Annotated in this window: 50 protein-coding genes and 4 tRNA genes (1 of these 54 running past the window's edge); 37 read left to right on the top strand and 17 right to left on the bottom strand. The window is 71.2% G+C overall.

The window, feature by feature from the left end; translation table 11 throughout:
* Positions 1-227 carry the 5' portion of a M28 family metallopeptidase gene (locus tag ABT112_RS10450; protein ID WP_351507732.1) on the bottom strand. Its footprint begins 1,138 nt before the window's first position, so the window shows 227 of its 1,365 coding nt (coding positions 1-227); it begins with the start codon at positions 225-227; its stop codon lies off the left edge, out of view.
* 478 nt (positions 228-705) lie between these two features.
* Between ABT112_RS10450 and ABT112_RS10445 the strand changes: the two genes are divergently transcribed.
* The 3 genes from ABT112_RS10445 (at position 706) to ABT112_RS10435 (ending at position 3,806) form a co-directional block, all read left to right on the top strand.
* Positions 706-1,701, top strand: coding sequence for a TNT domain-containing protein (locus ABT112_RS10445; RefSeq protein ID WP_351507730.1), 996 nt, complete (start codon positions 706-708; stop codon positions 1,699-1,701).
* 146 nt (positions 1,702-1,847) lie between these two features.
* Positions 1,848-2,270: a hypothetical protein gene (locus tag ABT112_RS10440; RefSeq protein ID WP_351507728.1), complete on the top strand. Its 423-nt coding sequence runs from the start codon at positions 1,848-1,850 to the stop codon at positions 2,268-2,270.
* Between the two features lie 309 nt (positions 2,271-2,579).
* Entirely contained in the window at positions 2,580-3,806 is a 1,227-nt protein-coding gene (locus ABT112_RS10435; protein WP_351507726.1) for an FUSC family protein, read from the top strand.
* A gap of 547 nt (positions 3,807-4,353) precedes the next feature.
* On the opposite strand, the gene rarD is transcribed toward ABT112_RS10435, so the two are convergent.
* Complete coding sequence (rarD, locus tag ABT112_RS10430; protein ID WP_351507724.1) at positions 4,354-5,445, bottom strand: EamA family transporter RarD; 1,092 nt, start codon at positions 5,443-5,445, stop codon at positions 4,354-4,356.
* A 232-nt stretch (positions 5,446-5,677) separates the two neighbouring features.
* Between rarD and ABT112_RS10425 the strand changes: the two genes are divergently transcribed.
* From ABT112_RS10425 to ABT112_RS10410, 4 genes are all read left to right on the top strand, one after another.
* The gene (locus ABT112_RS10425) at positions 5,678-5,989 is read left to right on the top strand and encodes a DUF6317 family protein (protein WP_351507722.1); all 312 of its coding nucleotides are present in this window, start codon (positions 5,678-5,680) and stop codon (positions 5,987-5,989) included.
* A complete protein-coding gene (locus ABT112_RS10420; protein ID WP_351507720.1) occupies positions 5,986-7,338 on the top strand; it encodes a putative T7SS-secreted protein in 1,353 nt (450 codons plus the stop codon). The genes ABT112_RS10425 and ABT112_RS10420 overlap by 4 nt, the downstream gene beginning before the upstream one ends.
* Before the next feature lie 87 nt (positions 7,339-7,425).
* The gene (locus ABT112_RS10415; protein WP_351507718.1) at positions 7,426-8,046 is read left to right on the top strand and encodes a hypothetical protein; all 621 of its coding nucleotides are present in this window, start codon (positions 7,426-7,428) and stop codon (positions 8,044-8,046) included.
* A 99-nt stretch (positions 8,047-8,145) separates the two neighbouring features.
* Entirely contained in the window at positions 8,146-8,844 is a 699-nt protein-coding gene (locus tag ABT112_RS10410) for a hypothetical protein (RefSeq protein WP_351507716.1), read from the top strand.
* Between the two features lie 210 nt (positions 8,845-9,054).
* On the opposite strand, the gene ABT112_RS10405 is transcribed toward ABT112_RS10410, so the two are convergent.
* The 5 genes from ABT112_RS10405 to ABT112_RS10385 form a co-directional block, all read right to left on the bottom strand.
* Complete coding sequence (locus tag ABT112_RS10405; protein ID WP_351507714.1) at positions 9,055-10,149, bottom strand: 2-oxoacid:ferredoxin oxidoreductase subunit beta; 1,095 nt, start codon at positions 10,147-10,149, stop codon at positions 9,055-9,057.
* On the bottom strand, positions 10,142-12,064 hold the full coding sequence (locus tag ABT112_RS10400; protein ID WP_351507712.1) for a 2-oxoacid:acceptor oxidoreductase subunit alpha: 1,923 nt from the start codon (positions 12,062-12,064) through the stop codon (positions 10,142-10,144). The genes ABT112_RS10405 and ABT112_RS10400 overlap by 8 nt, the downstream gene beginning before the upstream one ends.
* Positions 12,065-12,529: 465 nt before the next feature.
* Positions 12,530-13,189: a LuxR C-terminal-related transcriptional regulator gene (locus ABT112_RS10395; RefSeq protein WP_351507900.1), complete on the bottom strand. Its 660-nt coding sequence runs from the start codon at positions 13,187-13,189 to the stop codon at positions 12,530-12,532.
* 501 nt (positions 13,190-13,690) lie between these two features.
* Complete coding sequence (locus ABT112_RS10390; protein WP_351507710.1) at positions 13,691-15,043, bottom strand: sensor histidine kinase; 1,353 nt, start codon at positions 15,041-15,043, stop codon at positions 13,691-13,693.
* A gap of 591 nt (positions 15,044-15,634) precedes the next feature.
* A complete protein-coding gene (locus tag ABT112_RS10385) occupies positions 15,635-16,750 on the bottom strand; it encodes a sensor histidine kinase (protein WP_351507708.1) in 1,116 nt (371 codons plus the stop codon).
* 253 nt (positions 16,751-17,003) lie between these two features.
* On the opposite strand from ABT112_RS10385, the gene ABT112_RS10380 reads away from it, so the two are divergent.
* From ABT112_RS10380 to ABT112_RS10325, 12 genes are all read left to right on the top strand, one after another.
* On the top strand, positions 17,004-17,420 hold the full coding sequence (locus ABT112_RS10380; RefSeq protein ID WP_351507706.1) for an NADH-quinone oxidoreductase subunit A: 417 nt from the start codon (positions 17,004-17,006) through the stop codon (positions 17,418-17,420).
* Positions 17,411-18,121 carry an NADH-quinone oxidoreductase subunit B gene (locus ABT112_RS10375; RefSeq protein ID WP_351507704.1) on the top strand — a complete coding sequence of 237 codons (711 nt, stop codon included), beginning with the start codon at positions 17,411-17,413 and terminating at the stop codon, positions 18,119-18,121. Before ABT112_RS10380 ends, ABT112_RS10375 begins: the two co-directional genes overlap by 10 nt.
* Positions 18,118-19,941 carry an NADH-quinone oxidoreductase subunit C gene (locus ABT112_RS10370; RefSeq protein WP_351507703.1) on the top strand — a complete coding sequence of 608 codons (1,824 nt, stop codon included), beginning with the start codon at positions 18,118-18,120 and terminating at the stop codon, positions 19,939-19,941. Before ABT112_RS10375 ends, ABT112_RS10370 begins: the two co-directional genes overlap by 4 nt.
* The gene (locus tag ABT112_RS10365) at positions 19,938-20,906 is read left to right on the top strand and encodes a complex I subunit 1/NuoH family protein (protein WP_351507701.1); all 969 of its coding nucleotides are present in this window, start codon (positions 19,938-19,940) and stop codon (positions 20,904-20,906) included. The genes ABT112_RS10370 and ABT112_RS10365 overlap by 4 nt, the downstream gene beginning before the upstream one ends.
* A gap of 104 nt (positions 20,907-21,010) precedes the next feature.
* A complete protein-coding gene (locus ABT112_RS10360; RefSeq protein ID WP_351507899.1) occupies positions 21,011-21,592 on the top strand; it encodes a 4Fe-4S binding protein in 582 nt (193 codons plus the stop codon).
* Complete coding sequence (locus tag ABT112_RS10355) at positions 21,589-22,341, top strand: NADH-quinone oxidoreductase subunit J family protein (protein ID WP_351507699.1); 753 nt, start codon at positions 21,589-21,591, stop codon at positions 22,339-22,341. Before ABT112_RS10360 ends, ABT112_RS10355 begins: the two co-directional genes overlap by 4 nt.
* A complete protein-coding gene (gene nuoK, locus ABT112_RS10350) occupies positions 22,341-22,724 on the top strand; it encodes an NADH-quinone oxidoreductase subunit NuoK (protein ID WP_351507697.1) in 384 nt (127 codons plus the stop codon). The genes ABT112_RS10355 and nuoK overlap by 1 nt, the downstream gene beginning before the upstream one ends.
* A 61-nt stretch (positions 22,725-22,785) precedes the next feature.
* Positions 22,786-24,780 carry an NADH-quinone oxidoreductase subunit 5 family protein gene (locus tag ABT112_RS10345; RefSeq protein ID WP_351507694.1) on the top strand — a complete coding sequence of 665 codons (1,995 nt, stop codon included), beginning with the start codon at positions 22,786-22,788 and terminating at the stop codon, positions 24,778-24,780.
* Positions 24,781-24,795: 15 nt separating this feature from the next.
* Positions 24,796-26,478 carry a complex I subunit 4 family protein gene (locus ABT112_RS10340; RefSeq protein WP_351507692.1) on the top strand — a complete coding sequence of 561 codons (1,683 nt, stop codon included), beginning with the start codon at positions 24,796-24,798 and terminating at the stop codon, positions 26,476-26,478.
* Positions 26,478-28,040 (top strand): NADH-quinone oxidoreductase subunit N, encoded by a 1,563-nt coding sequence (locus ABT112_RS10335; RefSeq protein ID WP_351507690.1) that lies wholly within the window; start codon positions 26,478-26,480, stop codon positions 28,038-28,040. Before ABT112_RS10340 ends, ABT112_RS10335 begins: the two co-directional genes overlap by 1 nt.
* A 639-nt stretch (positions 28,041-28,679) precedes the next feature.
* Entirely contained in the window at positions 28,680-29,543 is an 864-nt protein-coding gene (gene htpX, locus ABT112_RS10330) for a zinc metalloprotease HtpX (protein WP_351507689.1), read from the top strand.
* Positions 29,540-29,932, top strand: a complete 393-nt coding sequence (locus ABT112_RS10325) for a YccF domain-containing protein (RefSeq protein WP_351507687.1) — start codon at positions 29,540-29,542, stop codon at positions 29,930-29,932. The genes htpX and ABT112_RS10325 overlap by 4 nt, the downstream gene beginning before the upstream one ends.
* 77 nt (positions 29,933-30,009) lie before the next feature.
* Here the strand turns inward: ABT112_RS10325 and ABT112_RS10320 are convergent, their stop codons facing one another.
* Positions 30,010-30,498, bottom strand: coding sequence for a YajQ family cyclic di-GMP-binding protein (locus ABT112_RS10320; protein WP_351507685.1), 489 nt, complete (start codon positions 30,496-30,498; stop codon positions 30,010-30,012).
* Positions 30,499-30,688: 190 nt separating this feature from the next.
* Between ABT112_RS10320 and ABT112_RS10315 the strand changes: the two genes are divergently transcribed.
* Positions 30,689-30,771 (top strand) — tRNA-Tyr (locus ABT112_RS10315).
* Positions 30,772-31,200: 429 nt separating this feature from the next.
* Here ABT112_RS10315 and ABT112_RS10310 read toward each other — a convergent pair.
* The 7 genes from ABT112_RS10310 to ABT112_RS10280 all read right to left on the bottom strand — a co-directional run bounded on the left by ABT112_RS10310 (position 31,201) and on the right by ABT112_RS10280 (position 36,125).
* Positions 31,201-31,398: a hypothetical protein gene (locus ABT112_RS10310; protein ID WP_351507683.1), complete on the bottom strand. Its 198-nt coding sequence runs from the start codon at positions 31,396-31,398 to the stop codon at positions 31,201-31,203.
* On the bottom strand, positions 31,398-32,228 hold the full coding sequence (locus tag ABT112_RS10305; RefSeq protein ID WP_351507681.1) for a DUF4231 domain-containing protein: 831 nt from the start codon (positions 32,226-32,228) through the stop codon (positions 31,398-31,400). The genes ABT112_RS10310 and ABT112_RS10305 overlap by 1 nt, the downstream gene beginning before the upstream one ends.
* A gap of 245 nt (positions 32,229-32,473) precedes the next feature.
* Positions 32,474-33,127 carry a TMEM175 family protein gene (locus ABT112_RS10300; protein ID WP_351507679.1) on the bottom strand — a complete coding sequence of 218 codons (654 nt, stop codon included), beginning with the start codon at positions 33,125-33,127 and terminating at the stop codon, positions 32,474-32,476.
* 207 nt (positions 33,128-33,334) lie between these two features.
* Complete coding sequence (locus tag ABT112_RS10295; RefSeq protein WP_351507677.1) at positions 33,335-33,580, bottom strand: hypothetical protein; 246 nt, start codon at positions 33,578-33,580, stop codon at positions 33,335-33,337.
* An 11-nt stretch (positions 33,581-33,591) separates the two neighbouring features.
* Positions 33,592-33,816, bottom strand: coding sequence for a hypothetical protein (locus ABT112_RS10290; protein WP_351507675.1), 225 nt, complete (start codon positions 33,814-33,816; stop codon positions 33,592-33,594).
* 197 nt (positions 33,817-34,013) lie between these two features.
* Positions 34,014-34,676: an SDR family oxidoreductase gene (locus ABT112_RS10285; RefSeq protein WP_351507673.1), complete on the bottom strand. Its 663-nt coding sequence runs from the start codon at positions 34,674-34,676 to the stop codon at positions 34,014-34,016.
* Between the two features lie 159 nt (positions 34,677-34,835).
* Positions 34,836-36,125 (bottom strand): amidohydrolase family protein, encoded by a 1,290-nt coding sequence (locus tag ABT112_RS10280; protein WP_351507671.1) that lies wholly within the window; start codon positions 36,123-36,125, stop codon positions 34,836-34,838.
* A gap of 225 nt (positions 36,126-36,350) precedes the next feature.
* Between ABT112_RS10280 and ABT112_RS10275 the strand changes: the two genes are divergently transcribed.
* The 8 genes from ABT112_RS10275 to ABT112_RS10240 all read left to right on the top strand — a co-directional run bounded on the left by ABT112_RS10275 (position 36,351) and on the right by ABT112_RS10240 (position 41,543).
* Positions 36,351-36,423 (top strand) — tRNA-Thr (locus ABT112_RS10275).
* Between the two features lie 46 nt (positions 36,424-36,469).
* Positions 36,470-36,542: transfer RNA gene (locus ABT112_RS10270), tRNA-Met, on the top strand.
* 84 nt (positions 36,543-36,626) lie between these two features.
* The gene (gene rpmG, locus ABT112_RS10265; RefSeq protein WP_003956487.1) at positions 36,627-36,791 is read left to right on the top strand and encodes a 50S ribosomal protein L33; all 165 of its coding nucleotides are present in this window, start codon (positions 36,627-36,629) and stop codon (positions 36,789-36,791) included.
* A gap of 235 nt (positions 36,792-37,026) precedes the next feature.
* Positions 37,027-37,479 carry an FAS1-like dehydratase domain-containing protein gene (locus tag ABT112_RS10260; protein ID WP_351507669.1) on the top strand — a complete coding sequence of 151 codons (453 nt, stop codon included), beginning with the start codon at positions 37,027-37,029 and terminating at the stop codon, positions 37,477-37,479.
* Positions 37,479-37,907 (top strand): MaoC family dehydratase, encoded by a 429-nt coding sequence (locus ABT112_RS10255; RefSeq protein WP_351507667.1) that lies wholly within the window; start codon positions 37,479-37,481, stop codon positions 37,905-37,907. Before ABT112_RS10260 ends, ABT112_RS10255 begins: the two co-directional genes overlap by 1 nt.
* Before the next feature lie 162 nt (positions 37,908-38,069).
* A complete protein-coding gene (locus tag ABT112_RS10250; RefSeq protein WP_502975310.1) occupies positions 38,070-38,606 on the top strand; it encodes a TetR/AcrR family transcriptional regulator in 537 nt (178 codons plus the stop codon).
* Between the two features lie 93 nt (positions 38,607-38,699).
* A complete protein-coding gene (locus tag ABT112_RS10245) occupies positions 38,700-40,136 on the top strand; it encodes a DHA2 family efflux MFS transporter permease subunit (RefSeq protein WP_351507664.1) in 1,437 nt (478 codons plus the stop codon).
* 351 nt (positions 40,137-40,487) lie between these two features.
* On the top strand, positions 40,488-41,543 hold the full coding sequence (locus ABT112_RS10240) for a UDP-N-acetylmuramate dehydrogenase (RefSeq protein ID WP_351507661.1): 1,056 nt from the start codon (positions 40,488-40,490) through the stop codon (positions 41,541-41,543).
* A 392-nt stretch (positions 41,544-41,935) separates the two neighbouring features.
* Here ABT112_RS10240 and ABT112_RS10235 read toward each other — a convergent pair whose 3' ends face one another.
* Entirely contained in the window at positions 41,936-42,955 is a 1,020-nt protein-coding gene (locus ABT112_RS10235) for an adenosine deaminase (RefSeq protein ID WP_351507659.1), read from the bottom strand.
* A gap of 318 nt (positions 42,956-43,273) precedes the next feature.
* Positions 43,274-44,512 carry a pyridoxal phosphate-dependent aminotransferase gene (locus ABT112_RS10230; RefSeq protein ID WP_351507657.1) on the bottom strand — a complete coding sequence of 413 codons (1,239 nt, stop codon included), beginning with the start codon at positions 44,510-44,512 and terminating at the stop codon, positions 43,274-43,276.
* 206 nt (positions 44,513-44,718) lie between these two features.
* Here ABT112_RS10230 and ABT112_RS10225 point away from each other — a divergent pair.
* The 9 genes from ABT112_RS10225 (at position 44,719) to ABT112_RS10185 (ending at position 57,393) form a co-directional block, all read left to right on the top strand.
* Positions 44,719-44,791 (top strand) — tRNA-Trp (locus ABT112_RS10225).
* A 121-nt stretch (positions 44,792-44,912) separates the two neighbouring features.
* Positions 44,913-45,209 (top strand): preprotein translocase subunit SecE, encoded by a 297-nt coding sequence (gene secE / locus ABT112_RS10220; protein WP_351507655.1) that lies wholly within the window; start codon positions 44,913-44,915, stop codon positions 45,207-45,209.
* Positions 45,210-45,279: 70 nt separating this feature from the next.
* Entirely contained in the window at positions 45,280-46,179 is a 900-nt protein-coding gene (nusG, locus tag ABT112_RS10215) for a transcription termination/antitermination protein NusG (protein WP_351507653.1), read from the top strand.
* A gap of 179 nt (positions 46,180-46,358) precedes the next feature.
* The gene (rplK, locus tag ABT112_RS10210) at positions 46,359-46,793 is read left to right on the top strand and encodes a 50S ribosomal protein L11 (RefSeq protein ID WP_351507651.1); all 435 of its coding nucleotides are present in this window, start codon (positions 46,359-46,361) and stop codon (positions 46,791-46,793) included.
* Between the two features lie 96 nt (positions 46,794-46,889).
* Positions 46,890-47,612 carry a 50S ribosomal protein L1 gene (gene rplA, locus ABT112_RS10205; RefSeq protein WP_351507649.1) on the top strand — a complete coding sequence of 241 codons (723 nt, stop codon included), beginning with the start codon at positions 46,890-46,892 and terminating at the stop codon, positions 47,610-47,612.
* Positions 47,613-48,214: 602 nt separating this feature from the next.
* Positions 48,215-48,775 (top strand): 50S ribosomal protein L10, encoded by a 561-nt coding sequence (gene rplJ / locus ABT112_RS10200; RefSeq protein ID WP_351507648.1) that lies wholly within the window; start codon positions 48,215-48,217, stop codon positions 48,773-48,775.
* A gap of 111 nt (positions 48,776-48,886) precedes the next feature.
* The gene (gene rplL, locus ABT112_RS10195; protein WP_351507646.1) at positions 48,887-49,273 is read left to right on the top strand and encodes a 50S ribosomal protein L7/L12; all 387 of its coding nucleotides are present in this window, start codon (positions 48,887-48,889) and stop codon (positions 49,271-49,273) included.
* Positions 49,274-49,883: 610 nt separating this feature from the next.
* Positions 49,884-53,366 carry a DNA-directed RNA polymerase subunit beta gene (gene rpoB, locus ABT112_RS10190; protein WP_351507644.1) on the top strand — a complete coding sequence of 1,161 codons (3,483 nt, stop codon included), beginning with the start codon at positions 49,884-49,886 and terminating at the stop codon, positions 53,364-53,366.
* 127 nt (positions 53,367-53,493) lie between these two features.
* A complete protein-coding gene (locus tag ABT112_RS10185; protein WP_351507642.1) occupies positions 53,494-57,393 on the top strand; it encodes a DNA-directed RNA polymerase subunit beta' in 3,900 nt (1,299 codons plus the stop codon).
* The last annotated feature ends 278 nt before the right edge of the window (positions 57,394-57,671 follow it).

Here is a 57,671-nt window from a genome sequence, read left to right as displayed (position 1 = left end):
ATCGACTGCAGCTGGCTCAGATGCGCTTTGACGTTGGCGAGCGGGATGTCCGGCGGGGCGAGGGCGGACGGCCGGGCGGCGGAGGCGGGCTGCGCCGCGCCGGCGGCGCCGGGGGCCGAGACGACGAGCCCGGCGAGGGCGCCGGCGGCCACGGTGACGGTGGCGGCCCGGCGTATCCAGGATCTTCGGGCAGGGCCGCGGTCGGTGCCAGGAATGCGTGCAGACATGGTGGGGGCTCCGTATTCCGAACGGGATGAGGACGGAACGAACAGGAAGCCCTGCGGCTGGGTGACCACAGGGCACTGGAGCGAGCACAAATCCTTGACGCGAGCATGATGCTGAGGCGGGGCTGACGAAGCGTCAAGGGCGGAATTCGGACACGCTCTGCCGCATATCGGTCCGGAGCGTCACGCGGGGGCGGCCGCACGACGGCGGACCGCGCGACAGCGGCCCCCCGCGGCGGCGGGCCGGGCCGCTTCTCCCGGTGGTCCGTCCCGGTGGGAGGCCGCGGCCATCCGGGTGCAACGGCCGCGTCCCGGTGCGGCGCCGGCCCATTCCTCGGCTTGAGTGATCATCGGCACGCGTCACTCTCCACGGGGCCGGACCTCCCGTCACCTCTCCACGGGCAGGGCCGTCCCCGGCTCTCACCGACTCGACGCCCGAATCCGAGGCGTGCCCCGGGCACCAACGTCTTCTGGAGGTTCCGTGAGATCGTTCAGATGGGGTGCGAGCCTGGTGGCCGCGGCCGGTCTGGCAGGCTCCCTGCTCCTGGGCTCGGCCGTGTCGTCGGCCGCTCCCTCGGCGTCGGGCAGCAGTGCCGGAATCGCCGCGGCGGCTCAGCCGGGAGCACCGGCCGGGGAAGCGGCCGAGGAGCACGGGAAGCCGAACCCCAAGCCCAAGCCGAAGCCGAAGCGGAAGCAGGGCCACGGGCAGAGCGCGAAGCAGCACCGCCCCGGAGCGCACCACCCGAGCGCGCCGCAGCCGTCACGGAAGCCCCAGCGGGGTGAGCGGCCGCAGACGCTGCCGGCTCCGGTCCGGCCCGGCCAGTCCGAACGCCCCGGCCAGTCCGAGCGCCCCGGCCGGCCGGCCGCCAACCGGCCTGACATGCGCCCCATCTGCCTCGGCCTGGTGCCCCCGCCCTACGCGTACGCCGACCGTTCGCAGTACTTCTGCGGCGACTGGCGGCTCGGCCCCACCCGGCTGCCGACCCGCGGGATCCTGGGCAACATCCTGGGCGGCTACCACCGGTTCGGGCACCTCACCCCGGTCGAGTTCCTGAACAAGTGGTGGGACCCGACGCTGGACTCCGGCCAGGGCGACTGGAAGTACCCGCCGGAGGACGGCTTCCAGCTCGACTCCGAGGGCAACCCCATCGCCGCGCCGCTGGTGCTCCACGCGGGGACGAAGGTCGACCGCTTCGGCAACGAGGCCGGCCGGTTCCTCTCCCCGGCGGGCACCCGGTACGGGGAGCGCGCCCTCCCGCCGTCCAGCCTGGACACGACCGATCCGCGCTACCCCTTCAACTACCACCTCTACCGGGTGACCAGGGATCTCACGGTCTGCGCGGGGCCGATCGCCCCGGCGTTCGAGCAGCCGGGCAACGGCACCCAGTACGTGACGTCGAGCAACTTCTGCCCGACCGTCACCGGCCACACCGTCGGGGAGCTGGTCCGCAACGGCACCCTGGCGCGGATCAACTGACCTGCCGCACCGTGAACCGCAGTGCCTGAACCGCAGCACCTGAACCGCAGCACCTGAACCCCCGCACCTGAAGACCGCCGCACGACACAGCACGCCGGGCCCGCCATGAGCGGGCCCGGCGCCGTTGCCGGTGGGAGACTGGCGCCATGGACCGGTTCCAGCTGTGCGCGGCCCTCCGCGCGGCGGGGGTCCCGGCCGCGCACTACGAGATCCCCGGCTGCCCCGGCGGCCGCCACCCGACGGAGTCGTACTTCCTGCGGGCGGAGGAGAGCGCCTGGCTGGTGGGCGTCCACGAACGCGGGGAACGGCGCGTCCTCGAACGGTTCGCGGACGAGGACGCGGCCTGCCGCTGGCTCTACGACCGGCTCACCTACGAAGGCCCGCCGCCGACCGGCCTCACGCCCGAGGAACGGGACGAACTGCTGCACGACAGCGACGGCATCCAGCGCCGGGCCCGCCGGGAACTCGACCGGGCCCTGGCCGCCGAACAGGAACGCCGCCGGGCCGGGAAGGACGGCGGTGCGGACGGCCACTCCGGCGGGCAACAGCCTCCCGCCGACGGCCGGTGACCCGTCGCGTCCGTACCCGAACCCGTACCCGTCCCGTCTGTACCCGTCCCGTCTGTACCCGTCCCGTCTGTACCCGTCCCGTCTGTACCCGTCCCGTCCGTACCCGTCCCGTCCGTACCCATCGCGTCCGTACCCATCGGGTCCGTACCCATCGGGTACCGCGCACCGGGTCATCGTCCGGCCCCCCTCCGTGGCACGGCGTCCCCCGGACCCCACAGAACAGCCCCTGCCTGGGGTGATGTCCCCATCCCGTAGATGGAGGCGGCCAACGCGGGTACGCGGACGGGTCGACGGCACTACGGAGGACGCATGGCAGAGGCGACCGCTGGGCGGCAGCGGACGGAGGTGGCCGGGCAGGGACGGACGGCCCGCATACGGCAGTGGCTGCACCGCGCGGCGGGTTCGGAGGGGCACGAACGCCACACGCTCGCGCTCATCGGCAAAGCCACCCTGGCGGCCTGTCTGGCCTGGGTGATCGCCTACGACGTGATGCAGGCGCAGTCGCCCGCGTTCGCCCCGTTCTCGGCCGTGCTGATCATGCAGGTCACGGTGTACCGGTCGCTGCTCCAGGCGCTGCGGTACGTCGGGGCGGTCTCGGTGGGCGTCGCGTTGCAGGGGCTCTTCGGCCTCCTGGCCGGGCCCGGGCTGGTGACGTTCGTCCTGGTGGCGCTCGCCGCACTCACCATCGGCCGGTGGCGCCCGCTGGGCTCCCAGGGCTCCCAGGTGGCGACGGCGGCGTTCTTCGCCTTCTCCACCTATGTCTCCGCGAGCAGCGACGCCGACCGCTGGAACCAGCTCGGCCAGATCATCCTGCTCGTCCTCATCGGCTGCGGGGTGGGCGTGGTGGTCACCATGGTGGTCCTGCCGCCGATGCGGTACCGCAGTGCCGAGAGCGGCATCCACGTCCTGGCGCACTCGCTGTGCGACCTGGTCTCCGACATCCATCCCGCCCTGCGCGAGAACGAACTCGACGGGGAGCGCACCCGGCACTGGCGGGAGCGGGCCTCCCATCTGGGCCCGATCGTGGAGCAGGCGCAGTCGGCGGTGCGGACGGCGCAGGAGAGCACGTACTACAACCCCCGGCGGCTGCTGCAACGGCACTGGCACCACACCTCGTTCTCCGGCTATCAGGCCGTCATCGACGCCCTGGAGCGGGTCTCGTACCAGATGGGGTCGATGACCCGCAGTCTCGACCAGTGGCACGACGGGGAGAGCGGCGGCCGGCACGGCGACTTCCTGCGCGACTACGGCGACTTCCTTCAGTCGCTGGCCCACATCCTCGATCTGTTCAGCCACATCGACGAGGACCGGCTCACCGACCAGGCGCGGGACCTGTGCGAGGCCGCGGACCGGGCGCAGGAGCGGCGCACCCGGCTCGTGGAGGACGCGGAGGGCAGCGACCTGCCGCTGGGCGATCCCTCGCGCCCGTTCGGGATCCTCATGGCGGAGGCGACCCGGCTGATGGACGAGATGCAGCACACCTGCGACGTGCTCCAGCAGGCGGTCGACCGCGCGTCCGCGACGGACGGGGCCTGAGCGCCTTCCCGGGCAGCGCACCGTCGCCCGCCGGAGGCTGATCCGGGTGTCCGCGTCCCTGCGCGCGCCCGCGCGCCGTGGTGCGGTCAGCGGGCCCGCGGGGCTGCGGCCGCCCGGGATCTGCCGGGCCGCGGGCCGCTGCCGGACCGGATCCCCGGAGATCGGCAGATTCCTCCGGCGGGCGGGTGACGTTCCCCGTCGCTGTGCTGCGGACACCCCTGTGGCCCACAGACCAACCGACGGCCGTCGCACCTAATGCGCGGGCAAGTGCATTAAGTGCGCTCACACAGTAACGGCCGAGCGCCTGCACGGCAAAAGGAACACCCCGCCGGAACGACGGGGTTGGTGTGCGGGGCCGGGGTGGCGACTCGGGGCGCGGCGCGGCAGCGGTGGGCCCGGTCGGCCGCGTCGGGCAGTGGGTGGGGCGGCGGGCTCCGGGGGCGTGCACGACGGCTCTCAGAGATGCGCCCGTCAGGAACACGTGCCCGAATCGAACGGGAGAAGGGCAGGGCTTGAATGATGAAGGCGTGCGGTCGGCCCCGGCCCCTCAGCGCCGGCCGCACTCCGCTTCGGCTTCCGTTCCCGGGGCGAGCGGGACCGCGGAAACCGTGGCTTCCGCTTCCGCGCCGACGGACTCCGTTCCGGCGGCCGCGTCACCCGGCTCGGCGGTGCGGGCGGCCGACGTCTGCGCCGCGGCCGCCGCCTCGCGCAGCGCCACCCTGCCCTTCCGGGCGGTGCGCAGTGCGTCCCAGGTCAGCAGGGCGAGAGCCAGCCAGACGAGCGCGAAGCCCGCCCACCGTCCGGCGGGCATCTCCTCGTGGAGCACCGCCACCCCGAGGACGAACTGGATGCTCGGTGTCACGTACTGCAGGAGCCCGATGGTGGAGAGCGGGAGCCGGACAGCCGCCCCGCCGAAGCAGATCAGCGGCGCCGCGGTGACGAAACCGCAGGTCACCAGCAGGAGGGAGTGGCCGACGTCATGCGTGCCGAACGTGCTCCGGCCCTGGGAGCCGAGAAAGAGCAGGAAGGCGAGCGCGGGCAGGAACTGCACCGCGGTCTCCGCCGCCAAGGACTCCAGTCCGTCCAGCCCCACCCGCTTCTTGACCAGGCCGTACGACGCGAACGTGAACGCGAGGACCAGGGCGATCCAGGGGACCTGGCCGTAGTCGACGGACAGGAAGAGCACCGCGGCGACGCCGATGCCGACCGCGGTCCACTGCGTCGGACGCAGCCGTTCCCGCAACAGCAGGACACCGAACGCGATGCTCACCAGCGGGTTGATGAAGTACCCGAGGGCGGCGTCGACGACATGGCCGGAGTTCGCGGCCCAGATGTAGACACCCCAGTTGGTCGAGATGAACACCGCGGCGACGGCGATCAGACCGAGGCGCCTGGGCTGGCGCAGCAGCGGACCGATCCAGGCCCAGCGGCGCAGCACGAGCAGGATCAGGCCGACGGCCGCCAGCGACCACACCATGCGGTGGGCCAGGATCTCGATGGCGCCGGTCGGCTCCAGCAGCGGCCAGTACAGCGGGAAGAGCCCCCACATGCCGTAGGCGGCGAACCCGTACGCGAGGCCCGGCCGGACCGACGGACCGGAGTCCGAACCTCCACTGGACTCGATGGTGCTCGGCTTCATCGGACCTCCCCCGGCGCGGCATGACGACGACCCGACGGTAGCGCCCGAGGGGCGGCGCTGTCATGTGTGTTCCGGCATACGGTCATGACAGCTGTTGGGGTGGGAGGTGGAGTGGATCCGTTCGAGTCTCCGACACGCGTGCGCCTCTTCGCGGAGCCCCCTTGCTCTCCGTGGTCGAACCGATACGGTCGTCCGGTGCGTGCGGTGACACCCGGCGGACTTGGAGGGGGATGTGGCAGGGCGGTTAGCCGTCGACGGGGATGAGCTCCAGCACTTCATGAAGCTGCTGAAGAAGTCGGCCAAGTCGTTGGACGGGTTGCGCAAGGCTCTGGGGGACGCGACGGTCACCGGTCTCGGAACCGACGATCTCGACCAGGCGTGCCAGGACTTCCAGGAGGACTGGAAGTACGGCGCCGAGCAGATCGGCGAACAGACCGAGGACCTCGCCAAGATCGTGGGTGAGAGCAGGGACAGCTACCGGGAGGTCGACAAAGCGCTGGAAGAGGCGCTGAAGAAGGGCGCCGAAGGGGGCGGTGCGCCGTGACCTCCACCCCGGGCATCGAGTCGCCGCAGCCGGCGCCACGTCCGACCTTCGGCACCGCGCAGGACCTGACGAAGCCCCAAGGCCTCAAGTCGTCGCCCCGCATAGCCAACCCGCACTACCCGGAGCTGGGCTTCAACCCGGTCCCGGGAAGCACCGACACGGTCCGGGAGCTCTACGACAAACTGGCCGCCTGCGCCAAGGTGTTGGAGGAGACCCGCGACCTGGTCTCCAGGCTGATGGACGGCAGCTATTGGAAGGGCGACGCGGCGGTCGCGTTCCGGGAGCAGATCGACGGCGGGCCACTCCCGGTCAACCTGAAGAATGCCGCCCGCTCCATCCGTAAGGCCGCCAGGCAACTGGACCGCTGGGAAGGCGAACTCGCCGAATTCCAGAGCCGCGCAAAGCGCCTGAATGAAGAGGCGAAGGCTGCGCGGGCTGCGCTGCACGCGGCCGAGGGTCGGGCCGAACGGGCCGCTGACGACCCCGACCTGGACAAGAAGGGGACGCGCCAGGACGACGCCGAGAAGGCGCGGGACCGTGCCGATGGGCACGTCGAAGAGGCTCGCGCGGACCTCGAGCGCATCCTCGCCAAGGCGCGCAGACTCGCCCAGGAGCACGAGGACGCCGCGGGGGCGCGCGCGGACCTGATCCGCAAGGCCACGGAGAAGCTCGCCCCGCACGAACCGGGCATGTTCTCCGAGGCCTGGGACTGGATCAAGGAGAACCTCCCGGACATCCTCAGCTTCACGGCGGGGGTGCTGGGGCTGATCGCGTTGTTCGTCCTCACGGGTGGGACGGCGGCTGCGGTGTTGCTCTTGGTGGCGGCAGCGTTGAGTGGTGGGGCGCTTGCTCAGCGATTCTCGGATCCAGCGGTTTGGGAGTCACTCAAGGATGGGTTCACCAAGGGCGAGTTGGACTCGGACTTTTGGGGCAACGTCGTGAGCCTCGGAGGGGACCTCCTAGGCGTACTGCCAGGAGGGGCCGCCGCAGGTCGAGGGGCTGCTGCAGCGTTTCGTGTGGCCGGCGAGGGCGCTGAGGTCATCACTCTCGGGCAGCGATTGTCCACTTTCGGTGCACGAACCTTGAGTGAAGCCCGCACCATCTCCGGATTGGATAATCCAACCATTAATTTCTTGGTCCGCGGCGCCCGGGACTCTGTCAAGGCCGGTGAAGTGATCGAGGTTGTATCCGCTTCGGCCGGTGTGCTGACGGCGGGATACGGTTTGGTCGCCAGCGCAGTGGATGAATTCGAGAGTGACGAGGTCAAGGGTGGTGCGACGGGAGTCGACGGAGTGCGATTCGGGCTCGACAGCGGCGGTCTCATCGATCTCGCCCGATATGTTGTTTGATGTCTTCCGTGAAGGGCGGCTATGAATCCGACTGATTTCCGCACTGCTTGGGATCACCCTCCGACGCGTCACGCATGGATAAGACATATGGTCATGAATTTTGTCGGCCTCGTCGGGTGGGTTGCTGCATGGTTTGGTCTCATCGGCGTCCTAGTGGTCTTCCTGTCTCCAGGTTTCATTCCGCTCGTTGTTCCGTTCATGATGGTCGCTTTCTATAGGGCCTTTGTGCAGCTGGCCTATTTCCCTGCTGCCGCGCGTATGCATCGAGTCCTTTTGAACTATCCCTGGCAGCATCTTTCTGCTGTCCCCCGCGGCTTGGGAAAGCATCCGGACGCTCAGGATGACGGCATGTGGTTTGAAATTTCCAATCCAGCCGATCCTGGCAGGATGATTCCGCTCGTATTCCTCAAATCCACTCGCTCGTTCTGGTGGATCAAGCGAATTGGCGGTCCTCGTACGAATCCGGAACTCAAGGCGCAAATTGAGCCTCTCTGGTTCGCCGGTGATCCTCGGTACATTGCGGTTGTCGCGGCATCGGGTCGCGAAAACAAGGCGCCTAGGCGGCTGCATTTCCTTTATCAGCGTGCCGCATTCGACAGGAGAATTCCTCCCGCGAGTTGGGGCGCAAGCCCCGACGACCTCGAACGTGCCCGTCGAGCCGGGGCTCAAGTGCCTGAGCATGCACCCTCGCCGCCGCGTCCCTACTGAGCAGGTGGCTCCCGCCGACCTCGACCGCGCTTACCGAGCCGGGGCCCGTGTGCCGTCGCCCGTTCCCGGCCCCGTCCGACCTCAGGCACCCGGAGGACCATGAGCACCCCCCGCTTCACGATCCACGACTCCGCGGCGGACCCTCTCGCCGACATCTGGTTCGCCGTTCCCGCGGGCTTTGTGGAGATTCCGCTCGATGTGCTGCTGGCGAAGTCCGGGTCGCCTGAGGACAGTCGATTGCAGGGGGCGGTCGCGCCGCTTCTCGACGCTTTGCCGGATGACGTCGGCCGGCAGCGGTTCATCGCCCAACTCGCCGCCGGGCAGCAGATGCTCCTCGCGTTGCGCGAGGTGGGCACCGTGCATTGTTCCCTCGGGCTGCACCGCGACGACTTCGAAGATGGCGACGGTGACGGGCGGTCGCTGCTGTCCCTGTTCACGCTCTCCTGGCGGGAGACGGCGTGGGCCCCGCGGGCCGTCACCGCGGCGCGCGCCGTCGCTACCGACGAGCGGCACACCCAGGTCGAATACCTCGACCTGCCGTGCGGGCCGGCGTCCCTCAGCGAGACGGTGCGAGTGGCCCTGCCGGACAGTGGACTTCCGCAGCAGCCCCTGCTCCAGGTCCATGCTCATCTCCCGCACCCGGACGGCAAGCGCCTCGCCGTACTGACCCTGAGCACCATGGCGATCGTCCGGCGCGCGGAGTATCACCAACTGCTGCGGCAGATCGCGGAGATGGTCAGCTTTGACGATCCGCTGAGCGGCGTGACTGGTGGGACGGGTGCGGAGGACGGCTCGTAGGAGCTGAGCCGGGGCCGCTGAGGATGACTCCGCGCGGCCCGGTCATGCCGCTCAGTCGGCCGGCGAAACCGGGCGCGACCCAAACCCGCAACAACCGCCCGCAACAGCCCAACCCCCACCATCACCCGAACACCCCGCGGCCCGGCCCCGTATCCCAGGAGCCGGGCCGCGCGGCCGTGCGAGGACGTGCAAGGTGTTGAGGCCCGTCGCTCAGCCCGCCACCGTCCAGGTGTCGTTGCCGTGCAGCAGCGCCGACAGGTCGCCCTTGCCGTAGCGCTCGACCGCGGATTCCAGCTGGTCGGCCATGAGCGTGTCGTAGACCGGGCGTTCCACGCTGCGCAGCACCCCGATCGGGGTGTGGTGCAGGGTGTCGGCGTCGGCCAGGCGGGAGAGGGCGAAGGCCGTGGTCGGCGAGGTGGCGTGGGCGTCGTGGACCAGGACGTCCGCGGTGCCCTCCTCGGTCACGTCCACGACCTTCAGGTCGCCGGTCGCCGGGTCCCGGACGACGCCCTTCGCGCCGAGACCGTCCTCGGCCGGGGCGCCGAAGCGGATCGGCTGCCCGTGCTCCAGACGGATCACCGCCTCCTGGGCCTGTTCCTTGTCCTTGAGGACCTCGAAGGCGCCGTCGTTGAAGATGTTGCAGTTCTGGTAGATCTCCACCAGCGCGGTGCCCGGGTGGGCCGCGGCCTCGCGCAGCACCCCCGTCAGGTGCTTGCGGTCGGAGTCGACGGTCCGCGCGACGAACGAGGCCTCGGCGCCGAGCGCCAGCGACACCGGGTTGAAGGGCGCGTCCAGCGAGCCCATCGGCGTCGACTTGGTGATCTTCCCGACCTCGGAGGTGGGGCTGTACTGGCCCTTGGTCAGCCCGTAGATCCGGTTGTTGAACAGCAGGATCTTGAGGTTGACGTTGCGGCGCAGCGCGTGGATCAGGTGGTTGCCGCCGATGGAGAGCGCGTCGCCGTCGCCGGTGACGACCCAGACCGACAGGTCGCGGCGGGAGGAGGCCAGGCCGGTGGCGATGGCCGGGGCGCGCCCGTGGATGGAGTGCATCCCGTAGGTGTTCATGTAGTACGGGAAGCGGGAGGAGCAGCCGATGCCGGAGACGAAGACGATGTTCTCCTTCGCCAGGCCGAGCTCGGGCATGAAGCCCTGCACGGCGGCGAGGACGGCGTAGTCACCGCAGCCGGGGCACCAGCGCACTTCCTGATCGGACTTGAAGTCCTTCATGGACTGCTTGGCCGCGGTCTTGGGTACCAGGGTGAGCGCGTCGGAGGCGGACAGGCCCTCCGCCGTCGTCTCAGTCATCGATGGCCTCCTTGAGCACGTCGGCGAGCTGTTCGGCCTTGAACGGCATCCCGTTGACCTGGGTGAAGGAACGGGCGTCGACCAGGTACTTCGCCCGGAGCAGGGTCGCGAGCTGGCCGAGGTTCATCTCCGGGACCACCACCGAGCGGTAACGCCCCAGCACCTCCCCGAGATTCCGCGGGAAGGGGTTGAGGTGCCGCAGGTGGGCCTGGGCGATCCGGCCGCCGGCGGCGCGGGTGCGGCGCACCGCGGCCGTGATCGGCCCGTACGTCGAGCCCCAGCCCAGGACGAGGACGTCGGCCTCGCCGGACGGGTCGTCCACCTCCACGTCGGGGACGTCGATGCCGTCCACCTTCGCCTGCCGGGTGCGGACCATGAAGTCGTGGTTGGCCGGGTCGTAGGAGATGTTGCCCGTGCCGTCCTGCTTCTCGATGCCGCCGATCCGGTGCTCCAGACCGGGGGTGCCCGGTACCGCCCAGGGCCGGGCGAGGGTCTCCGGGTCGCGCTTGTACGGCCAGAAGGTGTCGGTGCCGTCCTCGGTGGTGTGGTTCGGCTCGGTGGTGAACGGCACCCGCAGGTCGGGGAGTTCCACCAGGTCCGGGACCCGCCACGGCTCCGAACCGTTGGCCAGGTAGCCGTCGGAGAGCAGGAAGACGGGCGTCCGGTAGGTGAGGGCGATCCGGGCCGCCTCCATCGCCGCGTCGAAGCAGTCCGCCGGGGTCGACGGGGCCACGATCGGGACCGGCGCCTCGCCGTTGCGCCCGTACATCGCCTGGAGCAGGTCGGCCTGCTCGGTCTTGGTCGGCAGCCCGGTGGACGGGCCGCCGCGCTGGATGTCCACGATCAGCAGCGGCAGTTCCAGCGACACCGCCAGCCCGATCGTCTCGGACTTCAGCGCGACACCGGGGCCGGAGGTGGTCGTCACCGCCAGCGCCCCGCCGAACGCCGCGCCCAGCGCCGCGCCGATACCGGCGATCTCGTCCTCGGCCTGGAAGGTCCGCACACCGAAGTTCTTGTGCTTGGACAGCTCGTGCAGGATGTCCGAGGCCGGGGTGATCGGGTACGAGCCGAGGTAGAGCGGCAGGTCGGACTGCTGGGAGGCGGCGACCAGGCCGTAGGACAGCGCGAGGTTCCCGGAGATGTTGCGGTACGTCCCCGGCGGGAACGCCGACGCCGCCGGCTGCACCTCGTAGGAGACCGCGAAGTCCTCGGTGGTCTCACCGAAGTTCCAGCCCGCCCGGTACGCGGCCACATTGGCCTCCGCGACCTGCGGCTTCTTCGCGAACTTGGTCCGCAGGAACGACTCGGTGGCCTCGGTCGGCCGGTGGTACATCCAGGACAGCAGGCCGAGCGCGAACATGTTCTTGCTGCGCTCCGCCTCCTTCCGGGACAGCGCGAAGTCCTTCAGCGCCTCGACCGTCAGCGTGGTCAGCGGCACCGGGTGGACGTGGTACGCGTCGAGGGAGCCGTCCTCCAGCGGGCTGGCCTGGTAGCCGACCTTGGCCATCGCGCGCTTGGTGAACTCGTCGGTGTTGACGATGATCTCCGCGCCGCGCGGCACGTCCGCCAGGTTCGCCTTCAGTGCCGCCGGGTTCATCGCGACCAGGACGTTCGGCGCGTCACCCGGGGTGAGGATGTCGTGGTCCGCGAAGTGCAGCTGGAAGCTGGACACCCCGGGCAGGGTGCCGGCGGGGGCGCGGATCTCGGCGGGGAAGTTGGGCAGCGTGGAGAGGTCGTTCCCGAACGACGCCGTGTCCGAGGTGAACCGGTCACCCGTCAGCTGCATACCGTCACCCGAGTCACCCGCGAAGCGGATGATCACCCGGTCGAGACGGCGGACTTCCTTGCCGGGACTGCGTTCCCCCATGCCCCGCCCGGCTGCCTGCTCGGGCTGGGTGTCGACCTGGCTGGTCACTGAACTGGACCTCCTTCGAGGCGGCGGCTCGCATCGCATTACCGACCGGTTGAACCGTCGGCCACTCTACGTCGGTAAGGGTCACCTTCCCTGGAAGTGTCACATAGTGGACGAAGTGCTGAGACATGGCCCTGTGCCGGTTCGTACCGATTTACCCGCAGGTGCGGGCAGGCTCCCGCACCGGACCGCTGCTCATCCCTTGGGCCTAGGACCGGAGACCGAGGGCGCCGCGGTGTGCCCACGGCCCGCCCCGCCGCCGGGGGGATCACCCCACCGCCGGGGGCGGGGGCGGGACGGCCGGGACGGCGGCTTTCGGGCGGGCGCCGCCGGCCGGGGAACCGGACGGGGCGGGAAAGGCGCGGCGAGGTGTCCCGCGCGGAGCGCACCGCGGCCCGGCGTCGCGCCCGGCCCGGGACACGGCCGCCCCGGGCCCGGAGGAGCCGGCCGTCGGCCGGGAGGGGCCGGTCACGAGTCGAGATAGGTCAGGACGGCCAGGACGCGGCGGTGATCCCCGTCACTCGGCGACAGCCCCAGCTTCAGGAAGATGTTGCTGACGTGCTTCTCGACCGCGCCGTCGCTGACCACCAGCTGCCGGGCGATCGCCGAGTTCGTCCGGCCCTCGGCCATCAGCCCCAGCACCTCCCGCTCCCGCGGGGTGAGGCCGGCCAGCACGTCCTGCTTGCGGCTGCGGCCCAGGAGCTGGGCGACGACCTCGGGGTCCAGCGCCGTACCGCCCCCGGCCACCCGCACCACCGCGTCCACGAACTCGCGGACCTCGGCGACCCGGTCCTTGAGGAGGTAGCCGACGCCCCGGCTGCTCCCGGCGAGCAGCTCCGTCGCGTACTGCTCCTCGACGTACTGGGAGAGCACCAGCACCCCCAGATCGGGGTGGTCGCGGCGCAGCCGCACCGCGGCCCGCACGCCCTCGTCGGTGTGGGTCGGCGGCATCCGGACGTCGGCCACCACCACATCCGGCAGCTCACCGTCCGCGGCCATCTCGCCGATGACCTTGATCAGCCCCTCGGCGTCCCCCACTCCGGCGACCACGTCGTGTCCCCGGTCGGTCAACAGCCTGGTCAGGCCCTCCCGGAGCAGCACCGAATCCTCGGCGATGACCACCCGCACCCTGTCCTCCACGCCCCTCGTCCCCCGCTCGCACATTCCTCTGAAGTCCGCCCGTGTGCCCGTGTCGCCCATGTGCCCGTGTTGCCCATGGGGCGGTGTTGCCCGTGTGACGGTGTTGCCCTGTGCCTGTGCCTGTGCGCACGGGTGCCCGGGCCGGTCGGTCCGTCGGCCCGGGGTGTCCGTGTGCGTCACTGCCGTACTGCTGCGGTACTGCCGTGCTGCCGTACTGCCGTGTGCAGTCGTGCTGTGTGGCGTAACGCTGTGTGCTGTGCAGGCACCAGCATCCCAGTATTCGGGCACCCGTGTCCTCGGGCGAGAGGATGAGACGGAAGTGGCGGCCCTCCGCTCGGTCACGGCCCGGCGCGCGTCGATCCGGCCCCGCGTACCCGCCGGGGGCTGTCCGGCGGGTGCGCGGGACCGGGCCGGTGCCCGGACCAACGGTGGAAGCGGCCTCTCCGTAGCGGCGTCCCGGTGTCCCGGTGGGGCGTTCGGCCCGCCGCCTCAGCCGGTCCGCCCGCCCGGGAACGCCTCCTGGTCCCGCCAGGGGAGCTCGGCGGTGACCGTCGTGCCGCGGCCCTCGGGGGAGTCGACGACCAGGACCCCGTCGACCGCGTCCAGCCGTTCGGCCAGCCCCGCCAGCCCGGAGCCGGGCGCCGCCGTGGCGCCGCCCCGGCCGTCGTCGGCGACCTGGAGCATGATCCGGCCCTCGACGCGCCACACGTCCACCGTGGCGCGGGTGGCCCGTGCGTGCTTGCTGATGTTCTGGAGCAGCTCGGAGACGGTGAAGTAGGCGATGCCCTCCAGGGCGGCGGCCGGCCGGCGGGGCAGCTCCACGGTCACGGTGACCGGCGCCGCGCAGCGGGCGGACAGCGCCGACAGGGCCGGACCCAGCCCCCGGTCGGTGAGGATGGCGGGGTGGATGCCGCGGGCGAGGTCGCGGAGTTCCCGGAGGGCGAGTTTCACTTCGCCGTGGGCTTCGTCGACCATGCGGGCGGCGGCTTCGGGGTCCTCGAGGAGTTTTTCTTTTGCGAGGCCGAGGTCCATGGCGAGGGCGACGAGGCGGGCCTGGGCGCCGTCGTGGAGGTCGCGTTCGATGCGGCGGAGGTCGGCGGCGGCGGTGTCGACGACCGTCCCGCGGTCCGACTCCAGCTCCGACACCCGCGCGTCCAGCCGGGACGGACCGAGCAGGCCCGCCACCATCAGCCGGTCCACCTGGGTGATCCCCCGCACTACCCACGGGGCCACGAGCACGACCAGCAGCCCGAGCCCGGCCGTCGCGCCGATCTCGAACGGGGTGTCCACATAGATGCCGTGGCCTTCGCCGTCCCCGTACAGCTGGGCGCCCGGCTGACCGGTGAGGTGGCTGACCGGCCAGTGGTAGAGCGGGTAGAGCAGCAACAGCAGCCCGGTCGTCCAGAGGGTGAGCGAGACGCAGAAGCCGAACACCGCCCAGGGGAAGTGCAGGACGCAGTAGAGCACGTGCCGCCAGGAGGCCCCGCTCGCCAGGTGCGCGGTCATGTACGCGAGCGGTCCGCTGCCGCCCTTGCGGGGCCGTACCGGCTCGGGGGCGGGGACCACGAGCCCCAGCAGGCCACGGGCCCGGGCGCGCTCCACGGCTCCGAGGCCGCGCGCGCCCGCCAGGCCCGCGGCCAGCACCGGCACCCCGAGGAAGGTGATCAGCAGCCCGGCCCCCACCGAGACCATGGTGATGGCGTAGACGAACGTCACGACGGCGAAGGGCAGATTGAGCAGCAGATAGAGGAACTCGCGCCAGGAGCGGCCCATGAGCGGGGCGCGGAGCGTCACCGGCACCCGAGGGGCGGCGGTCGTCTCCTGTCCGTGTGCGGTGGCCATGGTGTCGTCGTCCGTTCTGCGGTCGCGCCGTGCGATCCGCTCCTTGCACGGCGTTTCCGCGTGCGGTGGGTACGGGGGTGGTGCGGGGGTGGTGCGGGGTGTGGGTGCGGCGGTGTGTACGGGGCGGCCGGCGTGCAGGGCGTGCGTACGGGGTGGTGCGGGCCGTTCGGGGTCTGCGTACGGGGTGGTGCGGGCCGTTCGGTCGTCGAGGTCCGTCCGCCTGCGTACTCCAGGCTGCCGGTGCGGGGCCTTCCGGACCATGGAGTCGGTCCCCGTCTCGCACAGGGGGTTTTCCCCACCCCACTCGGGCCGGTTGCCGCACCGTGCTGTCCTGCCGGAACCTGCCGGAACCTGCTGGACCCCGCCGGAGTCCGTGCTCGGGGGCGGTGGCCCGGAGGCAGGGACGGGCAGCCGAAACGGAATCGGTCACGCGCGCACGGAATCAGTCGTGAGATGGATGGAAGTGGCTTGTGGAAGCGCCGTCGTCGCAGCAGTCGCGCCGCGGACAGAAGCAGTCACGCGACGGAGGGAAGCCGCCGCCCGACGAAGGGAAGCAGCCGCACGCGGAGAGGCAGCCGTGCGCGGACGGGATCAGCCCTGCCCCCGGTCCCGCCAGGGCAGCTCCGCCGTCACCACCGTCGGGCCGCCCTCCGGTGAGTCGACCACGAGCAGCCCGTCCACCGACCTCAGCCGCTCGGTCAGCCCCGCCAGCCCGCTCCCGCGGTCCGGCAGCGCGCCGCCCCGTCCGTCGTCCGTCACCCGGATCAGCAGCCGGTCGCCCGACCGCCACAGCTCGACCTGCGCGGTCCGCGCGCGGCTGTGCTTGCTGATGTTCTGGAGCAGTTCGGAGACGGTGAAGTAGGCGATGCCCTCCACGGCGGGCGCGGGCCGGGCCGGCAGCTCCGCGGCCACCTTCGTCGGTACGGTGCACCGCCCCGCCAGCGAGGACAGCGCCGCTTCGAGGCCGCGGTCGGTGAGGATGGCGGGGTGGATGCCGCGGGCGAGGTCGCGGAGTTCCTGGAGGGCGAGTTTCACTTCGCCGTGGGCTTCGTCGACCATGCGGGCGGCGGCTTCGGGGTCCTCGAGGAGTTTTTCTTTTGCGAGGCCGAGGTCCATGGCGAGGGCGACGAGGCGGGCCTGGGCGCCGTCGTGGAGGTCGCGTTCGATGCGGCGGAGGTCGGCGGCGGCGGTGTCGACGACCGTCCCGCGGTCCGACTCCAGCTCAGCGATCCGCCGCTCCAGCTCGCTGGAGGGGGAGAGCAGCCCGCGGACCATGGCACGGTCCACGTTGGCCAGCCCGCGTGCGATGTACGGCAGCACCGGCCACGCCACCAGCAGGGCGACGAGCGTCAGGACGAACGTCACCACACCCCACGGGAGCCGGATCAGGCCGTACAGGGCGGTGCGCCAGCCCACCGGATCCTTCAGGCTGTTCCACACCCAGGGGAAGAGGCCCTCCCGCGCCGGGCGCGGCAGCGGACTCGGCTCGTCGATCCGCACCCCCAGCAGCCTCCGCGCGCGCCCGCGCTCCCCCTTGCCGAGCGCCCGCGCCCCGGACAGGCCGAAGGCGAGCAGCGGCAGCCCGATCACGGTCACCGAGAGCCCGACGGCGAGGGCGAGCCATACATAGGTGTAGACGAAGCCGAGGAGCGTCATCGGCAGGTTGGCCAGGAGGTGGGCGATCTCGCGCCAGGTCTGCGCGCCCATCGCGATGCGTGCGGGGGGGCGGCCGGTCGTCGTTGCCGGCGCCGCCGGACCCCGGGGTGTTCTCGGTCATGGAGATCACCCTGCCCGGCCGGGCGACCCGTGCGCCATGGGGTGCTTGGGTGGGTTGCGGTGGGGATAACCCCACCGGTGCGTCACCACCCCGTGAGACGGCTGGTCACGGCGGATCGGGCAGGGCCTAGACTCGCCTGCGTACAGATCGTCCAACAAGGCAGTCAGGGAGCGAGGGGCGGACGTGCTCGAGCCGACGCCGACCGTGCGCACGGCACCCGTCCAGCTGGCGGCCGACTACTTCCAGAGCTATTCGGTGGTCGGCCTGCTCGCGGTGGTCGGGATACTGTTCGTGGCCGTGGCCTTCGGGGCCGGGCGGCTGCTGCGGCCCGTGGTTCCGACCCCGGAGAAGCTGCTGACGTACGAGTGCGGCGTCGACCCCGTCGGCGAGGGCTGGGCGCACACCCAGGTCCGCTACTACGTCTACGCCTTCCTGTACGTGATCTTCGCTGTGGACTCGATCTTCCTGTTCCCCTGGGCGACGATCTTCGCCGCCCCGGGCTACGGCGGAACGACGCTCGTGGAGATGTTCATCTTCCTCGGCTTCCTCGCCGTGGGCCTGCTGTACGCCTGGAAGAAGGGCGTCCTGGAATGGACGTGACACCGACTCCTGTGGACGCGACAACTGCTGTGGACGCGACATCCGCCCCTGAACTGCTGCCCGAGCCGCGCCGGCTGGGCCCGCTCGCCCGCCTCGCGCCCGAGCCGATGAAGGTGGTCCTGAACTGGGGCCGCCGCTACAGCCTGTGGGTGTTCAACTTCGGGCTCGCCTGCTGCGCGATCGAGTTCATCGCCGCCTCCATGGCCCGCCACGACTTCATCCGGCTCGGCGTGATCCCGTTCGCGCCCGGTCCGCGGCAGGCCGACCTGATGATCGTGTCCGGCACGGTCACGGACAAGATGGCGCCCGCGGTCAAGCGGCTCTACGAGCAGATGCCCGAGCCGAAGTACGTGATCTCCTTCGGCGCCTGCTCGAACTGCGGCGGCCCCTACTGGGACTCGTACGCGGTGACCAAGGGCGTCGACCAGATCATCCCCGTGGACGTGTACGTCCCGGGCTGCCCGCCCCGCCCCGAGGCGCTGCTCCAGGGCATCCTCAAGCTCCAGGAGAAGATCGCGCGGGAGTCCCTGAGCGAGCGGTACGCGTCCGGCCGGGCCGCCGGCGCCGCGGGCCGCCCCTCGACGGCGGCGCTGCGAAGCGGCCTGGTCACGGGCCCGGAGCAGCCGTCGCAGGGCGCCGGTACGGCGGCGGATCGCCCGGCGCCGGGTGACCAGGGAAGCACCGAGGAGGGGGACCGGTGACCGAGCCCACCGAGCGGGGCGAGGAGCAGGCCACCCCTCAGGAGCCCGGGAAGCAGCCGTCCGCCGGGAACGCCGCGTCCGCGCAGCCTGCATCCGCACCTGCCCAGGACTCCGCACCCGCACCCGACTCCGCACCTGCCCAGAACGCCGCACCCGCCCAGGACTCCGCACCTGCGGGGAGCGGCGGAGCCGTCGGCAACGGCGGAGCCGCGGGCGATGCCGCAGCGGGTGACGGGAGTGCAGCAGCCGCCGGGGACACCGGGGCTGCTGGGGACTCCGAGGCCGCCGAGGCAGCCGGGGCCGCTGCACCGCCGCCCGTCGGCTGGCTTCCGCGGACCGCCGAGGAGCTCTTCGGCGCCGGGGCGCAGGCCGAGGAGGCGTACGACCTGCTCACCGTCGACGTTCCGGCCGCCGAGTGGATCGGCGCGCTGGAGACGGCCCGGGACACCCTCGGCTGCACCTACTTCGACTGGCTGAGCGCCGTCGACGAGGCGGACGCCGGCTTCCGCGTGTCCGCCCATGTCGTCGCCCTGGCGGTGGACGGCCCGCCGCGCCGCCTGCTGCTGCGCACCACCGTGCCGCACGGCGCCGCCGTGCTGCCGACCGCGACCGGTGTGTACGCCGGAGCGGGCTGGCACGAGCGCGAGACGCACGAGATGTTCGGCGTCGACTTCACCGGCCATCCGCAGCTGGCGCCGCTGCTGCTTCCCGACGGCTTCGAGGGACACCCGCTGCGCAAGGACTTCGTGCTGGCGGCCCGGGTCGTCAAGGCCTGGCCCGGTGCCAAGGAGCCGGGCGAGTCCGACCACGGCGGCCCGAAGCGGCGGCAGATGCTCCCGCCCGGCGTCCCCGACCCCAACGAGTGGGGGCCGCTCAAGGGCCAGCTCCCGCCGGCGCCGGCCCGCCCGGCCCGTGGCGCCCGCGCTGCCGCGGGCGAGCGCCCGCCGCGCCGAGCCCGCACCGCGGGCGCGGGCTCGGCGAGCCAGAGTCCGGCGGGCGAGACCCCGCGGAACGCGCCCGAGGCTGCCCCGAGTGCGGCACAGGGCGCCACGGCGGAACGGACTTCGCCGGCCGGGCAGGACTCGACGACCGCCCGGACTCCTTCGGCCACGCAGACCCCTTCGGCTCCGCAGACCCCTTCGGCCGCGCAGATGCCATCGGCCGGAAGCTCTGCGGCGGCCGACGGAACAGTGGCTGCGCCGGGGGCATCGGCCGCGGCGGGCGCCGCCGAGCGCCCCGCGCGCCGTAGCCGGAGCGCGCGCCAGGGCTCGGTGAGCCAGAACCGGCCCGAGGAAGCCGACGGCGCGGCGGCGGATGCCTCCGCAGCCGGCTCTCCGCAGGGCGGCAGCGGTGAACCGGAGGGCGCGGCCGGCACCCCGGACGCGGAAGTCTCCGCCCGGACGTCCCGGGCACAGCGTTCCTCGGACGCCCCGTGGCATCACGCCCGCCCGGCCTTCGACGACCGAGCAGACGGCAAGGCCGGAACCGGCAGCCCCGAGGCCGGCAGCGGCAGCGGCAGCGGCGACGCGACAGCCGGCGGTGACGGAACCAGCAGCGGCGACGGAACCAGCACCGGTGACGCGGCCGGCAGCGGTGACGGAACCGGAAGCAAGGCCGCGACCGGCGGTACAGCCGAGGCCGGTGCCGGCGACGGAACCGCCAGTGGCGAGGAAACCGGCAGCCGTGACCCGAGCCGAGGCCGAGGGGGCGACCGGCCCGCGGGCAGGGACGCACCGGGTGCCCGTACCACCACCGAAGCATCGAAATCAGCAGGTCAGGACGAGTCCGAGGCCGAAGCCGAGGAAGGCGGAACCGCATGAGCGACGTCCTCGACGTCACCTGGCGGTTGATCGCCGTCTTCGCCGGGTTCCTCGTCCTTCCGCTGGTCGTGGGCCAGACCGAGCACAAGGTCATGGCTCATATGCAGGGCCGTCTCGGACCGATGTACGCGGGCGGGTTCCACGGGTGGGCCCAGCTCGTCGCCGACGGTGTGAAGTTCGCGCAGAAGGAGGACGTCGTCCCGGCCGGTGCCGACCGGCGGATCTTCCAGCTGGCCCCCGCCGTCGCCCTGCTCCCGTACCTGCTCGTGATCATCGCGATTCCCATCGGCCCCGGCGACGGGGCCGTCGGGCAGGTCATCGACGCGGGCATCTTCTACGTCCTCGCGGTCATGGGCGTCGGCGTCCTCGGTTCGCTGATGGCGGGCTGGGCCTCGGCGAACAAGTTCTCCCTCCTGGGCGGCCTGCGCACCGCCGCCCAGCTGCTGGCGTACGAGCTGCCCATGCTGCTGGCCGCGGGGTCCGTGGCCATGGCGGCGGGCACCGTCTCCCTCGTCGGGATCCTCGACGGTTTCCAGTGGTGGTGGGTGCCGTGGCAGATCGTCGGCGGGCTCGTCTTCTTCACGGCGGGCCTGGCCGAGCTCCAGCGGCCCCCGTTCGACATGCCGGTGGCCGACTCGGAGATCATCTTCGGCGCGTACACCGAGTACACGGGCCTGCGCTTCGCGCTGTTCCTGCTCGCCGAGTACGCGGGCATCGTCGTGCTCTGCGGGCTGACGACCGTCCTCTTCCTCGGCGGCTGGCACGGCCCGTTCGGCGCCGACGGCCTCGGCTGGGTGTGGACCCTGCTCAAGACCGCGCTCCTCGCCTTCGTCGTCATCTGGCTACGGGTCAGCTATCCCCGGCTCCGTGAGGACCAGCTCCAGAAACTCGCCTGGACCGTTCTCATCCCGCTCGCCCTCGCCCAGATCGCGCTCACCGGCATCGTCAAGGTGGTGATCCAGTAGTGTCCCGTCCGTCGCCCGGCCCCGCTCCCGAGGAGAAGACCTCCGGACGCTCGTCGTTCCCCGGCAGTGGCCTCGCCAAGGGCCTCGCCGTCACGCTCCGGACGATGACGCGGCGCTCGGTCACCGCGCAGTACCCGGACGTGCAGCCCGAGCTGCCGCCCCGCACCCGTGGCGTCATCGGGCTGTTCGAGGAGAACTGCACGGTCTGCATGCTGTGCGCCCGTGAGTGCCCGGACTGGTGCATCTACATCGACTCCCACAAGGAGACGGTGCCGCCCGCCGCCCCCGGCGGCCGGGAGCGCAGCCGCAACGTGCTGGACCGCTTCGCCATCGACTTCGCCCTGTGCATGTACTGCGGTATCTGCATCGAGGTGTGCCCGTTCGACGCGCTGTTCTGGTCCCCGGAGTTCGAGTACGCGGAGGAGGACATCCACGACCTCACCCACGAGCGCGACAAGCTGCGCGACTGGATGTGGACCGTGCCCGCGCCGCCCGCGCTCGACGCGGCCGCCGAGGAACCGAAGGAGCTCGGCGCCGCCCGCAAGACCGCGGACAAGCTGGCCGCCGCCGAACAACAGGCCGCGGAACAGCAGGCCGCCGAACAACAGCAGGCCGCCGAACAGCAGCAGGCCGCGGAACAGGCACGGCAGCAGGCCGCCGGGGAGCAGCGGGAGGACGGCGCGTGATCCTCGCAGCAGGCCACCCCGGGTTCCTCTCGCCGACCGGGGTCGAGATCGCCTTTCTCCTCGTCGGACTCGTCACCTTCGGCGCGGCCCTCGTCACCGTCACGACCAAGCAGCTGGTGCACGCCGCGCTGTGGCTGGTCGTGACGCTCGGCGGGCTCGCCGTCGAGTACCTCCTCCTCACCGCCGAGTTCATCGCCTGGGTGCAGGTGCTGATCTACGTCGGCTCCGTCGTGGTGCTCCTCCTCTTCGGACTGATGCTCACCCGGGCCCCCATCGGCCGGTCCCCGGACGCCGACTCCGGCAACCGCCCCGTCGCGCTCGCCGTGGCCGTCGCCGCTGCCGCCGCGCTGGTCTGGGTGGTCGTGGACGCCTTCCGCGCCACCTGGATCGACCTCGACGGCCCCGCCCAGGGGACGACGAAGGTCTCCGGAGAGATCCTCTTCCAGCACTGGGTGCTGCCCTTCGAGGCCCTGTCCGTCCTGCTGCTCGCCGCGCTGGTGGGCGCGATCGTCCTGTCCCGCAAGGACGACGCGAAGGACGACGGCAAGAACGGTGGGCAGGGCGGCGGAACGGCATCCGGCCCGGCCGGCGCCACCGCAGCCGGCAGCCGATCCGCCACGGGCCGGAGCAGCGGCGCATCACCCCGCCACGACACCACGCGCCACGACACCACGCGCCAGAACACCACGCGCCAGGACACCGCCCGTCAGGACACCGCCCGCCAGGACACCGAGGAGGGGAAGCGCTGATGCATCTCGCCTATCCCGCCGTACTGGCCGTCCTCCTCTTCTGCACCGGTGTCTACGGCGTGCTCGCCCGGCGCAACGCGATCCTGGTCCTGATGTCCGTCGAGCTGATGCTCAACGCCGTCAACCTCAACCTCGTCGCCTTCGACGTCTGGCTCCGCGACTCCCTCCACGCCGGACAGGCCCTCACGCTCTTCACCATCGCCATCGCCGCCGCCGAGATCGGCATCGGCCTGGCGATCGTGCTGCTCGTGTACCGCAACCGCGGCAGCTCCGACGTCGACCGGCTCCGCGACCTCGCCGACACCGCCGGCCCCGGCGACGCCCCGGACGGGGCGGCGGCCGGGCGAGCCGGCACGGCGGAGAAGGCGGAGGCCGCCACATGACCGTCCCGTCCCTCCCCTCGTTCCCCTCGTACCTCACGGCAGACCAGGCGGAGGCCGCCGCGTGACGACCACGACTCTCGCCGTCCTCGTCCCGCTGCTGCCGTTCCTCGGAGCGGCCGCGGGCCTGCTCCTCGGCCGCCGGGCCCCCGGCTTCGTCCGGCCGCTGGCCATCCTCCCGACCGCGGTCGCCGGCGTCCTGGCCGCCCTGGTCGCCGTCCGGCAGGGCGGGGGAGCGGCGATCGACGCCGCGACCCGGCTCACCCCCACCGGCTCGGTCCCGATCGACCTGGCGCTCCACATCGACGGCTTCGCCGCCCTCGTGGCCGTGCTCGTCGGCACCGTCGCCACCTGCGTGCAGCTCTACTCCACCGGCTACCTGCGGAACGACCCGCGCTACGCCTCGTACGCCGCGATCGTCTCCCTCTTCACCTCCGCCATGCTGCTCGTCGTCTACACCGGCGACCTGATGGTGCTGCTGGTCGGCTGGGAGATCATGGGCATCTGCTCGTACTTCCTCGTCGGCCACTACTGGGAGACCGAGGCCGCCCGCTCCGCCTCCCTCAAGGCGTTCCTCGTCACCAAGCTCGGCGACGTCCCCTTCCTCTTCGGCCTGTTCGCGCTCGCCGCCGACGCCGGGACCTTCCGCATCAACGGGATCCTCACCGCCACCGTCTCCGGCGACGGTCTGGACCACCCCACCGTGATCGCGCTGCTGCTGCTCGCCGGAGTCGCCGGCAAGTCGGCACAGTTCCCGCTGCACACCTGGCTGCCCGACGCGATGGCCGGCCCCACCCCGGTGTCCGCGCTGATCCACGCCGCCACGATGGTCGCCGCCGGTGTGTACTTCGTGGCCCGGCTGCTGCCCGTCTTCCTCTCCTCCGCGGCGGCCCTGGTGGTCCTCGCCGTGATGGCCGCCGTCACCATGGTCGGGTCCGCCCTGGCCGCCCTCGCGCAGGACGACATCAAGCGGGTCCTGGCCTATTCGACGATCGGCCAGCTCGGCTACCTGACCGGTGCGCTCGCCGTCGGCGACCGCGGCGCCGCCGTCTTCCACCTCATCTCCCACGGTGCGTTCAAGGGCCTCCTCTTCCTCGGCGCCGGTGTCGTCATCGCCGCCGCCGGAACCAACTCGCTGGCCGCCATGTCCCGCATGAGCGGACTGAGCCGGCGCATCCCCGACGCGTTCTGGACGATGACCGTCGCCCTGCTCGCGCTCGCCGCCATTCCGCCGTTCGCCGGCTTCTTCTCCAAGGAAGCCGTCCTCGGCGCCGCCGAGCACGCCGCGACCGGCCACGCCGAGCGGATCCCCGGCACCGCCGGCTGGATCGTCCTCGTCTCCGGTCTGCTCACCGCCCTCCTCACCGCGGGCTACGCCACCCGCCTCTGGCTCCTGGCCTTCCGCGGCCGGGGCGCCGCCGCCCCCGACCTCGGCCGGCAGCCGTTCGTCATGAACGCCGTGCTGTGGGTGCTGTTCGTCCCCACCGCCGCGTTCGGCATCACGGCCGGGGTGCTCCCCGACTGGTTCGACGGCCGTCCCCTCGGCCCGACCCTCACCACCTCCGTCCTCGGCACCGGCCTCGCCCTCGCCGGCGCCCTGATCACCTACGGCGCCTGGCGGCACACCACCGCCGTCGCCCGGGAGGTGCCGGTCGGCGCCGTCGTGGCGCACCCCCACGCCGAGCCCGCCCTCACCGAGATCGAGGCCATCGCCACCCACGAGGAGGTGTACGGGGACATCGCCACCGCGCAGGACCCCGCCGACCCCGGGCGGCTGCTCCTCGGCCCCCTCCACGGCCCCGCGGCGCACGGCTTCCACCTCGACGCCCTGTACTCCGCCCTGTTCGTCCGCCCGGTGCGCGCGGCGGCCGAACTGGTCCGCTTCCTCGACCGCGAGGTCGTCGACACCTACGTCAGCGGCGCCGGCACCGGCGCCCGCCTGCTCGGTGCGGCCGTCCGCCGCGCCCAGACCGGCAATGTGCAGACCTATCTGGGTGCGCTGCTCGCCGGCTCCGCCGTCCTGGCCATCGCCGCCGTCCTCGTCGCCGCCGGAGCGTGAGCCATGAGTGGACCCATGAATGACACCGTTATGCAGTACCTCCTCGCCGGCGTCGTCGTGCTGCCGCTGCTCGGCGCTCTCGCCGCCCTGCTGCCGGCGCCGCCCGGGCTGAAGGGCCGCAACCCCGAACAGGCCGTGCTGCGCCACGGCGTCACCGTCACCGGGGTGGTCCTCGCCCTGTCCGTCGCGCTGGCCGCCGGATTCGACCACGACCACCCGGCCCGGATGCAGGCCACCACGGACATCAGCTGGATCCCCGCTCTCGACGTCCGGATCCACCTTGGCATCGACGGCATCTCGCTCCCCCTGCTCGTCCTCACCGCACTGCTGACCTTCCTCTGCGCGCTGTACTCCTACTTCCGGATGCCCGAGGGCCCCTCCGCCCGCGGGTTCGTCGCGCTGATCCTCGTGCTCGAGGCCGGCACCCTCGCCACCTTCGCCGTCCTCGATCTGCTGCTGTTCTTCCTGGCGTTCGAGATGGTGCTCATCCCGATGTACTTCCTGATCGCCCGCTGGGGCGGCGCCGGCCGCACGGCCTCGGCCTGGAAGTTCATCCTCTACACCCTGCTCGGCTCCGTCGTCATGCTGCTCGGTCTCCTCCTCGTCGGGCTCAAGGGCGGCACGTTCGACATGGTGGCACTCGCCACTGACAACGGGTCATCGCTCAGTCACACCACGCAACTGATCGCCGCCCTCGCCATCGGCATCGGCCTCGCCGTGAAGGCCCCGATGTGGCCGCTGCACAGCTGGCTCCCGGACGCCCACACCGCCGCCCCCACCGTGGGCTCGGTGCTGCTGGCCGGTGTGCTGCTGAAGATGGGCACGTACGGCTTCGTGCGGATCGTGCTGCCGGTCGTCCCGGAGGGCGCCCACACCTTCGCCCCGTACCTCGCGGCCTTCGCCGCCGTCGGCATCGTCTACGGGTCCCTGGCCTGCCTCGCCCTCGCCCGCACCGGCGCGAAGGGCGACCTCAAGCGCCTGATCGCCTACTCCTCCGTGGGGCACATGGGCTTCGTGCTGCTGGGCATCGCCACCCTCACCCCCACCGGGCTCAACGGCGCGCTGTTCGCCAACATCGCCCACGGCCTCATCACCGGCCTCCTCTTCTTCCTGGTCGGCGCGGTCAAGGACCGCTACGGCTCGACCGACCTGGACACCCTCGCCGGAGCGACCGGCGCCGCCCTCTACGGCAAGGCGCCGCGGCTGGGCGGGCTGCTCGTCTTCGCGGCCGTCGCCTCCCTCGGCCTCCCCGGCCTCGCCGGCTTCTGGGGCGAGATGCTGGCGATGTTCGCGGCCTTCGACCCCGCCGCGGGGCTCAGCCGGTCCGCATACCTGACGTTCATGGCCCTCGCCGGACTGGGCACCGTGCTCACCGCCGGCTATCTGCTCGTGGTCGTCCGGCGGGTGTGCATGGGGGAGCGGCCCGGCGAGGAGCCCGAGGTCCCGGCCGGAGCGCCCGAACTCACGGCACCGAAGCCCGCGACCGCGGCGACGCCCGCAGCGGCACGCGCCGCGAGCGCACCGGCCCCCGTGCCGGACGGACCGGCCGCCGCGCCCGTCCTCACCGATGTCCAGGGGTACGAATTCGCCGCCTGGACCCCCCTCGTCGCCCTCACCGTCCTCGCCGGACTCTGGCCCGCGGCCCTCCTGGGGCTCACCGACCCGGCCGTGCAGAACCTCCTCGGAGGAGGCAGCTGATGACCTCCCTCGTCCAGTCCGTCGACTGGCTCGCGATCGCCCCGCCCACCATCGCCGCGGTGGTGGCCCTGATCGTCCTCGTCGCGGACCTGTTCCTGCCCGAGCGGCGCAAGGCCCTGCTCGGCCCGGTCACCGTCGCGGGCCTGACGCTGGCCGCGCTGTCGCTGCTGCCCCTCGTCGGGGGCGACCGGACGACGTTCTGCCTCACCTCCGACCCCGACGTCTGCAGCTATGCCGCCGACCACTTCACGGTGATCATCCAACTGCTGGTGCTCGGCGGGGCGCTGCTCGCCGCCCTGCTGTCGATGAGCGCCGTGCGGGACTCCGCCCTCCCCGCTGGTGAGTTCTGGTTCCTGCTGCTGTCCTCGGCCGCGGGCGCCGCCCTGCTGCCGGCCTCCCGTGACCTCGCGACCCTCGTCATCGCCCTGGAAGTCGCCTCCCTGCCCGCGTTCGCCCTCGTCGGCATGCGCCGCGGCGACCGGCTCTCCTCCGAGGCCGCGCTCAAGTTCTTCCTGTCGTCCGTCGCCGCGACCGCCGTCATGCTGCTCGGCGTCAGCTTCCTCTACGCCGCCACCGGCAGCCTGCACCTCTCCCGGATCGCCGACGGGCTCACCGACGTCCCCGTCCGGTTCGACTCCCTCGTCACCGCCGGAGTCGCCCTCACCCTGGTGGGATTCGCCTTCAAGGCGGCCGCCGTTCCGTTCCACTTCTGGGTCCCCGACACCTATGTGGGCGCGCCGCTGCCGGTCGCCGCCTATCTCTCGGTGGTCGGCAAGGCCGTCGGCTTCTCCGGGCTCATCCTGGTGACGGTCCTGGCGTTCCCCGCGTACGCCGACGTGTGGGGCCCGATCGTGGCCGTCCTCGCCGCCCTCACCATGACCGCGGGCAACGTCGGCGCACTGCGGCAGCGGCCGGAGCGCGCGCACAGCGCCGTGCGCCTCCTGGCCTGGTCCTCCGTCGGTCAGGCGGGCTACCTGCTGGTGCCGATCGCCGCCGCGGCCTACCTGGACGACCCGGCCCGGGCCATCGGCTCCACCGTCGCGTACGCCCTGATGTACGGCGCGGTGAACCTCGGCGCGTTCGCGGTCGCGGCACTCGTCGCCCGGACGCACCCGGACCACCGGATCGCCGACTACCGCGGCCTGTACGCCTCCCGCCCCCTGGCCGCGCTCGCCCTGGGCTTCTTCCTGCTCTGCCTGGCGGGCCTCCCGCCCGGCATCATCGGCCTGTTCGCGAAGGTCACCGTGTTCGCCGTCGCCGTGGACGCGGGGCTGGGCTGGCTCGCCGTCGTCATGGCCGTGAACGTCGTGATCGCGCTCTACTACTACCTCCAGTGGACCGCCGTCCTCTTCCGGCCCGCCCCCGAGGCGACGGCAGGTCAGGAGGCAGGAGCCCCGGAGCAGGCCGCCGAGGGCACCGGAACCGCCCCGGCAGCCGCCGTGGTGAAGCACCGCATCCCCGCTCCCATCGGCGCGGCCATCGGCCTGGCGGCCGTCCTCGGAGTGGTGCTCTCGGGCGCGCCGCAGCTGGTCCTGCGCTTCGCCTCCGCCACCCTGCTCTGACCTCGACGGGCCCGACGGCCTCGATGGCCTCGACGGGTTCGACGGCCCCGGTGACCCCGACGGTCCCGGCTCCGGCGGCCCCACCACGGGCCCGCGCGAGCCCCGCGCCGCGCAAGCCGTCGCGCCGCCCTGCCCCCCGCGTCCGGGCTCTGACGCGTCCGGGCTCCGCCGCGCCCTGTCCCGTCGGCGAGCGGGCCCGTCGGCGAGCGGGCCCATCGGCGAGCGGGCCGCCCGTCCGTGCCCGGCCCGGCGCGCGCCCCGCTCCGCCCCGCACCTCACCCGAACGGCCGTACGTACGGCGCGGGCCCGGCCCCGGCCCGCGCCTGGTCCTGGCGTCGGACTCCCGTCGTCCGCCCGGAGGGCGGGCTCCGCGAACGTCGGGTGCGTGCTCTCGGCGTGCCGGGCCCGGAGCCTCGTACCGGGCGTACTTCCGGTCAGGGCCCGTGCGGCGAGTGGGGGTACCTCCCGCGCCCTTCGGACAGCGGGGGAGGGTGCAGGGCGTCGCCGAGCAGACGGGAGCCCGACGACAGGACCCGGGGAACCAGCGCCTCCCGCCTGGCGTTGACCAGTACAGGAGGGTCCACTGGAAGGTGGAAACACCGCGTCAAGGGTTCCCCGCCACGACCAGGAGGGCGAAGCGTGCACCGCCGGCACAACGGGCTGAAGACCGCCGTACTCCTCGGTGGCCTGTCGGCCCTCATCATCGTCATCGGCAGCCTCTTCGGCCGCGCGGGGCTGCTGATCGCGCTCGTCGTCGCGCTGGGCACCAACGCCTACGCCTACTGGAACAGCGACAAGCTGGCGCTGCGCGCCATGCGGGCCCGGCCGGTCAGCGAGTTCGAGGCCCCGGCGCTCTACCGCATGGTGCGCGAGCTCTCGACCGCCGCCCGCCGGCCCATGCCACGGCTCTACATCTCCCCGACCCAGGCCCCGAACGCCTTCGCCACCGGACGCAACCCCCGCAACGCCGCCGTGTGCTGCACCGACGGCATCCTGCGGATCCTCGACGAGCGCGAGCTCCGGGCCGTCCTGGGCCATGAACTCAGCCACGTCCACAACCGCGACATCCTCATCTCGTCGATCGCCGGAGCGCTCGCCTCGGTGGTGATGTTCCTGGTGAACTTCGCCTGGCTGATCCCGGTGGGCCGGTCCGACGACGACGAGGGGCCCGGCATCCTCGGCATGCTGCTGGTGATGCTCCTCGGCCCGCTCGCCGCGTCGATCATTCAACTGTCGGTCAGCCGCTCCCGGGAGTTCGAGGCGGACGCCTCGGGCGCGCAGCTCACCGGGGACCCGCTCGCCCTCGCCTCCGCGCTGCGCAAGCTCGAGGCGGGCACCGAGCAGTTGCCGCTGCCACCGGAACCGCGTCTGGAGACGGCGAGTCACATGATGATCGCCAACCCGTTCGGCCCGGTCCGGGGGATGTCCAAGCTGTTCTCCACCCATCCCCCCATGGCCGAACGCATCGCACGCCTCGAGCAGATGGCAGGGTATCGACCGTGAAAACGATCCTGAATCTCATCTGGCTTGTGCTGTCGGGCTTCTGGCTCGCCGTCGGCTACGTCGTCGCGGGAGTCATCTGCTGCATCCTCATCATCACGATCCCGTTCGGCATCGCCGCGTTCCGTATCGCGGGGTACGCCCTCTGGCCGTTCGGCCGGACGACGGTGGACCGGCGCGACGCCGGCGCGGGCTCCGTCATCGGAAACGTCATCTGGATCGTGTTCGCCGGCTGGTGGCTGGCCCTGGCGCATCTCTTCACCGGGCTCGCGCTGTGCATCACGATCATCGGGATCCCGCTGGGGATCGCCAACTTCAAGCTGATCCCGATCTCCCTGATGCCGCTCGGCCGCGAGATCGTCCCCACCGACCGGCCGTTCACCGCCGCCTGACGGCCACCCGCCGAATTCCTCGTCCATCACCACCGCCCGGGCCGGGGCCACACGTCCCCGGCCCGGGCGGCCCGGGCTCAGCGGTAGTTCACGAACTGCACCGCGAAGTCGAGGTCCTTCCCCTTGATGAGGGTGATCACGGACTGGAGGTCGTCCCGGCTCTTCGAGGTGACCCGGAGCTCGTCACCCTGCACCTGGGCCTTGACGCCCTTCGGCCCCTCATCGCGGATGATCTTCGCGACCTTCTTGGCGTTGTCCTGCGAGATCCCCTCCTCGATCGAGGCGAAGATCTTGTACTCCTTGCCCGATGCCTGGGGCTCGCCCGCGTCCAGCGCCTTCAGCGAGATACCGCGCTTGACCAGCTTGGACTGGAAGACATCGAGGATCGCCTTCACCCGCTCCTCGGAGTTGGCGCGCATCTCGATCTTCTCGCCGGACCACTCGATCGAAGCGCCGACGTTCTTGAAGTCGTACCGCTGGGAGATCTCCCGGCTCGCCTGGTTGAGGGCGTTGTCGACTTCCTGCCGCTCGACCTTCGAGACGATGTCGAAACTGGAGTCGGCCATGGTGAGTTGGCTCCTCGTACGTAGATCCGTCAGGTGTGCGGGGCCGTCCCCGGCCCGCAGTGCCAGCCTAGCCAGTCGGGCCCTGTTCCAGCGGTGATCAACCGGGTGGCGAACCACCCCCTGGCATCGGGTATGGTTTACGTCGTTGCCAGGGAGCACCGACACAGGAGCGCGCCCCGGCCACATCCCCGGCGGGTTGCCCGAGCGGCCAAAGGGAGCAGACTGTAAATCTGTCGGCTTACGCCTACGCAGGTTCGAACCCTGCACCCGCCACATTGGGAAGAGGACCCCTCCGACCTGCTGAATTGCAGGGCGGAGGGGTTTTCTCGTTCTGCGGGGCCGTGGGCTGCCGCCCCGGGCCTCTCCCGGCGTCCGAGGGGAAACCGCTCGGTGTCCGGCCTGCTTCCCCGGCTGTGCTCCGGCTGTTCCCCGGCCCGTGCCCGCTCCCGGCGGGGACCGCCGGGGTTCACCCGAAGCCGCCGAATCCGTGCGGGGCCGTGATCGGCGATGCGCCGGGCGGGGCGTCCGCGCGCAGTGTGGCGGGGCCGGCACAGGGCGTGAAGGTGCTCGGGGGTGTGCCCGCACCGGCCTGCCCGAGCCACGACCGTTCAGCATCCTCCGGCCCGGCCCGGCCCGGCCCGGCCCGGCCCGGCGTTCCGGCGATCGGTCAGGAGGAGGACTGCGGGGAGCGGGGCCGCGGTCTCAACCCTCCGCGCCCGGGGTGTGCCGGCGCAGGTGGGCCCGGGCGTACGGGACCTCGTCGGGGTGGCCGTGCAGCCGGGCGAGGTGCCATGCCTGATCGCCGCCGAGGTGGGGGAGGGCGGCGCGTAATCGTCGGGCGCGCCAGGTGGTGCGGGGTGCCAGAAGCCACCGGTGGAGGCTGTACCGGGCGGACGCCATCACACGACCTCCTGCTGCCCCTGGTGGGGCTGGTCGAGCTGCTGCTCGCGTTTGCGTTGCTCGATGCGCAGGGACTCGACGTTCTCGGCGAACAGCCCCAGGTTCTCTTTCTCGTCCCCGCGGTTGTAGGGGGCGATGGCCAGATCGAGAGCGGTGGCGTGCTGCTCGATGGCGTCGGCCGTCTGATGGAGGTTGAAGCCGCGCTCCTTGAACTTGAAGTAGCCCATCACCGAGGTGATGACGGAGACGGCGGCACCGAGGCCGATGAGAATGCCCTTGCCGGGCTGCGGTGGATCGTAGAGGGCGGTGACGGCGGGGATGGCGGCCGAGCAGAGGATCAGCGTCCACTGGAGCCAGTTGTGCCGGCGGCGGTAGGTCGCGCTCTCGGCGCGCAGCCGGTCGATCTCCCGGGGGATGGCGTCCCGGTACGAGTACTGGCGTTCATAGGCCGGGCGCGCGATGTGGGCGGCGGCCAGGACCCTTTCCTCTTCGGCGAGTTCGAGGTCGAGTCTCAGGTCCGCGACCGGCTTGTCCTGGCCCGCGGGTTGTCCGGTCTCGAAGTTCTCCTCGAAGACGAGGTATCCGGCCGCGAGGGCGACGAGAACGAAGAAGCCGAAGATGTTGATGTGCGCCATGTCGTAGCGGCGCCAGGTGAAGGCGGTCGCGCCGATCAGGGAGAGCACCAGCAGCACGACGGTGATCAGCCCGGTGAGGCGGACGACGCCGGCCAGGCGCGTGCGTTTGATCTGGCGTTGGAGGGTGGCGATGGTCCGCCGGTGGGCTATCAGGGCGTTGATGCGGTGGTCCAAGACGGGGCCGGACTGCGGCATGTGCGGCTTCCCCACGGGCTGATCGACCGATGGTCGGACGGGTTGCTGGGAGAGTGCAGAGAGTAGCCGGTCTTTCGTTGCCGTATACAGCCGAACGGGGACCTTGCCGCCGAACGTCGCCGTATGCAGCCGAACAGGGCCGAACCGGGAGGCCGAAGCCCGGAAGCGCCGGTTCGGCTCCGGGGCGGAGCGTGGACAGCGGGGAAGGGCGCGCGGCCATCGTTCCGGAGCCCCCGGCTCGCCCGTCAGGCGGCGCCGTGGCCCGCCCGCACCGCGCGGCGCTGGCTGCGGCCGATCAGCATCTTCGCCGGGACCAGCAGGATCCACACCAGCTTCGCGAGCCCGGGGGAGACGAAGGCCAGCGGCGCGGCCACGCCGAAGATCACCACGGTCGAGGCGAGGTCGGCGACGTCCAGGCGCTGGGCCTTGCGGTTGACGGGGAGTCCGCCGCGGCGCTGCAGCCGGTGGGAGACGAGCAGCAGCGCGACATGAGCCAGGTTCGTGACCGCCACACCACCCGAGTAGACGGCGACGGCCAGCGGCTCCCCGCCGTACTCGGCCAGCAGGGACGTCGGGAACGGCATGAGCGCGATCAGGCCGAGCCCTGTCAGGGTCAGGCAGGTGACTCCGAAGTCCGTGGTGGGGAGGGTGGCCAGGATCCGCCGGTGGTCCCACCAGAACTGCGAGATCACGGCGAAGCTCAGGACGTACGCCAGGAGGTTCGGCACGTTCTGGTGGAGGGCCTCGTGGAAGCCGGCCGGCCCCAGCCCCGGAGGCACCGACACATCGAGGACCAGCAGCGTCATGGCGATGGCGAAGACGCCGTCCGAGAGGGCCGTCAGGCGCTCGGAACCCCCGGATGTCCCCGGTGCTGCCGCGGCAGCGGATGCGTGATCCACGGTGGAGACGTTAGGCGCGCGGTACGCGGGCCCGGCCGATGCGCGCCGGTGGCATCCCGACCGGGTCCGGCCCGCTCCAGCCGTGCGTGGCCGCGGACGGGGCCACCACAGGACCAGCCGCCCCGGCCGCCGGGAACCCCTTCGGCGTTCGTGCTGCCGACCGCCTCGGAGGTGCTGCCGACCGCCTCAGAGGTGCTGCCGACCGGCTCACAGGTGGTGCTGGCCGGACCGCGTGAGATGGGTGACCTCGCCGCGGCCGCCCAGCGCGGGCTGCCCGACGACGATGTAGTCGAGCCGCTCCAGCGACCGCAGGGCCTCGGTCACGTCCTCCTCGGCCAGCCCCGTGGCCCCGACGAGATCCCGCTCCAGCGGGCAGACCGGCGGCTTGGTGTCGAGGAACTCGGCGATCGCCCGGAGCACGGTGCGCTCGTGCCTGGTGATGGGTGCTTCCATGGCGGCACCTGCTAGTTCTGCTCGTCGGGCCAGTCCGCGGGGCCACCGCCGCGCCAGTCGATGAGGCGCGGGTCGTCGACCCGGACGGTGTCCTCGTCGAGCCCCGCCACGCGGAGGAACTCGACGACGTCCCCGAGCGAGTGCGCCTTGCCGACGGACTCGCCGCGGATCGTCACGCGGCGCGCGCCGTCGAGCCACGGGTGCACGACCACGGGCGGGCCCTGCTCTCCGTCCATGCCCCCAGCGTGCTGCGGGCCGCCGCGGGACGCATCCCGGCAGCGGCCCGGCCCGCTGATCGGCGGCTCACCCGGTGATGAACAGGCGGCGAGGCACCGGCGACGGCGACCGCCCGGTGGAAGCCGCCCAGCGGAACAGCCCCCGGAGCGAGGCCGAGCAGGGGACCAAGGCCCGGAGCGGAGGCCGACGTATCGCGTCAGCGCCGGGCGACGGCCCGGACGGCCTCCTCCACCCGCATCGCCCCACCGATCAGCTCCAGCACGAGCCCCGCCGTGCCCGGCTCCAGCAGCAGGGCTGCGAGGACCTGGGCCACGTCGTCCCGGGAGATCGCGTCCCGCCCGGTGTGCTCGGCGAGCCGCACCATGCCCTGGCCGGGGTCGTCGGTCAGGGCGCCGGGGCGCAGAATCGTCCAGTCCAGGCCGCTCTTCTGCCGCACATAGGAGTCCGCGGCGCCCTTGGCCCGCAGATAGGCGGCGAAGACCGGATCGGTCTCCGGCGACGGCTCCCGGTCCGCGCCCATGGACGAGACGACGAGGAACCGCCGGACCCCGGCCCGCTCCGCGGCGTCCGCGAAGAGCTGGGCCGCGCCCTGGTCCACGGTCGTCTTCCGTTCCGTGCCGCTGCCCGGCCCGGCGCCCGCGGCGAAGACCGCCGCGTCCGCCCCTTCCAGATGGGCCGCGACCTGGTCGGCCGAGGCGGACTCGAGGTCGCACACGACCGGTTCGGCGCCCGCCGCCCGCAGGTCCTCGGCCTGCTCCGGCTTGCGGATGATGCCTGATACGTCGTCCCCGCGCGCAGCGAGCAGCCGCTCCAGCCGCAGCGCGATCTGACCGTGCCCTCCAGCAATGACAATGCGCATGGCTCCGACCGTACGCCGCGCACCGGCCGTACGCCGTCCGCCACTTGCGGCCCGTGGGCCATGTGCGCGCGGCTCGTGCCCCGCGGGAGGCCGTGCGAACCGCCTCCCGGCGCCCGCCGTTCGGGCCCGTCGCCGTTCGGGGCCGTTCCGCCCCGCCCCTCAGGACCCGTTGCTCCCGTTGGACCCGTGACACCAGGAGCCCCCCTGGGACTGCCGTGGCAGGTCGAGCCCCGCCACGGCCGCCGAGTCGCAGTACTCCCGCACCGCGCTGGTCCGGGCGACGACCCGGCCCCGGTGCACCACGACCCGGCTGTACGCCAGCGACAGCACGCCGGCCAGACCGGCGCCGCGCACCGCGAGCAGCTCCGCGGGGAAGCCCGCCTCCACCCGTACCTCCGGCAGCCCCATCGCCGCCCGCGCCCGGCCGCTGATCGCGCCGTACGCCGCCTCGGGCTGTTCACCGCCTTGTGTGACCAGGAGATACGCGGCCTCCAGGGGGTCGCCGCGCCCCACCGGGTTCGCCACGTCCCGCAGCGCCCCGCTGCCCGCCGCGACCCGTACGCCCGCCGCCCGCAGCAGCCGCACCGGGGCCGTGCCCGTGCGGCCGGTCATCGGCCCGCAGCCGCCCTGCGGCAGGCAGACGACCGTGATGCCGGCCGCCGCCAGCTGGTCCGCCGCCCGCCGGGCCGTCTCCGGGGGAAGCCGGTCCAGGCCCGCGCACGGGCCCACCGTGACGCCCGGCCGCAGCCCGCCCGCCATCGCCGCGAGCCGGGCGAGCCGGGCGGGGTCGTCCGCCTCCGTGTGCAGGTCGACGGGGCAGCCGTGCTCCGCGGCGACCTCCAGGACGGCCTCCACATAGCCCGTCGGGTCCGGGTCGAGGTCCGGACAGCCGCCGACCGCGGACGCGCCCATCTTCACCGCGTCCCGCAGCATCGCCAGCCCGTCCGCGCCGGCCACGCCGGTGAGGAGCCGCGGCACCGCGACGGTGCTCAGATCGGTCAGACCGCGCAGCGCCCGCCCGGCCTGGAGCACGGCCTCCAGCGAGTTCAGCCCCTGCACGTCGCCGATCCGGACGTGCGAGCGCAGGGCCGTCGCACCGTGCCCCAGCTGCAGCAACGCGGCTTCCGTGGTGCGCCGCTGGACGTCCTCGGGGGTGTACGGGACGGGCCCCTCCGCGGTGGCGGTGAGCGCCGTGTCGCTGTGCGCGTGCGGTTCGGCGGGCGCCGGGAGGAGCAGGTAGCCGTGCAGGTCGACCCGCGCGCCGTTCCCGGCGCAGCCGCCCGCGCGTTCGAGGCTCCCGGCCGTGCCGACGGCCTCGATGCGCCCGCCGCTCAGCCGGACGTCCACCGTCCGGCCGTCCGCCAGTCCGGCGCCGCACAGCAGCAGCGTGACGGGGTCCGGCGCCGCGCCGTCACGTCTCGGGGGGTGCTGCGGGTGGCTTTCGGACATCGCGCTCCCTGCCGTTGTTCGGGGGCCCGGGGCCGTCCTCCGGAAGACACCGGCGGGGGCCCGGCGCCGCCAAGATCACGCAGCGCGGGACGAGCCTAGAGCGCCGCCGGTGCGGCATCGCGGAGGAGCCCAATAGTCGTACCGGTGTGGTGGCCAGGAGCGGTCTGTGGGCGGCCGATACGGATTTCACCTTCGGCGGCCGACCGTGTAATGTCTTCATCGCTCGCCCCAATAGCTCAGTCGGCAGAGCGTCTCCATGGTAAGGAGAAGGTCTACGGTTCGATTCCGTATTGGGGCTCTGATGTGCGAGTGACCCGCCTTCGGGCGGGGCGCGCATGCATCAAAGCGGTGTAGCTCAGTCGGTAGAGCAAGCGGCTCATAATCGCTGTGTCACCGGTTCAAGTCCGGTCACCGCTACTGACAGTAGCCGATTGTGGGTTCGGTCCTCCGATCGGCTACTCTTCTCTGCGTTCATCCATCCGTCCGGCAAGGAGCACTCACGTGGCTGCCACCGACGTCCGCCCGAAGATCACGCTGGCCTGCGTGGAGTGCAAGGAGCGGAACTACATCACCAAGAAGAACCGGCGTAACAACCCGGACCGTCTTGAGATGAAGAAGCACTGCCCGCGCTGCAACTCGCACACCGCGCACCGCGAGACGCGATAGCACCGGCTCGCACACGAGGCCGTCCCCGAGCCGGGGGCGGCCTCGCGTCGTTGGTCGGCGGCCGTGCCGACGGCCCGGCGGTCGCCCGGCAGGAGCAGTGGTCCCCGGGTGTGACGGTGGCCGGGCGGTTCGGCCCGCCCCCGCTGCCGGCGGGAGGCCCGCCGTGGCGGTTCCGGCCACCACCCTTCTCCGCGCGGCCCGGTCGGGCCGCACCACCGCACATCAGGGAGACCAGATGGCGCTCGACCAGTCCTTCGTCGGGCGGAGCTACCCGCCCACCCGGCCGTACGAGGTCGGCCGGGAGAAGATCCGCGAGTTCGCGGAGGCCATCGGGGACGCCAACCCCGTGTACACCGATCCGGACGCCGCCAAGGAGCTCGGTCACCCCGATGTGATCGCTCCGCCGACGTTCGTCTTCTCGGTCACCTTCAAGGCGGCCTTCCAGGTCATCGAGGACCCGGCGCTCGGGCTCGACTACAGCCGCGTCGTCCACGGCGACCAGAAGTTCGTCCACACGCGCCCCGTCCGCGCAGGGGACCGGCTCTCGGTCACCTCGTCGATCGAGTCGATCAAATCCCTCGCCGGGAACGACGTGCTGTCGGTCCGCGGCGACGTCCACGACGACAGCGGCGAGCACGTGGTGACCGCCTACACCAAGCTGGTGGCCCGCGCCGCCGAGGAGGCCTGATGACCGCGACGATCTCCTACGACGACGTCGAGGTCGGCACCGAACTGCCCGCGCAGACCTTCCCGGTGACCCGCGACACCCTCGTCCGCTACGCCGGTGCCTCCGGGGACTTCAACCCGATCCACTGGAACGAGACGTTCGCCAAGGAGGTGGGGCTCCCCGACGTCATCGCGCACGGCATGTTCACGATGGCGGAGGCGATCCGCGTGGTCACCGACTGGGCCGGGGACCCCGGGGCGGTCGTCGAGTACGGGGTGCGCTTCACCAAGCCCGTCGTGGTGCCCAACGACGGCGAGGGAGCGTCCATCGAGGTCGGCGCCAAGGTCGCCGCCAAGCTGGACGACCGTACGGTGCGGGTGGACCTCACCGCGATGAGCGCCGGGCAGAAGGTGCTGGGCATGTCCCGCGCCCTGGTCCGCCTGGCCTGAGCCGTTCGGCGTCGCCCCGCAGTACCGAGGGGGCTGCCGTCCGGGCCGGGCAGGCACCGCGCGTCCGGCCCGGCCCGAGCGGCAGCTCCCGGGGCGGCGCGTCGGGTTGCCAGGTTAGTGATTGGTCACTAACTTGTTCTCATGGCCAAGGGAAGTATGAGGATGAGCGCCGAGGAGCGGCGGGAGAGCATCGTCCGCGCCGCGATGGCGGAGTTCGCCCGCGGCGGCTACCACGGCACCTCCACGGAGACCATCGCCCGCCGGGTCGGCGTCTCGCAGCCGTATCTCTTCCGGCTCTTCCCGAACAAGCAGGCCATCTTCCTGGCGGCGGCGGACCGCTGTGTGGCGGAGACCCGCCGGGCCTTCACCGCGGCCGTCCGCGAGGAGCCGGGGCTCAGTGCGCACGACGCGATGGGGGCGGCCTACCGCCGCCTCGTCCACGACCCCGACATGCTGCTGATGCAGCTGCAGCTGTACGTCGCGGTGGCCGCGGCGGAGGCGGCGGGTGACCACGAATTCGGGGCCGGGATCCGGGCGGCCTGGCTCGAACTCTGGGACCAGGCGCACCTCGCCCTCGGCGGCGACAGCGCCGAGACCGCGGGGTTCTTCGCCTACGGCATGCTGATCAACGTTCTGGTGGCGCTGGGCTTCTCCCCGGACCACCGGGTCTGGTCCGGGATGCAGCTCCCGCCGGAGTGACCTCCGGGTCCGTCCGCCCGGCGTTGCCCGGGGCGGCGCGGTCGTCCGGTCTCGAAAGTTAGTGATCAATAACTAATAGACGGAGGTGCGGCAATGAAGGATCCGGCAGGACAGCGCGGCCGGACGGTCTGGGCGCTGATCATCACCAGCGCCGCCGGTTTCATGGCGGCGCTCGACAACCTCGTCGTCACCACCGCCCTGCCGGCCATCCGGGAGGATCTCGGCGGGGCGCTGGACGACCTCGAATGGACGGTGAGCGCCTACACCCTCACCTTCGCCGTCCTCCTGATGTCCGGCGCGGCCCTCGGCGACCGGTTCGGCCGCCGGCGGCTCTTCGGCGTGGGTCTGGCCGTCTTCACGGCGGCCTCGGCCGGTGCCGCCCTGGCCCCCGGCATCGACGGCCTGATCGCCGCCCGCGCCGTCCAGGGTGTCGGCGCCGCGATCATGATGCCGCTGACACTGACCCTGCTGGCGGACACGGTCCCCGCCGAGCGCCGCGGGATGGCGTACGGGATCTGGGGCGCCGTCAACGGTCTCGCGGTCGCCTCCGGTCCGCTCATCGGCGGCTCCCTCACCGAGCACCTGTCCTGGCAGTGGATCTTCTGGCTGAACGTGCCGATCGGCGTGGCCCTGCTGCCCCTGGCCCGGCTGCGGCTCCTGGAGAGCCGTCGGCCGGGTGCCCGGCTCGACCCCGTCGGCACGGCGCTGGCCGGCACCGGTCTCTTCGGCATCGTCTACGCGCTGGTCAGGGGGAACGCCGACGGCTGGACCAGCGGGACGGTCCTCACCGGGCTGCTCGCGGGCGGTGCGCTCCTGGTCGCCTTCGTCGCCCACCAACTCCGCGCCGCGCACCCCATGCTCCCCATGCGGCTCTTCCGGAGCCGGGCCTTCTCCGCCGTCAACGCCGCGAGCCTGCTGATGTTCCTGGGCATGTTCGGATCGATCTTCCTGCTCAGCCAGTTCCTCCAGGGGGTCGCGGGGTATTCGCCGACCGAGGCGGGGCTGCGGATGCTGCCCTGGACGGGCATGCCGATGCTCGTCGCGCCGCTCGCCGGGTACCTCTCGGACCGTGTCGGCGGCCGGCCGGTGGTCGCCGCCGGGCTCGGCCTGCAGGCGCTCGGCCTCGCCCTGTTCGCCGTCGTCATCGAACCCGGCGTCTCCTACGCCGCGCAGCTCCCCGCCCTGATCATCAGCGGTGTCGGCATGGCCCTGTACTTCGCGCCCGCCGCCAACGTGGTCATGGCGAGCGTCCGGCCGGCCGAGCAGGGCATCGCCTCCGGCGCGAACAACGCCTTCCGCGAACTGGGCGGCGCCCTCGGCGTCGCGGTCCTGGCCGCGGTCTTCTCGGCCCAGGGCGGCTACGCGTCCGCCCAGCGGTTCACCGACGGCCTGACCCCGGCCCTGTGGACCGGTGCCGCGGCCGTGGCCGTCGCCGCCGCGGCGGCCCTGCTGATTCCCGTGCGGCGCGGCACCCCTGAGCCGTCCCCCGCGGCGGCGGGGGAGACGAGCGAGGAGCCGGTCGCCGTCTGACGTGCCGGGGCCGGTGCCGGAGCCGCAGCCGATGCCTGGGTGAGCCGGGCATCGGTGGTCGGCGCCGGCCCCGGCCCCGGCCGGCGGGTCCTGGCTCGCCCGGCCCCGGGGCAATGACCGGAGCCGGACCCGGAGCCGGACCCGGAACCGGACCCGGAGCCGGACCCGGAACCGGACCCGGCCCCGGACCTGGGGCCGGGTCCGGGGCCCGCGCAAGGTCAGCACGCACTCCGCTCGAACCCGCTGCCGTCGCCCACGTCCAAGCGCCGTCGTCCGCCCCCGGCGGGCCCCGCGCCCCTACTCCGCCCCACCGCCCCGGCCCCGGCCGGCCCTCCCCTTACCCTTGAGCCCGTGCAGGAACTCCATGACGCGCCCCTCGCCCCCCTGACCACGTTCCGGCTGGGCGGCCCCGCCGCCCGCCTCGTCACCGCCACCACGGACGACGAGGTCATCGCCGCCGTCCGCGACGCCGACGCCACCGGCACCCCGCTGCTGATCGTCGGCGGCGGCAGCAACCTCGTCATCGGCGACAAGGGCTTCGAGGGCACCGCGCTGCGCATCGCCACCAGCGGTTTCTCCCTCGACGGCAGCCGTCTCGAGCTGGCCGCCGGCGAGAACTGGTCCGATGCCGTCGCACGCACCGTGGAAGCGGGCCTCGCCGGCGTCGAGTGTCTCGCCGGCATCCCCGGATCCGCCGGTGCGACGCCGATCCAGAACGTCGGCGCCTACGGCCAGGAGGTCTCCTCGGTGATCACCGAGGTGGTGGCCTTCGACCGCAGGACCGGCGAGACGGTGACCCTCCCGAACGCGGAGTGCGCCTTCTCCTACCGGCACAGCCGCTTCAAAGCGGACCCCGAGCGCTTCGTCGTCCTCCGGGTCCGCTTCGCGCTGGAGGACGCCGACGGGGCTTCGGCCCCGGTCAAGTACGCCGAGCTGGCCCGCACGCTCGGCGTCGGCCCCGGCGACCGCGTCCCCGCGGCCCGGGCCCGCGAAGCCGTGCTGAAGCTGCGCGCGGGCAAGGGCATGGTGCTGGACCCGGAGGACCACGACACCTGGTCCGCGGGGTCCTTCTTCACCAACCCGATCCTCACGGCCGAGCAGCACGCGGCGTTCGTCGCCCGGGTCGCCGACCGCCTCGGCCCGGACGCGGCGCCGCCGGCCTACCCCGCGGGGGACGGCCTGACCAAGACCTCCGCCGCCTGGCTCATCGACAAGGCGGGCTTCACCAAGGGCTACGGCAGCGGTCCGGCGCGGATCTCCACCAAGCACACCCTGGCGCTGACCAACCGCGGCAACGCGACCACCGAGGACCTGCTGGCCCTCGCCCGTGAGGTCCGCGACGGGGTGCACGCCGCCTTCGGCGTCACGCTGGTCAACGAGCCGGTGACGGTCGGCGTCAGCCTGTAGAACCGTGCCGGGCCGGGCCCCGGGCCGTCCCCGGGCTGTCCGCGCCAGGGCTGCGTCCCCTGTGCGGGACGCCGGACTGCCGCTCGGCGACTCCGGCCGGGCAGCCGCGGCGCCACGGCCCGGCCCGGTCCGGCCCCCGGCCGGACCCCGTGCTGCCCAGGCCCTGCCCGGCCACCGTCGCCGTGGGCCCGTGCCCCACACGGGGGACGCGGCCCACAGCCGGGAGTCCGCCCCTGGGCGTGCTCAGCCGGCGAGCCATGCGTCCACCCCGCCCCGGACACGCTCAGCCGACCGGCCCACCCCGCCCCGGAGGCGTCAGCCGACGAGCCCGGCGTCACCCTGCCCAGGCACGCTCAGCCGACGAGCCAGGCCTCACCTCGCTACGCGGGGTGTCAGCCGGCGAGCCAGCCGTCGACCCCCGCCAGCAGCTTCGCCTTCGCCTCCGCCGGTGCGGCCGATCCGCGCACCGACTGCCGGGCCAGCTCGGCCAGTTCGGCGTCGGTGAAGCCGTGGTGCTCCCGGGCCAGCTCGTACTGCGCGGCCAGCCGGCTCCCGAACAGCAGCGGGTCGTCCGCGCCCAGCGCCATCGGCACCCCGGCCTCGAACAGCGTCCGCAGCGGTACGTCCTCCGGCTTCTCGTAGACACCCAGCGCCACGTTCGAGGAGGGGCAGACCTCGCAGGTCACCCCGCGGTCGGCGAGCTTGCGCAGCAGCCGCGGGTCCTCCGCGGCCCGCACCCCGTGCCCGATCCGCCCCGCGCCCAGGTCGTCGAGGCAGTCCCGGACACTCGCCGGACCGGACAGCTCGCCGCCGTGCGGGGCGGCCAGCAGCCCGCCCTCCCGCGCGATCGAGAAGGCCCGGTCGAAGTCCCGGGCGAAACCCCGGCGTTCGTCGTTGGAGAGGCCGAACCCGACGACCCCGCGGTCCGCGTACCGCACCGCGAGCCGCGCCAGGGTGCGGGCGTCCAGCGGGTGCTTCATACGGTTCGCCGCGACGAGAACCCGTATCCCGACGCCGGTGTCCCTCGAGGCGGACTCCACCGCGTCGAGGATGACCTCCATGGTCGGGATCAGCCCGCCCAGCCGCGGCGCGTACGAGGTGGGATCGACCTGGATCTCCAGCCAGCCGGACCCGTCCCGGGCGTCCTCCTCGGCCGCCTCACGGACCAGCCGCTGGATGTCCTCGGCCGTCCTGAGGCAGGACCGGGCGATGTCGTACAGCCGCTGGAAGCGGAACCAGCCCCGCTCGTCGGTGGCCCGGAGCGTCGGCGGCTCGCCGCCGCTCAGCGCCTCCGGGAGGTGGACGCCGTACCTGTCGGCGAGCTCCAGCAGGGTGCTGGACCGCATCGACCCGGTGAAGTGCAGGTGCAGATGGGCCTTCGGCAGCTGACGGACATCACGAACGCTCTCCATCCCAGGATCCTGCCGCATCCGTCGGCCCGGCGGGTAGGGCATTGCCCGATCGAGGGGTTGCCCACAGGCACGTTCGATCCGGGGCCGCGAGATCAGGCGCAGCGACGATCCGGCACAGCGACGATCCGGGGGAGCGACGGCGGGCCGCGACGATCAGGGGCAGCGACGCCGGGGCCGCGCCCCGCGGTCCCGGCGCGCACCGCAGTCCCGGCGCGCACCCGCGGCCGACCCCAGTGGCCGGTAAGGCGCGGCCGGGAAACGCGATGCGGGCTCCCGGCCGGAGCCGGGAGCCCGCATCGGAAAGCGCGGTGGGCGGCGTTACGCCCGCGCCTCGCCCAGCAGCTTCTGGACCCGCGAGACACCCTCGACCAGGTCCTCGTCGCCCAGGGCGTAGGACAGCCGCAGGTAGCCCGGGGTGCCGAATGCCTCGCCCGGCACGACCGCGACCTCGGCCTCCTCCAGGATGATCTCGGCCAGCTCCACGCTGCTCTGCGGGCGCTTGCCGCGGATCTCCCGGCCGAGCAGACCCTTGACCGACGGGTAGACGTAGAACGCGCCCTCCGGCTCCGGGCACTCCACGCCGTCGATCTCGTTCAGCATCCGCACGACGGTCCGGCGCCGGCGGTCGAACGCCTCACCCATCGTCTTCACGGCCTCCAGGTCACCGGAGATCGCGGCGAGCGCGGCGGCCTGGGCGACGTTCGACACGTTGGAGGTGGCGTGCGACTGGAGGTTGGTCGCGGCCTTGACCACGTCCTTCGGGGCGATGAGCCACCCCACGCGCCAGCCGGTCATGGCGTACGTCTTGGCGACGCCGTTGACCACGATGCACTTGTCCTGCAGCTCCGGCACGACGACCGGCAGCGAGGAGAACTCCGCTTCGCCGTAGACCAGGTGCTCGTAGATCTCGTCGGTCATCACCCACAGGCCGTGCTCGGCGGCCCAGCGGCCGATCTCCTCGACCTGGGCGCGCGAGTAGACGGCACCGGTCGGGTTGGACGGCGAGACGAAGAGCACCACCTTCGTGCGCTCCGTGCGGGCCGCCTCCAGCTGCTCCACGGAGACCCGGTAACCGGTCGTCTCGTCGGCCACGACGTCGACCGGCACACCGCCCGCGAGCCGGATCGACTCCGGGTAGGTGGTCCAGTACGGCGCGGGCACGATGACCTCGTCACCCGGGTCGAGGATCGTCGCGAAGGCCTCGTAGATCGCCTGCTTGCCACCGTTGGTGACCAGCACCTGCGACGCCTCGATCGCGTAGCCGGAGTCGCGGCGGGTCTTCTCGACGATCGCGGCCTTCAGCTCGGGGAGACCGCCGGCCGGGGTGTAGCGGTGGTACTTCGGGTCGCGGGCCGCTTCGACCGCCGCCTCGACGATGTAGTCCGGCGTCGGGAAGTCGGGCTCACCGGCACCGAAGCCGATGACGGGACGCCCGGCGGCCTTGAGGGCCTTGGCCTTGGCGTCCACGGCGAGAGTTGCGGACTCGGAGATCGCGCCGATACGGGCCGAGACCCGTCGGTCGCGCGGGGACTGTGCGGGAGGAGTAGCAGCGCTCATACCTGCATCGTCGCAGACCACCGGGAGACCCGGAACGGGGGTTTGCGCCGGGCTCGCCCCGGGGTGCCGGGCCGGGGCGGGGTGCCACCTGTTCGACGCCCAGCGCGGGAACACGTACACTCACTGGTCGTTGGCCCTCACCGGCCGCTGCTCCCCGCGCACTCCGTGCACCCGGGCGGATGCGGTAGGTTGGGGGAACACAACAAAGGGTCGTAGCTCAATTGGTAGAGCACTGGTCTCCAAAACCAGCGGTTGGGGGTTCAAGTCCCTCCGGCCCTGCTACACACACCTTCGCCAGGATGTGTGCGCATGTACGTAACGCATGTACGTAACGAATTGCATCGCCGTGCGGCTCCACCGGGCGCGGCACGGCCACGACCCGGGATTCAGGTGAGGACGAGTGACGGCAGCCCCTGGCTCCACCGCGACGCCTGAAAGCGGTCGTCCCGAAGACGAGGACGAACTTCCGGCGGCGAAGCGGCGTCGAGGCGGCAAGCGCGGTAAGAAGGGCCCCATGGCCCGGCTCGCGCTCTTCTACCGCCAGATCGTCGCCGAGCTGCGCAAGGTCGTGTGGCCGACGCGCAGCCAGCTGACGACGTACACCACGGTCGTCATTGTCTTCGTTGTCATCATGATCGGCCTTGTGACCGTGATTGACTATGGATTCTCCGCGGCCGTCAAGTACGTCTTCGGATGATCCCGCGGGCGGACCCGCGAGGTGTCCCTCCGCCTGTTCCACCCCTTGAAGCCAGGAAGAAGCAGCCACCGTGTCTGACCCGAACCTGAACGACGCCGTCGAGCCCGTCGAGGGCGAAGAGGCTGCGGCGACGGCCGAGGCGGCCGTGGACGCGGCCGGCACGGTCGATGAGGAACGGCTCGACGACGACGCGCTCGACATCATCGAAGGCGCCGACGAGGTCGACCTCGCCGAGGCAGCCGACGCCGCCGCGGGCGAGCCCGCCGAGGAGGCCGCGCTCCACCTCGAGGACGACGCCACCGCCGTCGCCGAGACCGCCGAGGACGAGGCCGCCGTCGGCGCCGAGGCCCCGGTCGACCCGATCCAGGCGCTCCGCGACGAGCTGCGCACCCTGCCCGGCGAGTGGTACGTGATCCACACCTACGCGGGCTACGAGAACCGGGTGAAGACCAACCTGGAGCAGCGCGCCGTCTCGCTCAACGTCGAGGACTACATCTTCCAGGCCGAGGTGCCGCAGGAAGAGGTCGTCCAGATCAAGAACGGCGACCGCCGCACCGTCCGCCAGAACAAGCTCCCCGGCTACGTGCTGGTGCGCATGGACCTGACGAACGAGTCGTGGGGCGTCGTCCGGAACACCCCGGGCGTCACCGGCTTCGTGGGCAACGCCTACGACCCGTACCCGCTGACGCTGGACGAGATCGTCAAGATGCTGGCCCCGGAGGCCGAGGAGGCCGCCGCGAAGAAGGCCGCCGAGGAGGCCGGTGCCCCGGCGCCGAGCCGCAAGGTCGAGGTCCAGGTGCTGGACTTCGAGGTCGGCGACTCGGTCACCGTCACCGACGGCCCGTTCGCGACCCTGCAGGCGACGATCAACGAGATCAACGCCGACTCCAAGAAGGTCAAGGGCCTCGTCGAGATCTTCGGCCGCGAGACCCCGGTCGAGCTGAGCTTCGACCAGATCCAGAAGAACTGACCCCCGGACCACCGTCCGCGGGCACACCAGCTGCCGACCAGGTCAGACCGGCTTCCGAAGCCGGTCTGACCTCTCGGTTTTTGGACGCACGGCCATACCCGTTATCGTTGTGCGGTATGCCTCCAACCGGATGAACCGGTCCGGAGGCGAAACACCTCTCACTAGGACCCGGAGAGAGCATGCCTCCCAAGAAGAAGAAGGTCACGGGGCTGATCAAGCTCCAGATCCAGGCCGGTGCCGCCAACCCGGCTCCGCCGGTCGGCCCCGCGCTGGGTCAGCACGGCGTCAACATCATGGAGTTCTGCAAGGCCTACAACGCCGCGACCGAGTCGCAGCGTGGCATGGTCGTGCCGGTGGAGATCACGGTCTACGAGGACCGCTCCTTCACCTTCATCACCAAGACCCCGCCGGCCGCGAAGCTGATCCTCAAGGCCGCGGGCGTGGAGAAGGGCTCCGGCGAGCCGCACAAGACCAAGGTCGCGAAGATCACCCGCGACCAGGTCCGCGAGATCGCCACCACCAAGATGCCCGACCTGAACGCCAACGACCTGGACGCCGCCGAGAAGATCATCTCCGGCACCGCCCGTTCCATGGGCATCACGGTCGAGGGCTGACAGCCACCCCTGCCGAGCGGTGACACCGCCCGGCACACCCCGTGGCAGGGCCATGCGCCGGCCCGTACCACGACTCCACACCCCTGAGGAGCAGCAGTGAAGCGCAGCAAGACTCTCCGCGCTGCGGACGCCAAGGTCGACGCGGAGCGCCTGTACGCCCCGCTCGAGGCCGTCCGTCTCGCCAAGGAGACCACCGCGACGAAGTTCGACGCCACCGTCGAGGTCGCCTTCCGTCTGGGCGTTGACCCGCGCAAGGCCGACCAGATGGTCCGCGGCACCGTGAACCTTCCGCACGGCACCGGTAAGACCGCCCGGGTCCTGGTCTTCGCGACCGGTGACCGTGCCGAGGCCGCGCGTGCCGCGGGCGCCGACATCGTCGGTGCCGACGAGCTCATCGACGAGGTGTCGAAGGGCCGTCTGGACTTCGACTCCGTCGTCGCCACCCCGGACCTCATGGGCAAGGTCGGCCGCCTCGGCCGCGTGCTCGGTCCCCGTGGCCTGATGCCGAACCCGAAGACCGGCACCGTGACCCCGGACGTGGCCAAGGCCGTGACCGAGATCAAGGGCGGCAAGATCGAGTTCCGCGTCGACAAGCACTCGAACCTTCACTTCATCATCGGCAAGGTCTCTTTCGACGAGGCCAAGCTGGTGGAGAACTACGGCGCCGCGCTGGAGGAGATCCTCCGTCTGAAGCCGTCCGCCGCGAAGGGCCGCTACATCAAGAAGGCGGCGCTGACCACCACGATGGGCCCCGGCATCCCGCTGGACGCCAACCGCACCCGCAACCTCCTCACCGAGGAGGACCCCGCCGCCGTCTGATCCTCGGATCCGACCGCTGCGGCGCGTCTGCGTCGGGCCGGGCCCCGCACCTCTGCACGAGGCGCGGGGCCCGGCCTTTTGCGTGGCGGCCGGGGCGTGGCGGCCGGTGCGGCGTGGCGGCCGGGGCAGCTGGTTGTCCGGTGCGGTGCGGTGGCGCAGGGCGCCGGTACGGCCCGGGAGCACCCCGCCGGAGGTCGATTTGCCTGGCGGCGACCGGTCCGCGTAAGCTACTCCGGTAGCCAAAGACCGCTGGTCGTTGCCGGGTGCCCCAGGGCATGCGGCAGCCGAAGGATCCGCTTCTCGCGGACGGCCCGTGCAGGTGAATGAGGATGGAACTCCCATGCGACCTTCGGGTTCGTATGGTCGAGTCACGCCCCGTGCGCCTGCACCGGGGCGTTTCGTTTTGTGCAGCCCCTTCCGTTGCTTCTCTTCCGACGGCTCGTCGCCGAGCCCGGGGTGGTGGAGCCCAGTGTGCCCACGAGGGCGGTCCCGGCTGCTTTGCTTCCGAATGCTTTGCACAGAGCACAGACGGAGCGAAGAGACGTGTCACGGCTGATCGGAAGGTCAGTCGAGGATCATCACCCGGAAGGAGGCCGAGGCTCATGGCGAGGCCCGACAAGTCCGCCGCGGTTGCCGAGCTGACGGACAAGTTCCGCAGCTCGAACGCCGCCGTGCTGACCGAGTACCGCGGTCTCACCGTGGCTCAGCTCAAGCAGCTGCGCCGTTCGCTCGGTGAGAACGCCCAGTACGCCGTGGTGAAGAACACGCTGACCAAGATTGCGGCCAACGAGGCCGGGATCAACCAGCTCGATGACCTGTTCGCGGGTCCGACGGCTGTCGCCTTCGTCACCGGTGACCCGGTGGAGTCGGCGAAGGGTCTCCGTGACTTCTCCAAGGAAAACCCCAACCTCATCATCAAGGGCGGTGTCCTTGACGGCAAGGCGCTGTCCGCCGATGAGATCAAGAAGCTCGCGGACCTCGAGTCCCGCGAGGTGCTGCTCGCCAAGCTTGCCGGTGGCATGAAGGCGTCCATGGCCAAGGCCGCGGCGACCTTCCAGGCCCCGCTCTCGAAGTTCGTCCGCACCGCGGACGCCCTTCGCGGCAAGGTCGAGCAGGGCGGTGCCGGTACGCCGGCTCCCGCCGAGGCCGAGGCGTCGGAGTAACACTCCGCGTCCGGTCGGAGCGGGCCCGTATACGACCTGCCGTCAGGCAGACGCCCGCCACAACGAAGCTGTACATCCGGCACCAGCCGAATTAGTGGAAGGACCGCCACCATGGCGAAGCTCACCCAGGACGAGCTGCTCGCGCAGTTCAGCGAGATGACCCTCATCGAGCTCTCCGAGTTCGTGAAGGCCTTCGAGGAGAAGTTCGACGTCGAGGCTGCCGCCCCGGTCGCCATCGCCGCCGCCGGTGGCGCGGGCGCCCCGGCCGCCGAGGCCGTCGAGGAGCAGGACGAGTTCGACGTCATCCTCACCGGCGCCGGCGACAAGAAGATCCAGGTCATCAAGGTCGTGCGTGAGCTGACCTCCCTGGGTCTGAAGGAGGCCAAGGACCTCGTCGACGGCACCCCGAAGCCGGTCCTCGAGAAGGTCAGCAAGGAGGCCGCCGAGAAGGCTGCCGAGTCCCTCAAGGGCGCCGGCGCGGCCGTCGAGGTCAAGTGACCTTCGGGGTCCTGTGACCCCTGGGGTTCCGGTCGACCGGGGGCGCCGCCGCGCGGTGTCCCCGTCCCGGTGAAACCCTGCTGAACCGAGAGCGATCACCCATCGGGGTGGTCGCTCTCGGTCGTTCCCGCTGCGGTTCCCTTGCTCGTCGCGCGACGCCAGGTATGGTGATCTTCGTTGTCCGGCCTGCGGGCTCCCGGGTGGTCCCCGGAGGGCGGGGGGCCTTGACGAACGGCACGCGGCGCGCAATTCTCGGGACGCGTCTTCCGCGATCCAGGATCCGAGGCATGGATCGAAGACGAAGAGGGAAGTAACGAGTTGCGCTTCCAGCGCGTGGCTTGCCGAAGATTGAAGAACAGCGAGGGGGAGACCTCTCACCGGAGGGAGAGATTGGCACTGCCGGTCTCCGGAAATCCGCTCTGGACATCAGTGGGCCAAGTGGCTACACTGACCCTTTGCGCTGCCTGTTAGCTGCTCCCTGCCCGTCACCAGGGGCACGCCCACGTTCGAGCACTACTGGATGAAGATCCCTGAACTGGGATTTCTCTCGGTGTGTGCGGACTGGACCGGTACGCGCGTAGTGAGTCCGAGCCCTCGGAAGGACCCCCTCTTGGCCGCCTCGCGCAACGCCTCGACTGCCAATACGAACAACGGCGCCAGCACCGCACCGCTGCGCATCTCCTTTGCGAAGATCAAGGAGCCCCTCGAGGTTCCGAACCTCCTTGCGCTGCAAACCGAGAGCTTCGACTGGCTGCTCGGCAATGCCGCATGGAAGGCTCGTGTCGAGTCGGCCCTGGACAGTGGACAGGACGTCCCCACCAAGTCCGGTCTGGAGGAGATCTTCGAAGAGATCTCCCCGATCGAGGACTTCTCCGGGTCGATGTCGCTGACCTTCCGCGACCACCGCTTCGAGCCGCCGAAGAACTCCATCGACGAGTGCAAGGAGCGCGACTTCACCTACGCCGCGCCGCTCTTCGTCACCGCCGAGTTCACCAACAACGAGACCGGCGAGATCAAGTCCCAGACGGTCTTCATGGGCGACTTCCCGCTCATGACCCCCAAGGGCACCTTCTGCATCAACGGCACCGAGCGTGTCGTCGTGTCGCAGCTCGTCCGCTCGCCGGGTGTGTACTTCGACAGCTCCATCGACAAGACGTCCGACAAGGACATCTTCTCGGCCAAGGTCATCCCCTCCCGGGGTGCCTGGCTGGAGCTCGAGATCGACAAGCGCGACATGGTCGGTGTCCGCATCGACCGCAAGCGCAAGCAGTCCGTCACCGTGCTGCTCAAGGCGCTCGGCTGGACCACCGAGCAGATCCTCGAGGAGTTCGGCCAGTACGAGTCGATGCGCGCCACCCTGGAGAAGGACCACACCCAGGGCCAGGACGACGCGCTGCTCGACATCTACCGCAAGCTGCGTCCGGGCGAGCCGCCGACGCGCGAGGCCGCGCAGACCCTGCTGGAGAACCTCTACTTCAACCCGAAGCGCTACGACCTCGCCAAGGTCGGCCGCTACAAGGTGAACAAGAAGCTCGGCGGGGACGAGCCGCTCGACGCCGGTGTCCTGACCACGGACGACGTCATCGCGACGATCAAGTACCTGGTCAAGCTGCACGCGGGCGAGACCGAGACGATCGGCGAGAACGGCAACTCCATCGTTGTCGAGACCGACGACATCGACCACTTCGGCAACCGTCGTCTGCGCAACGTCGGCGAGCTCATCCAGAACCAGGTCCGCACCGGTCTGGCCCGGATGGAGCGCGTCGTCCGCGAGCGGATGACCACCCAGGACGTCGAGGCGATCACGCCGCAGACCCTGATCAACATCCGGCCGGTCGTCGCCTCCATCAAGGAGTTCTTCGGCACCAGCCAGCTGTCCCAGTTCATGGACCAGACCAACCCGCTCTCGGGTCTGACCCACAAGCGCCGGCTGTCGGCGCTGGGTCCGGGCGGTCTGAGCCGTGAGCGGGCGGGCTTCGAGGTCCGTGACGTGCACCCGTCGCACTACGGCCGCATGTGCCCGATCGAGACGCCCGAAGGCCCGAACATCGGTCTGATCGGCTCGCTCGCCTCCTACGGCCGGGTCAACGCGTTCGGCTTCGTCGAGACCCCGTACCGCAAGGTCACGAACGGCCAGGTCACCGACGACGTCGACTACCTGACCGCCGACGAGGAGGACCGCTTCGTCATCGCGCAGGCGAACGCCCCGCTGACGGACGACCTGCACTTCGCCGAGAACCGGGTCCTGGTCCGCCGCCGTGGCGGCGAGGTCGACTACATCCCGGGCGACGAGGTCGACTACATGGACGTCTCGCCGCGCCAGATGGTGTCGGTCGCGACCGCCATGATTCCGTTCCTCGAGCACGACGACGCCAACCGTGCGCTCATGGGATCGAACATGATGCGCCAGGCGGTGCCGCTGATCAAGGCGGAGGCCCCGCTGGTCGGCACCGGCATGGAGTACCGCTGCGCGGTCGACGCCGGTGACGTCATCAAGGCCGAGAAGCCGGGTGTGGTCCAGGAGGTCTCCGCGGACTACGTCACGGTCGCCAACGACGACGGCACGTACACCACGTACCGCGTCGCCAAGTTCTCCCGCTCCAACCAGGGCACCTCCTTCAACCAGAAGGTCGTCGTCGACGAGGGCGCGCGCGTCATCGAGGGCCAGGTCCTCGCCGACGGTCCGTCCACCGACGAGGGCGAGATGGCGCTCGGCAAGAACCTGCTCGTCGCGTTCATGCCGTGGGAGGGCCACAACTACGAGGACGCGATCATCCTGTCGCAGCGCCTCGTCCAGGACGACGTCCTCTCCTCGATCCACATCGAGGAGCACGAGGTCGACGCCCGTGACACCAAGCTGGGCCCCGAGGAGATCACCCGGGACATCCCGAACGTCTCCGAGGAGGTCCTCGCCGACCTCGACGAGCGCGGCATCATCCGGATCGGTGCCGAGGTCGTCGCCGGCGACATCCTGGTCGGCAAGGTCACCCCGAAGGGTGAGACCGAGCTGACCCCGGAGGAGCGCCTGCTCCGCGCGATCTTCGGTGAGAAGGCCCGTGAGGTCCGTGACACCTCGCTGAAGGTGCCGCACGGCGAGACCGGCAAGGTCATCGGCGTCCGCGTCTTCGACCGCGAGGAGGGCGACGAGCTGCCCCCGGGCGTGAACCAGCTGGTCCGCGTCTACGTGGCGCAGAAGCGCAAGATCACCGACGGTGACAAGCTCGCCGGCCGTCACGGCAACAAGGGCGTCATCTCCAAGATCCTCCCGGTCGAGGACATGCCGTTCCTGGAGGACGGCACCCCGGTCGACATCATCCTCAACCCGCTGGGTGTCCCGTCCCGAATGAACCCGGGACAGGTCCTGGAGATCCACCTCGGCTGGCTCGCCAGCCAGGGCTGGAAGGTCGAGGGCGGCGAGGACTGGATGCGGCGCCTCCAGGGGATCGGCGCCGACGAGGTGGCCGCGGGCACCAACGTCGCCACCCCGGTCTTCGACGGCGCCCGCGAGGACGAGATCGCCGGTCTCTTCGAGTCGACGATCCCGAACCGCGACGGCGAGCGGATGGTCCAGCCCTCGGGCAAGGCCAACCTGTTCGACGGCCGCTCCGGTGAGCCGTTCCCGGACCCGATCTCGGTCGGGTACATGTACATCCTCAAGCTGCACCACCTGGTCGACGACAAGCTGCACGCCCGGTCGACCGGTCCGTACTCGATGATCACCCAGCAGCCGCTGGGTGGTAAGGCCCAGTTCGGTGGCCAGCGCTTCGGTGAGATGGAGGTGTGGGCGCTGGAGGCTTACGGCGCCGCGTACGCCCTCCAGGAGCTGCTGACCATCAAGTCCGACGACGTCACCGGCCGCGTGAAGGTCTACGAGGCCATCGTCAAGGGCGAGAACATCCCTGAGCCCGGCATCCCCGAGTCCTTCAAGGTGCTCATCAAGGAGATGCAGTCCCTGTGCCTCAACGTGGAGGTGCTGTCCTCGGACGGCATGTCCATCGAGATGCGCGACACCGACGAGGACGTCTTCCGCGCTGCGGAGGAGCTCGGTATCGACCTGTCGCGGCGCGAGCCGAGCAGCGTCGAAGAGGTCTGACGGGTCTGGCCGGGGCCCCGCAAGGAGCCCCGGCCCTCCCCAGAGCCCCTGTGGCACTGGGGGGACCCCCAGCCGGACCCCAGTCAGACCATTGAAGACTCGACCCCGAAAGAGGGATTGACGACAAGTGCTCGACGTCAACTTCTTCGACGAGCTGCGGATCGGCCTCGCCACTGCTGACGACATCCGTCAGTGGTCACACGGTGAGGTCAAGAAGCCGGAGACCATCAACTACCGCACCCTCAAGCCCGAGAAGGACGGACTCTTCTGCGAGAAGATCTTCGGTCCGACCCGGGACTGGGAGTGCTACTGCGGCAAGTACAAGCGCGTCCGCTTCAAGGGCATCATCTGTGAGCGCTGTGGTGTCGAGGTCACCCGCGCCAAGGTGCGTCGTGAGCGGATGGGCCACATCGAGCTCGCCGCTCCCGTCACCCACATCTGGTACTTCAAGGGCGTCCCGTCGCGGCTGGGCTACCTGCTCGACCTCGCCCCGAAGGACCTCGAGAAGGTCATCTACTTCGCCGCCTACATGATCACGTGGGTGGACGAGGAGCGCCGCACGCGCGACCTGCCCTCGCTGGAGGCCCACGTCTCCGTCGAGCGCCAGCAGATCGAGCAGCGCCGCGACGCCGACCTGGAGTCCCGTGCCAAGAAGCTCGAGGGCGACCTGGCCGAGCTGGAGGCCGAGGGCGCCAAGGCCGACGCCCGCCGCAAGGTGCGCGAAGGCGCCGAGCGCGAGATGAAGCAGCTCCGTGACCGCGCCCAGCGCGAGATCGACCGTCTCGACGAGGTGTGGAGCCGCTTCAAGAACCTCAAGGTCCAGGACCTCGAGGGCGACGAGCTGCTCTACCGCGAGCTGCGGGACCGCTTCGGCACGTACTTCGACGGCTCCATGGGCGCCGCCGCTCTGCAGAAGCGCCTGGAGACCTTCGACCTGGACGAGGAGGCCGAGCGCCTCCGCGAGATCATCCGGACCGGCAAGGGCCAGAAGAAGACCCGTGCGCTCAAGCGCCTCAAGGTCGTCTCCGCCTTCCTGCAGACCAGCAACAGCCCCAAGGGCATGGTGCTGGACTGCGTCCCGGTGATCCCGCCGGACCTGCGTCCGATGGTGCAGCTGGACGGTGGCCGCTTCGCGACCTCCGATCTGAACGACCTGTACCGCCGTGTGATCAACCGGAACAACCGTCTGAAGCGGCTTCTCGACCTCGGTGCCCCCGAGATCATCGTGAACAACGAGAAGCGGATGCTGCAGGAGGCCGTCGACGCGCTGTTCGACAACGGCCGCCGCGGCCGGCCGGTCACCGGCCCGGGCAACCGTCCGCTGAAGTCGCTGTCCGACATGCTCAAGGGCAAGCAGGGCCGCTTCCGGCAGAACCTGCTCGGTAAGCGCGTCGACTACTCGGCCCGTTCGGTCATCGTCGTCGGCCCGCAGCTCAAGCTGCACCAGTGCGGTCTGCCGAAGGCCATGGCGCTGGAGCTCTTCAAGCCGTTCGTGATGAAGCGCCTGGTGGACCTCAACCACGCGCAGAACATCAAGTCGGCGAAGCGCATGGTCGAGCGCGGCCGCACGGTCGTGTACGACGTGCTCGAAGAGGTCATCGCCGAGCACCCGGTGCTGCTGAACCGTGCGCCGACGCTGCACCGTCTGGGCATCCAGGCCTTCGAGCCGCAGCTGGTCGAGGGCAAGGCCATTCAGATTCACCCGCTCGTCTGCACCGCGTTCAACGCGGACTTCGACGGTGACCAGATGGCCGTGCACCTGCCGCTGTCCGCGGAGGCCCAGGCCGAGGCCCGCATCCTGATGCTGTCCTCGAACAACATCCTCAAGCCGGCCGACGGCCGTCCGGTCACCATGCCGACCCAGGACATGGTGCTGGGCCTCTTCTTCCTCACCACGGACGAGGAGGAGCGCACGGTGATCGGCGAGGGCCGGTCCTTCGGCTCCACCGCCGAGGCGATCATGGCCTTCGACGCCCGCGAGCTCTCGCTCCAGGCGAAGGTCGACATCCGCTTCCCGATCGGCACCGTCCCGCCGCGTGGCTGGACCCCGCCGGTTCCGGAGGAGGGCGAGCCGGAGTGGCAGCAGGGTGACAGCTTCCGGCTGCGGACGACCCTGGGCCGCGCGCTCTTCAACGAGCTGCTGCCCGAGGACTACCCGTTCGTCGACTACTCGGTGGGCAAGAAGCAGCTCTCCGAGATCGTCAACGACCTCGCCGAGCGCTACCCGAAGGTCATCGTGGCGGCGACGCTCGACAACCTGAAGGCGGCCGGCTTCCACTGGGCCACCCGCTCCGGCGTCACCGTCGCCGTCTCCGACATCGTCGTGCCGGAGGCCAAGAAGGAGATCGTCGCGGGCTACGAGGCCCAGGACGAGAAGGTCCAGAAGCAGTACGAGCGCGGCCTGATCACCAAGGACGAGCGCACCCAGGAGCTCATCGCGATCTGGACCAAGGCGACCAACGAGGTTGCCGAGGCCATGAACGAGAACTTCCCGAAGACGAACCCCATCTTCATGATGGTCGACTCGGGTGCGCGCGGAAACATGATGCAGATGCGTCAGATCGCGGGTATGCGTGGTCTGGTGTCCAACGCGAAGAACGAGACCATCCCGCGGCCCATTAAGGCGTCGTTCCGTGAGGGTCTCTCCGTGCTGGAGTACTTCATCTCCACCCACGGTGCCCGTAAGGGTCTCGCGGACACCGCGCTGCGTACCGCCGACTCGGGTTACCTGACCCGTCGTCTGGTGGACGTCTCGCAGGACGTCATCATCCGCGAGGAGGACTGCGGCACCGAGCGCGGTCTCAAGCTGAAGATCGCCGCGAAGGACGCCGCCGGCGTGCTCCGCAAGGCGGACGACGTCGAGACCAGCGTGTACGCGCGGATGCTCGCCGAGGACGTCGTCGTCGACGGCAAGGTGATCGCTCCGGCCAACGTCGACCTGGGCGATGTCCTCATCGACCAGCTCGTCCGGCACGGTGTCGAGGAGGTCAAGACCCGCTCGGTCCTGACCTGTGAGTCCGCGGTCGGCACCTGCGCCTTCTGCTACGGCCGTTCGCTGGCCACCGGCAAGCTGGTCGACATCGGTGAGGCCGTCGGCATCATCGCGGCCCAGTCCATCGGTGAGCCCGGCACCCAGCTGACGATGCGTACCTTCCACACCGGTGGTGTGGCGGGTGACGACATCACCCAGGGTCTGCCCCGTGTCGTCGAGCTCTTCGAGGCTCGTACGCCGAAGGGTGTCGCCCCGATCTCCGAGGCCGCCGGCCGCGTCCGGATCGAGGAGACCGAGAAGACCAAGAAGCTCGTCGTCACTCCGGACGACGGCTCCGACGAGACGGCGTTCCCGATCTCGAAGCGGGCCCGTCTGCTGGTGGGCGAGGGCGACCACGTCGAGGTGGGCCAGAAGCTCACCGTGGGTGCCACCAACCCGCACGACGTGCTGCGGATCCTCGGCCAGCGCGCCGTCCAGGTCCACCTGGTCGGCGAGGTCCAGAAGGTCTACAACTCGCAGGGTGTGTCGATCCACGACAAGCACATCGAGATCATCATCCGGCAGATGCTGCGCCGTGTGACGATCATCGAGTCCGGCGACGCGGAGCTGCTGCCGGGCGAGCTCGTGGAGCGTACGCGCTTCGAGGGTGAGAACCGTCGTGTGGTCACGGAAGGCGGCCACCCGGCCTCCGGCCGTCCGCAGCTGATGGGTATCACCAAGGCCTCGCTGGCGACCGAGTCGTGGCTGTCGGCGGCGTCCTTCCAGGAGACGACCCGGGTGCTCACCGACGCGGCGATCAACGCCAAGTCGGACTCCCTGATCGGCCTCAAGGAGAACGTGATCATCGGTAAGCTCATCCCGGCCGGTACGGGGCTCTCCCGCTACCGCAACATCCGGGTCGAGCCGACCGAGGAGGCGAAGGCTGCGATGTACTCGGCCGTCGGTTACGACGACATCGACTACTCGCCCTTCGGCACGGGTTCCGGTCAGGCGGTTCCGCTGGAGGACTACGACTACGGGCCGTACAACGGCTGATGTCGGACGTCTTCTGACGTCGGAGCACGTCAGCGGCGGTTTGCGCGAGGCGGTCACCCCGGAGGGGGTGGCCGCCTCGCGGCGTTTTCGCCGGGCGTTTTCGCCGTGCGGTGCGCGCTTGGGGGGCTTGCGGTTCGTTTCGGCGGGCGTTGGTTTGTTGGGTGCGGGTGTGTGGTGGTTTCGGGGCGACGCCCGGCGGCCCGACACCGGTGCCCACTGCGGGGCGACGCTCTTCTACGACCTCCACCTCGACGGCGCGGTGACCGAGAACGCCGCCT

It is taken from the genome of Streptomyces sp. NPDC002055 (genome assembly GCF_040296705.1).
GTDB lineage: Bacteria > Actinomycetota > Actinomycetes > Streptomycetales > Streptomycetaceae > Streptomyces.
This window is presented reverse-complemented; position numbering and strand designations above follow the sequence as displayed.

Bases quoted from the DNA above. Each gene is read 5' to 3' on its own strand.
- ABT112_RS10405 (WP_351507714.1), bottom strand. From the start codon at position 10,149: ATGACTGAGACGACGGCGGAGGGCCTGTCCGCCTCCGACGCGCTCACC.
- ABT112_RS10310 (WP_351507683.1), bottom strand. From the start codon at position 31,398: ATGGCGTCCGCCCGGTACAGCCTCCACCGGTGGCTTCTGGCACCCCGC.
- ABT112_RS10285 (WP_351507673.1), bottom strand. From the start codon at position 34,676: ATGCGCATTGTCATTGCTGGAGGGCACGGTCAGATCGCGCTGCGGCTG.
- ABT112_RS10290 (WP_351507675.1), bottom strand. From the start codon at position 33,816: ATGGACGGAGAGCAGGGCCCGCCCGTGGTCGTGCACCCGTGGCTCGAC.
- ABT112_RS10260 (WP_351507669.1), top strand. From the start codon at position 37,027: ATGGCGCTCGACCAGTCCTTCGTCGGGCGGAGCTACCCGCCCACCCGG.
- ABT112_RS10295 (WP_351507677.1), bottom strand. From the start codon at position 33,580: ATGGAAGCACCCATCACCAGGCACGAGCGCACCGTGCTCCGGGCGATC.
- nuoK (WP_351507697.1), top strand. From the start codon at position 22,341: ATGCATCTCGCCTATCCCGCCGTACTGGCCGTCCTCCTCTTCTGCACC.
- ABT112_RS10440 (WP_351507728.1), top strand. From the start codon at position 1,848: ATGGACCGGTTCCAGCTGTGCGCGGCCCTCCGCGCGGCGGGGGTCCCG.
- rplK (WP_351507651.1), top strand. From the start codon at position 46,359: ATGCCTCCCAAGAAGAAGAAGGTCACGGGGCTGATCAAGCTCCAGATC.
- ABT112_RS10435 (WP_351507726.1), top strand. From the start codon at position 2,580: ATGGCAGAGGCGACCGCTGGGCGGCAGCGGACGGAGGTGGCCGGGCAG.
- rplJ (WP_351507648.1), top strand. From the start codon at position 48,215: ATGGCGAGGCCCGACAAGTCCGCCGCGGTTGCCGAGCTGACGGACAAG.
- ABT112_RS10280 (WP_351507671.1), bottom strand. From the start codon at position 36,125: ATGTCCGAAAGCCACCCGCAGCACCCCCCGAGACGTGACGGCGCGGCG.
- ABT112_RS10410 (WP_351507716.1), top strand. From the start codon at position 8,146: ATGAGCACCCCCCGCTTCACGATCCACGACTCCGCGGCGGACCCTCTC.
- ABT112_RS10255 (WP_351507667.1), top strand. From the start codon at position 37,479: ATGACCGCGACGATCTCCTACGACGACGTCGAGGTCGGCACCGAACTG.
- ABT112_RS10360 (WP_351507899.1), top strand. From the start codon at position 21,011: ATGACGCGGCGCTCGGTCACCGCGCAGTACCCGGACGTGCAGCCCGAG.
- ABT112_RS10340 (WP_351507692.1), top strand. From the start codon at position 24,796: ATGAATGACACCGTTATGCAGTACCTCCTCGCCGGCGTCGTCGTGCTG.
- rplL (WP_351507646.1), top strand. From the start codon at position 48,887: ATGGCGAAGCTCACCCAGGACGAGCTGCTCGCGCAGTTCAGCGAGATG.
- ABT112_RS10335 (WP_351507690.1), top strand. From the start codon at position 26,478: ATGACCTCCCTCGTCCAGTCCGTCGACTGGCTCGCGATCGCCCCGCCC.
- ABT112_RS10390 (WP_351507710.1), bottom strand. From the start codon at position 15,043: ATGGCCACCGCACACGGACAGGAGACGACCGCCGCCCCTCGGGTGCCG.
- rarD (WP_351507724.1), bottom strand. From the start codon at position 5,445: ATGAAGCCGAGCACCATCGAGTCCAGTGGAGGTTCGGACTCCGGTCCG.
- ABT112_RS10305 (WP_351507681.1), bottom strand. From the start codon at position 32,228: ATGCCGCAGTCCGGCCCCGTCTTGGACCACCGCATCAACGCCCTGATA.
- ABT112_RS10415 (WP_351507718.1), top strand. From the start codon at position 7,426: ATGGTCATGAATTTTGTCGGCCTCGTCGGGTGGGTTGCTGCATGGTTT.
- ABT112_RS10235 (WP_351507659.1), bottom strand. From the start codon at position 42,955: ATGGAGAGCGTTCGTGATGTCCGTCAGCTGCCGAAGGCCCATCTGCAC.
- ABT112_RS10320 (WP_351507685.1), bottom strand. From the start codon at position 30,498: ATGGCCGACTCCAGTTTCGACATCGTCTCGAAGGTCGAGCGGCAGGAA.
- ABT112_RS10250 (WP_502975310.1), top strand. From the start codon at position 38,070: ATGAGCGCCGAGGAGCGGCGGGAGAGCATCGTCCGCGCCGCGATGGCG.
- ABT112_RS10375 (WP_351507704.1), top strand. From the start codon at position 17,411: ATGGACGTGACACCGACTCCTGTGGACGCGACAACTGCTGTGGACGCG.
- ABT112_RS10365 (WP_351507701.1), top strand. From the start codon at position 19,938: ATGAGCGACGTCCTCGACGTCACCTGGCGGTTGATCGCCGTCTTCGCC.
- ABT112_RS10245 (WP_351507664.1), top strand. From the start codon at position 38,700: ATGAAGGATCCGGCAGGACAGCGCGGCCGGACGGTCTGGGCGCTGATC.
- ABT112_RS10385 (WP_351507708.1), bottom strand. From the start codon at position 16,750: ATGGGCGCGCAGACCTGGCGCGAGATCGCCCACCTCCTGGCCAACCTG.
- ABT112_RS10230 (WP_351507657.1), bottom strand. From the start codon at position 44,512: ATGAGCGCTGCTACTCCTCCCGCACAGTCCCCGCGCGACCGACGGGTC.